The 57,671-nt window shown below is 44.2% G+C and carries 51 protein-coding genes and 2 pseudogenes (1 of these 53 running past the window's edge); 34 read left to right on the forward strand and 19 right to left on the reverse strand.

Annotation, left to right across the window (positions count from 1 at the left end; genetic code table 11):
• Positions 1 to 443: IS3 family transposase (locus tag ABKW31_RS13910; protein WP_348617153.1), on the forward strand; the 443-nt coding region annotated here is incomplete at its 5' end.
• A 40-nt stretch (positions 444 to 483) separates the two neighbouring features.
• Here ABKW31_RS13910 and mscL read toward each other — a convergent pair.
• Both mscL and ABKW31_RS13920 read right to left on the reverse strand, forming a co-directional pair.
• Positions 484 to 882, reverse strand: coding sequence for a large-conductance mechanosensitive channel protein MscL (gene mscL, locus ABKW31_RS13915; RefSeq protein WP_348617154.1), 399 nt, complete (start codon positions 880 to 882; stop codon positions 484 to 486).
• A 116-nt stretch (positions 883 to 998) separates the two neighbouring features.
• A complete protein-coding gene (locus ABKW31_RS13920; protein ID WP_348617249.1) occupies positions 999 to 1,727 on the reverse strand; it encodes a M48 family metallopeptidase in 729 nt (242 codons plus the stop codon).
• Between the two features lie 205 nt (positions 1,728 to 1,932).
• On the opposite strand from ABKW31_RS13920, the gene ABKW31_RS13925 reads away from it, so the two are divergent.
• Positions 1,933 to 2,406 carry a hypothetical protein gene (locus ABKW31_RS13925; protein WP_348617155.1) on the forward strand — a complete coding sequence of 158 codons (474 nt, stop codon included), beginning with the start codon at positions 1,933 to 1,935 and terminating at the stop codon, positions 2,404 to 2,406.
• 53 nt (positions 2,407 to 2,459) lie between these two features.
• On the opposite strand, the gene metK is transcribed toward ABKW31_RS13925, so the two are convergent.
• Positions 2,460 to 3,605: a methionine adenosyltransferase gene (metK, locus tag ABKW31_RS13930; protein WP_348617250.1), complete on the reverse strand. Its 1,146-nt coding sequence runs from the start codon at positions 3,603 to 3,605 to the stop codon at positions 2,460 to 2,462.
• Between the two features lie 274 nt (positions 3,606 to 3,879).
• Between metK and tkt the strand changes: the two genes are divergently transcribed.
• The 5 genes from tkt to ABKW31_RS13955 all read left to right on the forward strand — a co-directional run bounded on the left by tkt (position 3,880) and on the right by ABKW31_RS13955 (position 9,840).
• Positions 3,880 to 5,877, forward strand: coding sequence for a transketolase (tkt, locus tag ABKW31_RS13935; RefSeq protein ID WP_348617156.1), 1,998 nt, complete (start codon positions 3,880 to 3,882; stop codon positions 5,875 to 5,877).
• Positions 5,878 to 6,034: 157 nt separating this feature from the next.
• Entirely contained in the window at positions 6,035 to 7,045 is a 1,011-nt protein-coding gene (epd, locus tag ABKW31_RS13940) for an erythrose-4-phosphate dehydrogenase (protein WP_348617157.1), read from the forward strand.
• A 46-nt stretch (positions 7,046 to 7,091) separates the two neighbouring features.
• Positions 7,092 to 8,258: a phosphoglycerate kinase gene (locus ABKW31_RS13945; RefSeq protein WP_348617158.1), complete on the forward strand. Its 1,167-nt coding sequence runs from the start codon at positions 7,092 to 7,094 to the stop codon at positions 8,256 to 8,258.
• A gap of 129 nt (positions 8,259 to 8,387) precedes the next feature.
• Complete coding sequence (locus tag ABKW31_RS13950; protein ID WP_348617159.1) at positions 8,388 to 9,287, forward strand: fructose bisphosphate aldolase; 900 nt, start codon at positions 8,388 to 8,390, stop codon at positions 9,285 to 9,287.
• Positions 9,288 to 9,501: 214 nt separating this feature from the next.
• Positions 9,502 to 9,840, forward strand: coding sequence for a hypothetical protein (locus ABKW31_RS13955; protein ID WP_348617251.1), 339 nt, complete (start codon positions 9,502 to 9,504; stop codon positions 9,838 to 9,840).
• Between the two features lie 37 nt (positions 9,841 to 9,877).
• On the opposite strand, the gene ppx is transcribed toward ABKW31_RS13955, so the two are convergent.
• The 3 genes from ppx to ABKW31_RS13970 form a co-directional block, all read right to left on the reverse strand.
• Positions 9,878 to 11,404 (reverse strand): exopolyphosphatase, encoded by a 1,527-nt coding sequence (ppx, locus tag ABKW31_RS13960; protein WP_348617160.1) that lies wholly within the window; start codon positions 11,402 to 11,404, stop codon positions 9,878 to 9,880.
• On the reverse strand, positions 11,388 to 13,502 hold the full coding sequence (gene ppk1 / locus ABKW31_RS13965) for a polyphosphate kinase 1 (protein ID WP_348617161.1): 2,115 nt from the start codon (positions 13,500 to 13,502) through the stop codon (positions 11,388 to 11,390). Before ppk1 ends, ppx begins: the two co-directional genes overlap by 17 nt.
• A 61-nt stretch (positions 13,503 to 13,563) precedes the next feature.
• On the reverse strand, positions 13,564 to 14,067 hold the full coding sequence (locus ABKW31_RS13970; RefSeq protein ID WP_348617162.1) for an ACT domain-containing protein: 504 nt from the start codon (positions 14,065 to 14,067) through the stop codon (positions 13,564 to 13,566).
• A gap of 306 nt (positions 14,068 to 14,373) precedes the next feature.
• Between ABKW31_RS13970 and ABKW31_RS13975 the strand changes: the two genes are divergently transcribed.
• Both ABKW31_RS13975 and ABKW31_RS13980 read left to right on the forward strand, forming a co-directional pair.
• Positions 14,374 to 15,051 carry a TIGR00153 family protein gene (locus tag ABKW31_RS13975; protein ID WP_348617163.1) on the forward strand — a complete coding sequence of 226 codons (678 nt, stop codon included), beginning with the start codon at positions 14,374 to 14,376 and terminating at the stop codon, positions 15,049 to 15,051.
• A gap of 12 nt (positions 15,052 to 15,063) precedes the next feature.
• On the forward strand, positions 15,064 to 16,332 hold the full coding sequence (locus ABKW31_RS13980; RefSeq protein ID WP_348617164.1) for an inorganic phosphate transporter: 1,269 nt from the start codon (positions 15,064 to 15,066) through the stop codon (positions 16,330 to 16,332).
• A gap of 61 nt (positions 16,333 to 16,393) precedes the next feature.
• Here ABKW31_RS13980 and ABKW31_RS13985 read toward each other — a convergent pair.
• Positions 16,394 to 17,013 (reverse strand): annotated as a pseudogene (locus ABKW31_RS13985) (integrase core domain-containing protein); the annotation flags it as partial.
• Between the two features lie 410 nt (positions 17,014 to 17,423).
• On the opposite strand from ABKW31_RS13985, the gene ABKW31_RS13990 reads away from it, so the two are divergent.
• The 3 genes from ABKW31_RS13990 to ABKW31_RS14000 all read left to right on the forward strand — a co-directional run bounded on the left by ABKW31_RS13990 (position 17,424) and on the right by ABKW31_RS14000 (position 20,276).
• Positions 17,424 to 18,800 carry an NAD-dependent succinate-semialdehyde dehydrogenase gene (locus ABKW31_RS13990; protein WP_348617165.1) on the forward strand — a complete coding sequence of 459 codons (1,377 nt, stop codon included), beginning with the start codon at positions 17,424 to 17,426 and terminating at the stop codon, positions 18,798 to 18,800.
• Positions 18,801 to 18,853: 53 nt separating this feature from the next.
• Positions 18,854 to 19,456, forward strand: a complete 603-nt coding sequence (locus tag ABKW31_RS13995) for an SDR family oxidoreductase (RefSeq protein WP_348617166.1) — start codon at positions 18,854 to 18,856, stop codon at positions 19,454 to 19,456.
• 82 nt (positions 19,457 to 19,538) lie between these two features.
• Complete coding sequence (locus ABKW31_RS14000) at positions 19,539 to 20,276, forward strand: SDR family oxidoreductase (protein ID WP_348617167.1); 738 nt, start codon at positions 19,539 to 19,541, stop codon at positions 20,274 to 20,276.
• Positions 20,277 to 20,574: 298 nt separating this feature from the next.
• Here ABKW31_RS14000 and ABKW31_RS14005 read toward each other — a convergent pair whose 3' ends face one another.
• A complete protein-coding gene (locus ABKW31_RS14005) occupies positions 20,575 to 20,742 on the reverse strand; it encodes a hypothetical protein (protein ID WP_348617168.1) in 168 nt (55 codons plus the stop codon).
• 837 nt (positions 20,743 to 21,579) lie between these two features.
• Positions 21,580 to 21,822 carry a hypothetical protein gene (locus ABKW31_RS14010; RefSeq protein WP_348617169.1) on the reverse strand — a complete coding sequence of 81 codons (243 nt, stop codon included), beginning with the start codon at positions 21,820 to 21,822 and terminating at the stop codon, positions 21,580 to 21,582.
• 126 nt (positions 21,823 to 21,948) lie between these two features.
• Between ABKW31_RS14010 and ABKW31_RS14015 the strand changes: the two genes are divergently transcribed.
• The 4 genes from ABKW31_RS14015 to ABKW31_RS14030 all read left to right on the forward strand — a co-directional run bounded on the left by ABKW31_RS14015 (position 21,949) and on the right by ABKW31_RS14030 (position 26,403).
• On the forward strand, positions 21,949 to 22,503 hold the full coding sequence (locus tag ABKW31_RS14015) for a ferritin-like domain-containing protein (RefSeq protein ID WP_348617170.1): 555 nt from the start codon (positions 21,949 to 21,951) through the stop codon (positions 22,501 to 22,503).
• Between the two features lie 466 nt (positions 22,504 to 22,969).
• Positions 22,970 to 24,391 (forward strand): DUF2254 domain-containing protein, encoded by a 1,422-nt coding sequence (locus tag ABKW31_RS14020; protein WP_348617171.1) that lies wholly within the window; start codon positions 22,970 to 22,972, stop codon positions 24,389 to 24,391.
• 655 nt (positions 24,392 to 25,046) lie between these two features.
• Positions 25,047 to 25,196 carry a hypothetical protein gene (locus ABKW31_RS14025; RefSeq protein ID WP_348617172.1) on the forward strand — a complete coding sequence of 50 codons (150 nt, stop codon included), beginning with the start codon at positions 25,047 to 25,049 and terminating at the stop codon, positions 25,194 to 25,196.
• Positions 25,197 to 25,626: 430 nt separating this feature from the next.
• Entirely contained in the window at positions 25,627 to 26,403 is a 777-nt protein-coding gene (locus ABKW31_RS14030; protein ID WP_348617173.1) for a hypothetical protein, read from the forward strand.
• A 575-nt stretch (positions 26,404 to 26,978) separates the two neighbouring features.
• Here ABKW31_RS14030 and ABKW31_RS14035 read toward each other — a convergent pair.
• Complete coding sequence (locus ABKW31_RS14035; RefSeq protein ID WP_348617174.1) at positions 26,979 to 29,348, reverse strand: DUF748 domain-containing protein; 2,370 nt, start codon at positions 29,346 to 29,348, stop codon at positions 26,979 to 26,981.
• Between the two features lie 343 nt (positions 29,349 to 29,691).
• A complete protein-coding gene (locus tag ABKW31_RS14040; protein WP_348617175.1) occupies positions 29,692 to 29,841 on the reverse strand; it encodes an entericidin A/B family lipoprotein in 150 nt (49 codons plus the stop codon).
• Positions 29,842 to 30,594: 753 nt separating this feature from the next.
• Here ABKW31_RS14040 and ABKW31_RS14045 point away from each other — a divergent pair.
• Positions 30,595 to 30,759, forward strand: a complete 165-nt coding sequence (locus tag ABKW31_RS14045) for a hypothetical protein (protein WP_348617176.1) — start codon at positions 30,595 to 30,597, stop codon at positions 30,757 to 30,759.
• Between the two features lie 240 nt (positions 30,760 to 30,999).
• On the opposite strand, the gene ABKW31_RS14050 is transcribed toward ABKW31_RS14045, so the two are convergent.
• Both ABKW31_RS14050 and ABKW31_RS14055 read right to left on the reverse strand, forming a co-directional pair.
• Positions 31,000 to 31,407 (reverse strand): hypothetical protein, encoded by a 408-nt coding sequence (locus ABKW31_RS14050; protein WP_348617177.1) that lies wholly within the window; start codon positions 31,405 to 31,407, stop codon positions 31,000 to 31,002.
• Positions 31,408 to 31,527: 120 nt separating this feature from the next.
• Positions 31,528 to 31,695 carry a hypothetical protein gene (locus ABKW31_RS14055; RefSeq protein WP_348617178.1) on the reverse strand — a complete coding sequence of 56 codons (168 nt, stop codon included), beginning with the start codon at positions 31,693 to 31,695 and terminating at the stop codon, positions 31,528 to 31,530.
• 673 nt (positions 31,696 to 32,368) lie between these two features.
• Here ABKW31_RS14055 and ABKW31_RS14060 point away from each other — a divergent pair.
• On the forward strand, positions 32,369 to 32,740 hold the full coding sequence (locus ABKW31_RS14060; protein ID WP_348617179.1) for a hypothetical protein: 372 nt from the start codon (positions 32,369 to 32,371) through the stop codon (positions 32,738 to 32,740).
• A 411-nt stretch (positions 32,741 to 33,151) separates the two neighbouring features.
• Positions 33,152 to 33,430: pseudogene (locus tag ABKW31_RS14065) on the forward strand (YrhK family protein).
• Between the two features lie 378 nt (positions 33,431 to 33,808).
• On the opposite strand, the gene ABKW31_RS14070 reads toward ABKW31_RS14065, so the two are convergent.
• Positions 33,809 to 35,767: an oleate hydratase gene (locus ABKW31_RS14070; protein WP_348617180.1), complete on the reverse strand. Its 1,959-nt coding sequence runs from the start codon at positions 35,765 to 35,767 to the stop codon at positions 33,809 to 33,811.
• Between the two features lie 512 nt (positions 35,768 to 36,279).
• Here ABKW31_RS14070 and ABKW31_RS14075 point away from each other — a divergent pair.
• The 4 genes from ABKW31_RS14075 (at position 36,280) to ABKW31_RS14090 (ending at position 41,651) form a co-directional block, all read left to right on the forward strand.
• Complete coding sequence (locus ABKW31_RS14075) at positions 36,280 to 37,920, forward strand: oleate hydratase (protein WP_348617181.1); 1,641 nt, start codon at positions 36,280 to 36,282, stop codon at positions 37,918 to 37,920.
• A 94-nt stretch (positions 37,921 to 38,014) separates the two neighbouring features.
• Positions 38,015 to 38,581 carry a hypothetical protein gene (locus ABKW31_RS14080; RefSeq protein WP_348617182.1) on the forward strand — a complete coding sequence of 189 codons (567 nt, stop codon included), beginning with the start codon at positions 38,015 to 38,017 and terminating at the stop codon, positions 38,579 to 38,581.
• Between the two features lie 489 nt (positions 38,582 to 39,070).
• Positions 39,071 to 40,048 (forward strand): mechanosensitive ion channel family protein, encoded by a 978-nt coding sequence (locus tag ABKW31_RS14085; protein ID WP_348617183.1) that lies wholly within the window; start codon positions 39,071 to 39,073, stop codon positions 40,046 to 40,048.
• Between the two features lie 319 nt (positions 40,049 to 40,367).
• Positions 40,368 to 41,651: an APC family permease gene (locus tag ABKW31_RS14090; RefSeq protein WP_348617184.1), complete on the forward strand. Its 1,284-nt coding sequence runs from the start codon at positions 40,368 to 40,370 to the stop codon at positions 41,649 to 41,651.
• 860 nt (positions 41,652 to 42,511) lie between these two features.
• Here the strand turns inward: ABKW31_RS14090 and ABKW31_RS14095 are convergent.
• On the reverse strand, positions 42,512 to 43,030 hold the full coding sequence (locus tag ABKW31_RS14095; RefSeq protein ID WP_348617185.1) for a hypothetical protein: 519 nt from the start codon (positions 43,028 to 43,030) through the stop codon (positions 42,512 to 42,514).
• Between the two features lie 417 nt (positions 43,031 to 43,447).
• Between ABKW31_RS14095 and ABKW31_RS14100 the strand changes: the two genes are divergently transcribed.
• The 11 genes from ABKW31_RS14100 to ABKW31_RS14150 all read left to right on the forward strand — a co-directional run bounded on the left by ABKW31_RS14100 (position 43,448) and on the right by ABKW31_RS14150 (position 54,280).
• Positions 43,448 to 43,942 carry a CHRD domain-containing protein gene (locus ABKW31_RS14100; protein WP_348617186.1) on the forward strand — a complete coding sequence of 165 codons (495 nt, stop codon included), beginning with the start codon at positions 43,448 to 43,450 and terminating at the stop codon, positions 43,940 to 43,942.
• A gap of 159 nt (positions 43,943 to 44,101) precedes the next feature.
• Positions 44,102 to 44,542 carry an OsmC family protein gene (locus tag ABKW31_RS14105; RefSeq protein WP_348617187.1) on the forward strand — a complete coding sequence of 147 codons (441 nt, stop codon included), beginning with the start codon at positions 44,102 to 44,104 and terminating at the stop codon, positions 44,540 to 44,542.
• A gap of 652 nt (positions 44,543 to 45,194) precedes the next feature.
• Positions 45,195 to 46,601: a sodium/glutamate symporter gene (locus tag ABKW31_RS14110; protein ID WP_348617188.1), complete on the forward strand. Its 1,407-nt coding sequence runs from the start codon at positions 45,195 to 45,197 to the stop codon at positions 46,599 to 46,601.
• Positions 46,602 to 46,648: 47 nt separating this feature from the next.
• Entirely contained in the window at positions 46,649 to 47,452 is an 804-nt protein-coding gene (locus ABKW31_RS14115) for a YihY/virulence factor BrkB family protein (protein ID WP_348617189.1), read from the forward strand.
• Positions 47,453 to 48,126: 674 nt separating this feature from the next.
• Positions 48,127 to 48,279 carry a DUF3309 family protein gene (locus ABKW31_RS14120; RefSeq protein WP_348617252.1) on the forward strand — a complete coding sequence of 51 codons (153 nt, stop codon included), beginning with the start codon at positions 48,127 to 48,129 and terminating at the stop codon, positions 48,277 to 48,279.
• 323 nt (positions 48,280 to 48,602) lie between these two features.
• On the forward strand, positions 48,603 to 49,004 hold the full coding sequence (locus ABKW31_RS14125) for a BON domain-containing protein (RefSeq protein WP_348617190.1): 402 nt from the start codon (positions 48,603 to 48,605) through the stop codon (positions 49,002 to 49,004).
• Positions 49,005 to 49,101: 97 nt separating this feature from the next.
• Positions 49,102 to 49,347: a BON domain-containing protein gene (locus tag ABKW31_RS14130; protein ID WP_348617191.1), complete on the forward strand. Its 246-nt coding sequence runs from the start codon at positions 49,102 to 49,104 to the stop codon at positions 49,345 to 49,347.
• A 389-nt stretch (positions 49,348 to 49,736) separates the two neighbouring features.
• Positions 49,737 to 52,250 (forward strand): EAL domain-containing protein, encoded by a 2,514-nt coding sequence (locus ABKW31_RS14135; RefSeq protein WP_348617192.1) that lies wholly within the window; start codon positions 49,737 to 49,739, stop codon positions 52,248 to 52,250.
• Between the two features lie 218 nt (positions 52,251 to 52,468).
• Positions 52,469 to 52,672, forward strand: coding sequence for a hypothetical protein (locus ABKW31_RS14140; RefSeq protein WP_348617193.1), 204 nt, complete (start codon positions 52,469 to 52,471; stop codon positions 52,670 to 52,672).
• Between the two features lie 575 nt (positions 52,673 to 53,247).
• Complete coding sequence (locus tag ABKW31_RS14145) at positions 53,248 to 53,529, forward strand: hypothetical protein (RefSeq protein ID WP_348617194.1); 282 nt, start codon at positions 53,248 to 53,250, stop codon at positions 53,527 to 53,529.
• Positions 53,522 to 54,280, forward strand: a complete 759-nt coding sequence (locus ABKW31_RS14150; protein WP_348617195.1) for a Crp/Fnr family transcriptional regulator — start codon at positions 53,522 to 53,524, stop codon at positions 54,278 to 54,280. Before ABKW31_RS14145 ends, ABKW31_RS14150 begins: the two co-directional genes overlap by 8 nt.
• Before the next feature lie 5 nt (positions 54,281 to 54,285).
• Here ABKW31_RS14150 and ABKW31_RS14155 read toward each other — a convergent pair whose 3' ends face one another.
• From ABKW31_RS14155 to betA, 4 genes are all read right to left on the reverse strand, one after another.
• The gene (locus ABKW31_RS14155; RefSeq protein ID WP_348617196.1) at positions 54,286 to 54,453 is read right to left on the reverse strand and encodes a hypothetical protein; all 168 of its coding nucleotides are present in this window, start codon (positions 54,451 to 54,453) and stop codon (positions 54,286 to 54,288) included.
• A 518-nt stretch (positions 54,454 to 54,971) separates the two neighbouring features.
• Positions 54,972 to 55,682 carry a TorF family putative porin gene (locus ABKW31_RS14160; RefSeq protein ID WP_348617253.1) on the reverse strand — a complete coding sequence of 237 codons (711 nt, stop codon included), beginning with the start codon at positions 55,680 to 55,682 and terminating at the stop codon, positions 54,972 to 54,974.
• A 21-nt stretch (positions 55,683 to 55,703) separates the two neighbouring features.
• Complete coding sequence (locus ABKW31_RS14165) at positions 55,704 to 56,921, reverse strand: BCCT family transporter (protein WP_348617197.1); 1,218 nt, start codon at positions 56,919 to 56,921, stop codon at positions 55,704 to 55,706.
• Positions 56,922 to 57,055: 134 nt separating this feature from the next.
• Positions 57,056 to 57,671, reverse strand: partial view of a choline dehydrogenase gene (gene betA, locus ABKW31_RS14170; protein ID WP_348617198.1) — the final stretch only. Its footprint extends 1,055 nt past the window's final position; the window shows 616 of its 1,671 coding nt (coding positions 1,056–1,671); the start codon falls outside the window, past its right edge; it ends in the stop codon at positions 57,056 to 57,058.

Here is a 57,671-nt window from a genome sequence, read left to right on the forward strand (position 1 = left end):
TCCACTATTTATCATTGGTCACAGATGCCTTCTCACGCAAGATAGTCGGTTATCATGTCAGTAATGAAATGAAAGCGTCGGATGTCGTTAAAGCGCTCGAGATGGCGATACAAAATAGACGTTACGACCATGATGCTATTCATCACTCAGACCGAGGACTGCAATACTGCTCAACGTTGTATCAATCAGTACTTGAGACAAATAACATCCGCCCATCAATGACCGATGGTTATGACTGTTATCAAAATGCGCTTGCTGAACGAATAAACGGAATACTTAAACAAGAGTTCTTAATCTATCAATGCAATACACTGGATGAGCTAAGGGTATTAGTCAGTGAATCGATAAACATATACAACGAATTAAGGCCGCACTTGAGTTTAGAGATGAACACACCTAACAAAGTGCATATAATGAAAAGCCAGCAAAAAATGCTGGCTTAAAACCGTCAACTTATTTTAGGACGGGACATTAAGCTAGTGACTATTTTTTTAATAGATCGCGAATTTCTTCTAACAATACTTCTTGCTTAGGCGGTGCAGCAGGAGCGGCGGGTGCAGCTTCTTCTTTTTTCTTCATCGAGTTGATGGCTTTTACTCCGACAAATACAGCAAATGCAATAATGATAAAATCAATCACCGTCTGCACAAATTTACCCCAAGCGATTGCTACAGCAGGCATATCTGCGGTCGCTTCTTTAAGTACGAAAGCTAAATCGGAAAAATTAACTCCACCCAAAGCAAGGCCAAGTGGCGGCATAATTACATCACCCACAAAAGAGGCGACGATTTTACCAAAAGCGACACCAATAATGATACCGACAGCCATATCAACCACATTGCCTTTCATTGCAAAACTTTTGAACTCTGATATAAAACTCATATAAACATCCTTCTTGTTAGTGTTGTAAATGTTTATAAGGTAAACATTTAGCAGTGAGTTTATATGATGCTTATTTGTCGTTCAATTTATTTACATCTTGTTGCAAAACTTATTGTCTATTTTTTGCATTGCGGCCTATTTTTTGATTCGTTGAACATTTTCATTGCTACAGGTAAATGTTTTTCAATATTATCAATGCGAGTGGTGGGTAGGGGGTGAGTCGATAACAATTCGGGTTGACGTTGTTCACCGCCAGCTTTTGCCATGTTTTGCCACAATGCCACCGCTTGGCCGGGGGCAAAGCCTGATTGAGCCATCAGCTCCAAACCAATTAAATCTGCTTCACTTTCATGGGTACGACTAAAGGGTAACTGCACACCCACCTGCACACCCGCGCCTATAGCTGCCATAATTAAGTTGTTATTGGCTATTTCATTGGCTTGCAATAAGACATTTGTTGCTTCCATTCCTATGCCTATTAAAGTGCTACTCGACATTCGTTCGTTGCCATGTTCCGCTATTACATGACCAACTTCATGTCCAATAACCGCAGCCAATTGCTCTTGATTTTGTGCTACGTCCAATAAGCCGGTATAAACACCAATTTTGCCACCAGGTAAGGCAAAAGCGTTAACTTGTGGATCGTCAAACACTACGACTTCCCATTGACCACTAAAAACTGAGCTTGGCACATGTTTAGTGATGGCATCAGCTACACAATTTACAAATTGATTAGTGACTGTTTTACTCGATACTTTCTGTTGGGCTTTCATACCATCAAAGGTTTGTTGCCCCATGCCGGCGAGTTGTTGACTGGAATAAAGCTTGAGTTGGTTGCGACCCATGGGGGATTGAGCGCAGGCGCTTACTAACAATAAACCAGCTGCGTAGGTTACAAAGCGTGAAAAATTAAGCAAAATATTAACTCCGAATGAAAAACTTAATGTATGGATATTACATTGATTCGGTTTAGCCGTTAAGCTTATGTTCAGGCAAGTTTGATTATTTTCCTTACTGGAAATTATGATGTGATAATAATAAGGACGAACTATGGTAAACAAATTGGCTTACTTAGGGCTTTTATTGACTGGTTTTAGTTTAGTCGGCTGTGCTAATTCCAATGATGTTGACCGAAGAGCTGAAAATCAGTTTGTCACTGAATTTTATGCCTATGTTCAGCAAGTCAAAAAAGTAAGATTTAAGTCGTATATTGGTGAAGGTATGGCTGTTGGCGCCATAGGCGGCATTATTGAAGGCGCAGATGGCGATAAAGAGGATATGCTCGCTGGCGGGATCGCCGGAGCCTTGGTTGGGGGGCTTTTTACCGCAGTATTTGAAGGCAGTTCAAAGGGTTATGAATATCAATTACAAGCGGTTGATGGCGATGTAGTTACCGTGATTGTAAGCAAAAAATCTGGCGAATTAGGCGAATGTGTGAGTGTTAGAGTGGCTGGTGATGTCAGAATTACGCAACGACCTTTCGAAAACTGCATTGAAGCTGCAAAAGAATATCCATTGCTTTAAAAAAAACGCCTCAAAAATGAGGCGTTCAAATATCTAACATAGATTAGTGTTTATCAAACACCTGCTCTAAGCGCTTCAGCCTTATCAGTTTGTTCCCAAGGAAACTCATCGCGGCCAAAGTGTCCGTAGGCGGCAGTGGCCAAATATATTGGACGTTCTAAATCAAGCATTTTTATTAGGCCATAGGGGCGTAAATCAAAATTCGCTCTGACTAATTCAATTAGTTTGGCTTCAGAAATCTTGCCGGTACCAAAGGTTTCAATATTGATTGAAGTTGGCTCAGCCACACCAATAGCATAAGAAATTTGAATTTCACATCTATCTGCTAAGCCAGCAGCAACAATATTTTTAGCTACATAACGTCCAGCGTAAGCGGCAGAGCGATCGACTTTTGAAGGATCTTTTCCTGAGAAAGCACCACCACCGTGTCTTGCCATACCACCATAAGTGTCAACAATAATTTTACGACCAGTTAGACCGCAATCGCCCATGGGACCACCGATAACAAAACGGCCTGTGGGATTAATAAAAAATTTGGTTTTTGCGTTTAGCCATTTTTCCGGTAAGACTGGTTTAATGATCACTTCCATCACCGCTTCACGCAACTCTTCGGTACTGATTGAGTTACAGTGCTGGGTTGATAAAACGACAGCGTCAATGCCAATCGGTTGGTTGTTTTCATAAATAAAGGTAACTTGGCTTTTAGCGTCAGGGCGTAACCAACTCAAGGTGCCGTTCTTTCTTACCTCTGCTTGGCGTTTGACCAGTCTGTGTGCATAGGTAATAGGGGCGGGCATCAGTACATCGGTTTCGTTACTGGCATAACCAAACATCAAACCTTGATCACCGGCACCTTGTTCTTCAGGCGAACTGCGGTCAACGCCTTGGTTAATGTCAGGAGACTGTTTACCTATGGCATTAAGCACGGCACAAGAATCAGCATCAAAACCCATATCGGAATGGGTATAACCAATTTCTTTGACAGTTTTGCGAGTTATCTCTTCTATATCGACCCATGCCGATGTGGTCACTTCACCACCGACCAGCACCATACCTGTTTTGACAAAAGTCTCACAAGCAACTCGTGCTCTTGGGTCTTGGCTAAGTATAGCATCGAGTACCGCGTCAGAAATTTGATCGGCGATTTTGTCTGGATGTCCTTCAGAGACTGACTCTGAGGTGAATAATTGTGTTGTCATAATTTGCCTTACTTGGTTCGATTTTGTTTTATCGACTTGATAGGTCGTCATTTTACCTAATGTTAAGTAAAATACCAGTCTTTCCATCTAGACGTCCAAACGTCTCAGTTGATTTAACTTTATTTAGAGAGATAAAGTCACGGTAAAACAACCTTTTGTTATATGAAAAGCATTGAAGTTGTTGATAGGCTAATACAAAATGCCTGTCCAATCGGATCTGTTCCTTTTAATTTACTTTAGTAATGTGATTTTAATTTTATAGTCAGGAGACAACATGCCCCAACGTCAAGAACTTGCCAACGCTATTAGAGCGCTTAGCATGGATGCTGTGCAAAAAGCTAATTCTGGTCACCCAGGCGCCCCAATGGGCATGGCCGATATTGCACAAGTGCTATGGTGTGATTTTTTAAGTCATAATCCAACAAATCCTAAGTGGGCTAATCGTGACCGCTTTGTGATGTCTAATGGTCATGGCTCCATGTTGGTATATTCATTGTTGCATTTATCTGGCTACGCCTTGCCCATTGAAGAGCTACAAAATTTTCGTCAGTTGCATTCAAAAACGCCTGGTCACCCTGAATATGGTTATGCACCCGGTGTTGAAACAACAACGGGTCCTCTAGGCCAGGGTATCAGCAATGCCGTGGGTATGGCTATTGCTGAAAAAGCCTTAGCAGCCCAGTTTAACCGTGCTGATCATGACATCATTGACCACTTTACCTATTGTTTCCTCGGTGATGGATGTTTGATGGAAGGTATCTCCCATGAAGCGTGCTCATTAGCCGGTACCTGGGGCTTGGGCAAGTTGGTGGCGTTTTGGGATGATAATGGTATCTCAATTGATGGCCATGTTGAGGGCTGGTTTACTGACAATACCCCCGCACGTTTTGAAGCCTACGGATGGCATGTTATTGCCGATGTTGACGGCCATGATCCACAGGCGATAGCTGCAGCAATTGAAGCGGCAAAAGCGGTGACGGACAAACCTTCTTTGATTTGTTGTAAAACCATTATTGGATTTGGTTCACCGAATAAATCAGGCAGTCACGACAGTCATGGTTCTCCTCTAGGAGAAGCAGAAGTCGCTGCGGCTCGTGAGTTTTTAAATTGGCCACATGCGCCATTTAAAATTCCTGCAGATATCTATTCTGCGTGGGATGCTAAAGCTCAAGGTGCTGATGCAGAAGCCCAGTGGAATGACAAATTTTCAGCCTATGCACACGCTTATCCTGAATTAGCCCTTGAACTTAAACGTCGCCTAGACGGAGAATTACCCGCCGATTTCAGTGAAAAGGCGGATGCATTTATTGCTGAATCACAAGCCAAAGCAGAAAATATTGCCAGTCGTAAGGCCTCACAAAACTCAATTCAAACTTTTGCAACCATGCTACCAGAAGTATTGGGCGGCTCAGCGGATTTAGCGGGCTCTAACCTAACCTTGTGGAAAGGCGCAAAAGGCATTACTGCTGAAGATGCGAGTGGCAATTACTTGTATTACGGTGTGCGTGAATTCGGCATGAGCGGTATTATGAATGGTATCGGCTTGCATGGTGGTTTCCGTCCTTTTGGTGCTACCTTCTTAATGTTTATGGAATATGCCCGCAATGCTGTGCGGATGGCCGCTCTTATGGGCATCCCTAACATTTTTGTGTATACCCATGATTCAATAGGACAGGGCGAAGATGGCCCAACCCATCAGCCTATCGAACAAGTTGCTAACCTGCGCTTAACACCTAATTTGAATACTTGGCGTCCTTGTGATGGTGCTGAAACTGCGGTGGCGTGGAAGTCAGCTTTAGCGCGCACATCGGGTCCAACAGCCTTAGTCTTTAGTCGTCAAAATTTGGTCGCTCAAAGTCGCACGAGTGAACAACTGGCGAATGTAGCCAAAGGTGGTTATGTATTGGCAGATTGCCAAGGTCAGCCGCAAATTATTCTGATCGCGACGGGTTCTGAAGTTAATTTAGCCACGGAAGCTGCTATTACCTTGACTGAATCTGGTGTTGCTGTGCGTGTTGTCTCAATGCCAAGCACAAATCTATTTGATCAACAGGATGCGGATTATCGTGAGTCTGTGCTACCCAAAGCGGTCACTAAACGAGTGGCAGTTGAAGCCCTACACGTTGATTTTTGGCATAAATATGTTGGTTTTGATGGTGCCATAGTAGGCATGTCTACTTTTGGTGAATCAGCCCCAGGTGCTGCGTTATTAAAACATTTTGGCATTACCAGTGAAGCCGTAGTAAAGGCCGCTCAAAGCCTGCTTAATTAGTCATTAAATGGCTTTAAGTTAAGCTAATAGTTCTATATCCTAAGGCGCTTTTTAGCGCCTTACTTTTTTACTGTTTGGCAGAAGCCTTTAAACGTTTATAGTCAGAGACTTAGATGTTACTTGGCTTGTATAAACCAATGAAAGAACCACGGGTATTATGTTAAGAGTTGCAATAAATGGTTTTGGTCGCATCGGGCGTAATGTGCTCAGGGCGCTTTATGAAACAGGTCTCAATCAACATATTTGTGTGGTGGCCATTAATGAAATAGCTTCGCCAGAAGGTATTGCCCACCTCCTCAAATACGATACTTCCCATGGTCGATTTGGCTTTGTGGTTAATCTTCAAGGACATACATTGTCGGTCGCTGATGACCCGATCCAATTATTTCAACATGCCTCTATTGATTTACTTCCTTGGCAACAATTAGACATTGACTTGGTGCTCGAATGTACAGGTGTAAACAGTGATCGAGCTGCCGGACTTGCCCATATTGCACAAGGGGCTAAAAAGGTACTATTTTCGCAACCCTGCAGTGCTGATATGGATGCAACTGTTATATTTGGTATCAACGAAGACCAACTTAAGCCAGAGCATCGTATCGTTTCTAACGGGTCATGCACGACTAATTGCATCGTTCCTGTTATTCAAGTGCTCGACGAAGCCTTTGGTGTGCTAAGTGGTACGATCACTACTATCCATTCTTCCATGCATGATCAACAAGTGATTGATGCTTATCATCCTGATTTACGTCGAACCCGTGCAGCCAGTCAGTCGATTATTCCGGTTGATACCAAGCTAGCCATTGGCATAGAGCGAATCTTACCTAAATTTGCGGGGCGCTTTGAAGCAATCGCTGTGCGTGTGCCAACCATTAACGTTACAGCCATGGACTTAAGTGTCACGCTGGACAGTGAAGTGTGTATTGCTCAAGTCAATGCGGCACTAAAAGGCGCAAGAAAAGGGCGTTTGGCTGGCATACTAGACTACACCGAAGAGCCTTTGGTATCGGTTGATTTTAATCACAATCCGCATTCGTGTATTGTCGACGGCAGTCAAACACGTGTGAGTCACCGTCAACTAGTTAAAACACTGGTGTGGTGTGACAACGAATGGGGATTTGCTAATAGAATGCTGGATACGGCCTTGGCCATGTTTGATAGTGAATAAAGCTTTCATTTATTTTCAACTAATTTAATTTTATAAAAGGATCTGTATGTCTATATTAAAAATGAGCGAACTTGAGCTAGCGGGTAAAAGAGTCTTGATCAGAGAAGATCTAAACGTGCCCATTAAAGACGGTAAAGTGACTTCTGATGCGCGATTAAGAGCAGCCATACCGACCATTAAATTGGCAGTGGATGCTGGTGCAAAAGTTATGGTCATGTCTCATTTAGGTAGACCAACGGAAGGATTGTTCGAAGAAGAATATTCACTTTTACCCGTGGTAGATTATTTACAAAATGCCCTGAGTTGTCCTGTACGTTTAGAAAAAGAATATTTGCAGGGACTCGAGATTAACGCCGGTGAAGTGGTTATCTTAGAAAATGTTCGTTTTAATAAAGGCGAAAAAAATGATGACGAAGTGCTAGCAAAACAATATGCTGCCTTATGTGATATTTATGTTATGGATGCCTTTGGTACGGCCCATCGTGCTCAAGCTTCAACTCATGGTGTCGGCGTTCATGCGCCAGTGGCTTGCGCAGGCCCATTGTTGGCGGGTGAATTAGATGCGTTAGGCAAAGCCTTAAGTAATCCGGCACGGCCTATGGTGGCGGTAGTGGGTGGCTCAAAAGTATCATCTAAGTTAACGGTGTTAGATGCTTTATCAAAAATTGCCGACCAATTGATTGTGGGTGGTGGCATATCTAATACCTTTATTGCGGCCCGTGGCTATAATGTGGGTAAATCTTTGTATGAAAAAGACTTGATCCCAGAAGCGCAAAAATTAATGGCCAATCTGGATATCCCAGAAGCGGTAGATGTTCGAGTTGGTAAAGAATTTTCTGATACCGCACCGGCGGAGGTAAAGTTGGTCAATGAAGTTTTAGACGACGAACAAATCATGGATTACGGTCCGCAAACCGCAGCAAAGGTTGCTGAAGTATTAAAAGGGGCTAAAACCATACTATGGAACGGCCCTTGTGGTGTGTTTGAGTTTGATAATTTTGCTAAGGGGACTGAAGTAGTCGCCCGTGCTATCGCCCAAAGTGATGCGTTTTCTATTGCAGGTGGTGGTGACACGTTAGCAGCGATTGATAAATGGGGTTTGGAAGATAAAATTTCCTATATTTCTACCGGAGGCGGTGCCTTTTTAGAATTTGTTGAAGGTAAAACCTTACCTGCGGTAGCAATGTTGGAAGCCAGAGCCGCCAAAGGATAAAATTAGCTGATTTTTTCTCAGCAAATAAATAACAATAATAAGAAGTGCCTTAGCACTCGAAAACAACTACCTATGTAACCTACAAGCCGTATTACTAGCGGCTTTAAATAAAAGAAAGGAGTGCAGTACATGGCATCACCAGCACAATTGGACATGCTTGATAAAATCCGTTCTGACAGCGGCTTTATTGCCGCCTTAGATCAAAGCGGTGGGAGTACACCAAAAGCCTTACGTTTATATGGTGTAATGGAATCTGAATATAACGGTGATGAAGAAATGTTCCGTAAAGTACATGACATGCGCACACGCATTGTTACATCAAAGGTATTTGATGGTAGTCGTGTATTAGGGGCTATTTTGTTTGAAAACACCCTAGACCGTGACATCGCTGGCAAACCTGCGGCTGAGTACTTATGGCAAGTTAAACAAGTTGTGCCATTTTTGAAAGTTGATAAAGGCTTGCAAGACGAAGTAAACGGCACTCAGCTTTTGAAGCCGATTACGAATTTGAAAGAGCTATTGGCAAAAGCAAACAAACAGAACGTTTTTGGTACCAAAATGCGTTCTGTGATTAAGTTAGCTAATGCTGAAGGTATAGAAGCCGTTGTTGCTCAGCAGTTTGACGTAGCAAAACAAATTCTAGCAGCGGGCCTGATTCCTATTATTGAGCCAGAAATTGATATCCATAGCCCTGAAAAAGCAGCGGCAGAAGCTTTGTTAAAAGCCGCTTTGCTGAAGCATTTAGACACCTTGTCTGATGATCAACAGGTGATGTTCAAGGTTACCTTACCTGAAACAGCTAATTTTTATCATGATCTTCTTGGCCATCCAAGATTACTAAAATTAGTCGCTTTATCTGGAGGCTACAGCCGTGATGAGGCAAATCAACGTTTGTCACAAAACAAGGGCATGATCGCTAGTTTCTCGCGCGCACTGACCGAAGGGGTAAGTGCTCAACAGTCTGATGCTGAATTTGACCGTGTTTTAGATGCGACGATTGAAAGTATCTGTCAGGCTTCTCGAAGCTAATACATAGTCGAAACCCTGTTAATGACTGAAAGCCGAATATCATTCGGCTTTTTTTTATCTTATGGTTTAAGCTAGGTAAAATTTTGTAACGGTATATTCTCATTACCTGTTTGTTATTTCGGGTTTTTTCAGTATTTTAGGCTTTTAAGATTGTATAAATGCGCTATGATTGAGCAGTCAATTCGTTAATTCAAAGACCAAGCAAACACACATGATGAATGTTGATTTACCCTTACCACTGTATAAAAAATTAACGGTTACCTTTCGGGTCGAACCGGGTTGCTTAGGGCCAGATGGAATCGAACATATTGAAAAGTTCTGTAAGTTTGCTAAACATGAAGTGGCGAATCTAGACTCTGATTTTGTGCGCTGGGTTATTACCCCAAGGTTTGATAAGTCTTTATTAGAAACCGAATACAAGACTAACAATAAGCGTCTAGACTACGAAAAAGCACAAAAGTATTTACAGGTGTTTGGTAAAGAGTTGGACGAATTTGAAGAGCATTTGCAAGAAAAATTAGCAGAACTAATCGACCAGTTTCTCGGTCGTTAGTCCCTCCAATAATGCATTTAACCTGAACCTTGGATATTTAGTATTGCAGCTTAATATCAATGTCTTTTAGGTAGTCAACTTCTCTCTCTAAATCGGCACTAAATACCGGCTTTTGACTAAGCCAATCCTCTGGAAAAGTCAGTATAATTTTTTTGTCTTCAACCGCTATTTTGATATCGGGCAATATATCATCTTGGCGTTTGATATTGAGTAACACCCCCAAGCGCAATAAGGCAATTAACTTAAATACTTGTGACTGTTGTAATAAGGTAAATTCGGCAATTTCAGTGCTGCGAATTTTTTTGCGGTGAAAGCGTACTAGCGTCGCCAGCACATTTTGTTGTTCTTGCCCAAAGCCAGGTAAATCGATGTTTTGTAATATATAACTTGAGTGGCGCTGAATGCCACGGGTATTAATATGCAAGCCAACTTCATGTAACAGCGCAGACCAACCCAGTAAACTCTTTAGTTCTGGGTAACTAATATCCCACGCTTTGCGCACTTGGTGAAATAGTACCATAGTGGTATTTAGCACACGTTTAGCTTGTTCAATATCTACATCATAACGCGTGGCTAAACTTTCAGCGCTGCGTTGACGAATATCTTTCTGAGCCAATTGGTCGCCCATTTCATACAATACGCCTTCACGCAGTGCTGCTGAAGAAAATTCCATTTCTGTGATATTAAGGCTTTTAAAAACGGCGATTAATATCGATAAACCCGCAGCAAATACTGGGCGACGATCATCACTCAGGCCCTCTAATTTTAAATCATTGCTGTTACCAGCTGCACAACATAAATCCATGAGTATTTTTAAGTCAGTCAGAGATACACAATTTTCGCGATTGGTGCTATCTAATTGTGAGGCCAGTTCAATGATGCTCTTTATAGTACCAGAGGTGCCGATACAGGCTTTCCAGCCGAGTTGATTAAACTTTTTATCAATCATCTCTAGTTCTTGCTGGGCACTGGTGATGGCTTTACTAAAGTACTTGGCTTTAATTTCGCCTTGTTTAAAAAATTTATTGGTATAACTCACACAGCCCATTTGTAAGCTGCGTAAAACTTTAGTTTCAAAACCATCGCCAATGATAAATTCTGTTGAACCACCACCTATATCAACTACTAAGCGCTGACCGGTTTGATGATTAGTGTGTGCTACTCCTTGATAAATAAGGCGGGCTTCCTCAGCTCCTGAGATGACTTCGATAGGAAATGGAAACACTTTTTTTGCTGCTTGCAGAAAATCTTTGGCATTAGAAGCTTTGCGTAAGGTATGGGTTGCCACCACTCTAACGGACTCTGGGGCAAAATCTTGTAGACTCTCTGCAATAGTCGCCAAAGTATCGAGTCCCCGCTGTTGGGCCTCTTGTGACAGCGAACCATCTAAACCTAGGCCATCAGCCAAGCGCACCTTTTGTTTGACGCGATGTAAAATTTGCACAGAGCCTGCCACGATACGCGCAACAACTAGGTGAAAACTATTTGAGCCAATATCGAGGGCTGCAACTTTTAAAGATTCTCTTACTTCAACCGTATCAAACGCATTATTCAGATTTAGCATTATTTTTTGTTTCCACACCTTTTAGGTAGTCATAAATTTCAACTTGTGAGCGCAATTGTTTGCGGTTACCACGTTTGACATATTTGTTCGTTTGTTGAGCATCAATTATTCGAGCTTTAACCGTATCTTGCCATTGAATATTGAGTATGCTGATAATCCGATTTTTAATATCTGGGTCGAAGATGGGGCAGCCTACTTCAACACGGTTATCCATATTACGGGTCATCCAATCTGCTGATGAAATGATGACTTTTTTGTCTCCGCCATTTTCAAATACTAACACTCGTGGGTGTTCTAAAAAGCGGTCAATAATACTGATTACGGTAATATTTTCACTGAGCCCTTTTACCCCAGGTATCAAAGAGCAAATACCTCGAATAATAGCTCTGACTTTAACTCCCGCTTGACTGGCTTTATACAGATCGTCGATTAACAATTCATCATCGAGGTTATTCAACTTGATAAAAATTTCGGCTTTCAGCCCTTCTTTGCAATTTTGAATCTCTTGGCGCACCAATAATTGTATTTTGGTTCGCGCATTAATCGGCGATACTTGCAAATGTTGAAATTTTACCCGGCGGTAGGGCTGCTGAATAAAGGTAAACAGATTTTCTGCTTCTTCTGTTAACTCTGGATTGCGGGTAAATAAACTAAAGTCAGTATAAATTTTAGCGGTTTTTTCGTTAAAATTGCCGGTGCCTAAATGAGCATAATTTACGAGTTTTCCACCTTCTTCGCGAGTTACAACACAAACCTTGCTATGAATTTTCAAGGCAGGCATGCCAAATACGACTTTGACACCCGCGTCGGTCATGTTTTTAGACCATTCGATATTGGCTTGCTCATCAAAACGAGCGCGTAACTCTACCACCACTGTGACTTTTTTACCGTTATCCACGGCGTCGATTAAAGAGCTCATGACTCGAGACTTACTGGCGACGCGATAGATGTTTAAGCGGATATGTTTGACCTGGGGGTCAAATGCCGCTTGGCGTACAAATTCGGTAAAGTGTAAAAATCGATGGTAGGGATAGTATAACAAGATATCTTTGGCGGTAATTGCATCAAAAACTGTATCGTAATTTGAAAAGTCAGAAGCGGTAAGAGATGGCAATAAGGGGTTTTCAAGATATTCACGCCCAATATTAGGAAAACCAATAAAGTCTTTAAAATTACGATAAGCGCCGCTGGCAATCAGACTGTCATAAGAGGAAATTTTTAAACGCTTTTGTAAATCTTTGAGCATGTCGTCGGGCATGCGGCTGTCATAGACAACTCTCACTGGCTCAGCAATTAGGCGCTGCTTCATACTGTCAGACATTTTATCAACATAACTTTCATCAATTTCATCGTTGATCGAATATTCTGAATCTCGCGTCATCTTAAACGAGTAGGCCGTCAATTTATCAAAACTGACAAAACCTGAAAAAATACTATCAAGGTTTTGGCGAATAATATTGTCGAGTAAAATAATGTATTTTTTCTTTCTGCTTTTTTCTGGAGGTATCACCACAAAACGCGACATACTTTGCGAAGGCACTTCGATGGTGGCATAGGTGGTGGGCTGACCCTCGTTATAAATGCCAATATACAAATACGTTGCTGAATCATTTAAGCGCGAAACCAGTTTTACTTTATTGTCGAGTAAGATAGGGGCGATATGACGCAGAATTTTGTTTTTAAAATAATTCTTCAACCATTGGGTATGGTAAGGGTTTAAGTCTTTTTCATCGAGTAAGTAGATACGATAGCGAGCTAATCGCGCCACGATTTCTTCGTATACACGGTCGAAGTCTTTCGTCATCACCAGTACTCGTTGTTGGATTTTCTCCATCAACAATTTGGTGTCTTCAGCCTTTTGCGAATCCCCTTCATTTAAGTGTATGTATATTTTGCGTTTTACGTCAGCCACTCTGACGCGATAAAACTCGTCCATATTACTGGAGTAAATACCTAAAAAACGGATGCGTTCGATAATCGGGTTCTTTTTATCAGCCGCTTCTTGTAATACACGTTGATTAAATGCTAACCAGCTTAATTCTCTTGGATAATAGGTTGTCGTTTGTAATGGCATGGTTCTATTCAAATTATCAGTCATAAGACAAAAGGTCGATCCTCAATTGACAGTGTGACATTTTAATGACAAAGCGGGCAAAAATTTAGATTAAGTCCACATCTATCATTAGGTCATTGGCAATATTTTCGAGAGCCTCACGTAAATTAACCAAGTCAACATCAGGTGCTAGTTCAACAATGGCTTTCGCATTAAACAAGGGGTTTCCCGAGTTTGGTGCACTGGTGCAGCTAGAATCAAATTTTATAATATTGAGATTAAATTGATTCAATACTCGAGTGAGTTCTTGCACTATACCTGTTTTATCATTGCCGGTAATGGTGATTTCAACGGTTTGCTGATTTTTTAAGTGAGTTGTTTGGGCTGAAACCAAGTGGATACGTAAATCAGGATGTTGACTAAAAAGTTCGATTAGTTCGGCATGATTCTCTTCTGGCAGAACAATATGCACAAATCCAGCAAAATGGCCTGCCATGTGGGAAAAGTTGCTAGCTAACCAATTGCCCTTTCTCTGATAAACGGCTTTGGACAAACTACTGATTAAACCGGGTTTGTCTGGGCCTACTAGGGTAAAAATTAAAGGTTTCATGTTACTCTTCCTTAATTTGTTCAGTGTACTAATTAGACATAAAAACATAAGCTAATCAACTAAATTAGCGTGGATCGTTAGCAATTGCTCGTGGTTTGGTGTTCAATAAAACCTAAGATAAGTCCACATAACTTAGGTGACATAGATCGAGTGGACATTTAAACTTATCAATATAGTGACCACCGGTCGATTTTTTCTGGTGACTGTAACAAAAAAGACTTATTTCTGTAATAGAATGCGCGCCCTAGGCGTGTTGTACTTAGAGTAATTTAAGTACACCAACTTAACCAAAGAGAATATTAAATTATGCCGATGAATTCTTTTTTAGGGGTGTTTGCCAAATCACCACTTAAACCATTAGAAGATCATATCAACCTTGTGCATCAATGTAGCCAGGGCTTGCTGCCCTTTTTTGAAGCCGTGTATGCGGAAGATTGGAAAACGGCGCAAGAGCAACAACAAGCCATTTCAAAACTAGAAAAGCAGGCTGATGTCATTAAGCGTGAATTGAGAATTAATTTGCCAAGCGGCATTTTTATGCCGATTCAACGTCAAGATGTATTGGATTTATTAACCCAACAAGACAAAATCGCTAATAAGGCTAAAGATATTTCTGGGCGTATTTTAGGCCGTCAGCTGACTATCCCTGAACAGCTGCAGGTTCAATTTTTAGAATACTTGCAACGCTGTTTGGATGCGACTGAACAAGCCAAACAAGTCATCAATGAGTTGGATGATTTACTTGAGACTGGGTTTAAAGGGCGTGAAGTTAAATTAGTCGAAGATATGATTGAGCGTTTAGATAGTATTGAAGACGATACCGACCGATTGCAGATCGGTTTACGTAGAAGTTTGCTGTCTATTGAGAAAAATCTTAATCCTGTGGATGTCATGTTCTTATACAGTATTATTGAATGGGTCGGCGAGTTGGCCGATATTTCTGAACGAGTAGGTTCTAGACTCGAACTCATGCTAGCCAACTAAGAGACGTACCTCATGGATATTATACAAACATACGGCTTTATGTTGATTGTCACTGCCGCCGCCGTTGGTTTTATTATGGCTTGGGGCATTGGCGCAAATGATGTCGCTAATGCAATGGGAACCTCGGTGGGTTCTAAAGCATTGACCATTAAACAAGCCATTATCATTGCAATGATTTTCGAATTTGCTGGTGCCTATTTGGCAGGCGGGGAGGTTACTTCAACTATTCGCAATGGCATTATCGATTCATCATATTTTACCAATACTCCAGAACTACTGGTTTACGGTATGATTTCGTCTTTGTTGGCTGCTGGTATTTGGTTGGCGTTTGCCTCTTATCTAGGTTGGCCAGTATCAACTACCCATTCTATCGTTGGCGCAATCATTGGTTTTGCTGCAATCGGTGTCACGTCTGACTCTGTGCACTGGGATGAGGTAACCAAAATAGTCGGTAGTTGGATTGTTACACCAGCTATTTCTGGTTTTATTGCTTATCTTATCTTCCAAAGTGCTCAAAAACTTATTTTTGATACAGACAAACCCTTTGAAAATGCCAAACGTTATGTACCTTTTTATATGGCTGCCGCCGGATTTGTTATGTCTCTGGTAACCATTAAGAAAGGTTTAAGTCATGTTGGTATGAATATCAATAATAGTACCGGTTATTTGATTGCTGTCGCCATCGCGATTGTCGTTGCAATTGCTGGGCGCTTTGTCATCAATAAAATTAAATTTGATCCGCAAGCAGGTCGTGCGACTCACTTTGCTAATGTTGAAAAAGTCTTTGCAGTTCTGATGATTGTAACCGCTTGTTGTATGGCTTTTGCTCATGGCTCAAACGACGTTGCTAATGCCATAGGTCCTTTGGCTGCAGTGGTGAGTATTGTGAACAACGGTGGAGAAATAAGTGAAAAGGCGCAACTCGTATGGTGGATACTTCCATTAGGTGCAGTAGGTATTGTTGCAGGTTTGGCTCTATTCGGTCATCGAGTCATTGCTACTATCGGTAAAGGGATAACACATCTAACCCCTAGTCGCGGTTTTGCCGCAGAAATGGCGGCAGCGACCACAGTGGTTATCGCCTCTGGTACCGGTCTGCCCATTTCAACCACACAAACCCTCGTTGGAGCAGTATTAGGGGTCGGTATGGCGCGGGGTATTGCAGCACTTAATCTGGGAGTGATCCGCAATATTGTTATTTCGTGGGTAGTGACTTTACCCGCAGGTGCAGGCTTGTCTATCATCTTCTTCTATATGATAAAAGGTATCTTTGCTGCCTAATTTCATTGTAATAGGTCGTTGTTGTGGCAATTACATTCCAACTCTGGAATGTAATTGCTTGTCAGTAAAGGTAATCCTCTAGCGCCGATTTCTGTTTTGGCGTAATTCTATCAAGCGCCAAATTAGTTCGTTCACGTTTATATGTTCAAAGCCAATTGGTAGCTTGTTACTGGACTTCTTCAATACTTTCAAACATGTCATACTTTAGCCAATCATACCGAACAGTGTGATTAAAACGTTCAATGTAGGTATTCTATTGAGAATTGAATGAATCGCAGTTTAATGCCATTTTCCTTGGCCCAATCCGCCAAAGTAAGGCTGATATATTGCGTCCCATTGTCACTGCGGATTTTTTTCGGTTTCCCTCGCCACTCAATGATTTGGTCAAAGGGGCGCCTGACGCACTCTGCGGGTAACGATAAGTCCACGTCTCAAACTCACGGTAAATGTGATAAACACGCTTGTGGTTCTACTTGTGACCTTTCACATTACGCAGGAAAAAGAAGCATTGCCAAAAGCCCCAGTTTCGCTGATTGTGCGTGAGTCTAATCAGTCAGTCTGCGCCATCTCTTTGCGCTGCGATGGCTTCCTGAATAATTTCGGACTTGAACCACTCCTCCGCGTACATTTTTTGCGACGACGGTTTTCCTCTTTTAGCTCTTTCATTCTGCCTATGAGCGAGGGGGCCAGCGCGGCTGCCGCATGTGATTTTGCTCAAGATTGATACAACAGGTACCAAGTTTCCTTCATACACATGCACAGTATTCAGACGAAACAGTCAAATGCCAAGGCCTAAATATCTGTGGATGATGGATATAAAGGCGATGAGTTTTTTAGGATTACGAAAATCAAAATCGACGAAGTCAACGTGCCTACCCAACAAAATTAGACCATGTTGTATAGATCAGGTATGTGGTTTATTCCTCTCAATACTTTTTTCTTTGGGCCATTTAACCAACACCAGCAGGGGCTCGGTGTTGTTGGCAACACACTAGTGTTCGTGAGCGAACAGACAGATCCCTCTAACTGACTGATAATCCACTAGAGCTAGCGTCAACGGCGTTTCCCTATCAGACTCGGAAGGAGCAACCATGTCGACAATCACCACCATTAATCCCGCGACCGAAAAACAAATCCATTCTTACGACATCATGACCGAAAAACAGGCGACGGATCGGCTTGAGTCCTGCCATGCGGCGTTTCTGCAATGGCGCGAACTGCCCCATCAGAAACGGTCCCCCTATCTCAAGAATATCGGTCAAAAACTACGTGACAATGCCGATGAATTGGCCGCCTTGATGACCAACGAAACCGGCAAGCTCCTGAAAGATGGACACGTTGAGGTCGAACTCTGTGCAGCGATCTTTGATTACACCGCTGAAAATGGACCCGACGCGCTGGCCGATGAGGAACGCAAGCAAGCACTCAACGGTAAACGCGGCGTCATCAGTTATCAGCCCATCGGCGTTATCTATTCGATCCAGCCCTGGAACTTTCCCCTTTACCAGCCGGTTCGTGTGCTGGCATCCAATCTGATGGCAGGTAATGGTTGTGTTCTGAAGCATGCCAGCATCTGCACGGGTTCCGGTCTTCGTTTGCGTGAATTGTGCATTGAGGCCGGCTTGCCCGAGGACCTGTTCCAGGTTCTGGTGATTGACCACGACACCAGCGACAAGGTGATAGCCCACACGAAGGTCCGTGGTGTCACAATGACGGGCAGCGATGGCGCTGGGCGACACATCGGTGCTGTGGCCGCCAAGGAATTAAAGAAGACGGTACTCGAACTGGGGTCAAATGACGCTTACTTGGTGCTTGAGGATGCCGATATTGAAACTGCCGTAAAATTTTCGGTAATGGGTCGACTATACAACAACGGCGAGACCTGCGTTTCTGCCAAGCGGTTCATCGTGACTAACAAGGTCTACGATGCCTTTGTCGAGGCTTTCGTCGGCCAAATGCAAAACATCAAGATGGGTGACCCCACGGATGAGGATACCCAGCTTGGCCCGCTTTCCAGCCAAGAGCAGTTCGATACCGTCAAGGAGCAGGTGGACACCAGCGTCGCCAAGGGGGCAAAAATCCTCTGCGGTGGCCAAGTACCAAAACGCATTGGCGCCTATTATCCCTCCACGGTGCTGGCAAATCTTACGCCCGGAATGCCCGCTTATGACGATGAAATCTTCGGGCCGGTCGCGTCGATCATCCGCGCCATTGATGATGAGGACGCCATGCGGCTGGCTAATGAAAGTCGCTATGGACTGGGCGGTGGGATCTTTTCAAAGGACGAAGAACGAGCCCTCAAGCTGGCTCGCGATCACTTCGACACCGGCATGGTCCGCATCAATACATTCGGGGCTGCTGATCCGAGTATGCCATTTGGCGGGGTCAAGAATTCCGGTTACGGACGTGAACACGGTGGCTTTGGCATGAAGGAATTTATCAACGTAAAGTCGATTTTTCTACCCTGAACTGGCTTTAAACCCAGAATTTTATCCATTTTATTTAACATAAGGATTTCTCTATGAACATGAACATTCTTGTCGCCGGTGCTACCGGCAAAACGGGCCAGCTTCTGGCCCAGTACCTAATAGATCAGGGCCATAAGCCAACAGCGCTGGTTCGCGAAAGTTCGGATACCAGTTCGCTGCCCCAGGGCGTAGACCTGCGCCATGGTGATCTGACTGACCTGGAAACCGGCCTATGCGACGGCATGGACGCGGTGATCTTTGCCGCAGGATCCGGCGGAACCACGGGCCCTGAAATGACCAAAAAAGTGGATCGGGACGGCGCTAAGCACCTGATTGATCTGGCGAAAGTATCAGGCGTGAAACGTTTCGTGATGCTCAGCTCAATCGGCGCTGACCAGTCCAACCCTACCGGCGATATGGCTCCTTACCTGAATGCCAAACACGAAGCGGACGAATACCTCAAGGCGTCCGGAGTGACCTACTCGATCCTGCGGCCCGTGGCATTGACCAACAAGGGTCGTGGTACGAATGTGATCCTGGGCGAGGACGTCGATAAATCGGCCAAGGCGTCCCGCGCTGATGTGGCCCATGTTCTGGCGGAAGCCGCCACTACAGGCCGTTACGACGGTATGTCGCAAAATATGCAGTCCGCCTGACCGTCGTGTCGCTGGCGTAACACCAGCCTCGGAACCTTTAACGTGTAATATTCAATAATTCATTTCAACAGGAGAGAAAACTATGTCAGAAATCAATGGCAAAGTCGTCATCATTACCGGTGCCAGCAGTGGTCTCGGTAAAGCCACAGCGCTACGTTTGGCAAAGAGTGGCGCCAAGCTGGTGCTTGCTGCCCGCCGCGAAGAACGCCTTGTGGAGCTGCGTGACACGATCAAGGAGCAGGGTGGTGAGGCTATTTATCAGGTTACCGATGTCACTGACCGCGCTCAGGTCGAGTCGCTGGCCAAGGCAGCGAAGGAAGCGTATGGCCGCATCGACGTACTGGTTAACAACGCTGGCCTGATGCCGCTGTCGCCCCTCGATGAGCTCAAGGTCGACGAGTGGGAGAAGATGGTTGATGTCAATATCAAAGGCGTGCTCTACGGCATTGCCGCGGTGCTGCCGTCTATGCGCGAGCAGCATGTCGGCCACATCATTAATCTCTCGTCGGTAGCCGGGTATAAGGTCTTTCCCGCGTCCGCCGTTTATTCCGCAACCAAGTTTGCCGTGAGGGCGCTATCAGAAGGCATTCGTCAGGAAGGCAATGGGGAAATCCGCTCCACCAATATTTCGCCTGGTGCCGTGGCGACCGAGCTAACCAGTAAAATCAGCGACCCCGACACAGCCAAGGGGGTTGACGAAATGTACGAGATGGCCATTGATCCCGATGCGATTGCACGGGCAATTGCTTATGCCATCGAGCAGCCGGCAGATGTTGATGTCAACGAGATTATCATCCGCCCCACCAAGCAGCCCCTCTAACCAGGCAGCCACTCTAACCAGGCAGCCACTCTATTCGACAGGAGCAATAGAGTGGCATGGTAAAAGTTGTTTAGTCTCGTGTTTGTTCTAGCAGAGCTCACCATTGAGGATCTCTGTAATGCAAAATAGCATGAAAAGAAGCCGTTATTTGTTCAATATCGAACGTAAGCTAAATTCGCCATATTTGCGCCTTGGCGCAGTGGGTGATGACAATACGTTGGCGAAGTAAACAAATACCTGTGGAAATGGCTAAATAGGCAGAGATGAATTTATAGTGACCTCAAAATAGTTAGCAGGATTATTTGCCTTCTTCTGAGGGGAGGATAAACGGTTTTTTATCCTTACTGCCTGCATTTTTTCTTTTATTCTCGATAAATTCTTCTTCCAAAGCGGCTTTATCTTTTACATTGTGATCTGTGCCGTGTTTACGGTCATAATCTTGCGAGTGGTTTGATTCTTTCTGCATAATAATTATTCCTTCAAAATGCTGCCTACGATCAACAGATCGCAACTAAGACCTATTTAGTCCTGCGAATAAGCCACACGATAATAAAAATGACAATAATGGTGCCGAGAATACCGCCGCCCATAAACATAAGTTACGCCTTTAAAAAGTGGTTAGGTGCTCATCCAAACATGACTGGGGTGAACCGTCTGGACGCTAACGCACATAATCCACAAAGTAATTTGCCACCATATCCAGCAGCTGTGGCGAGCCAGTAATCAGTTATGCTCGCTTAAAAATGGGTATTGATAGACCAATTTAAACTGGCAATGATCCAATTAGATTTTATGCATGGATCAATTCTGGGACTGACAAAAGATATTTTTCGAGGGGATTATCCTAGTAATTTAAATCCTTGGGTGTTTTCAATGAATAGCGCGCGGCTATTTGTGGTTTTATTATGGATTATTGTTTCAGCCTTGTTTCGATCACGGAGAGGCGTTTATTTTATTAACTTACTGGCAATTATATTCCCAGCGCTCTAAGTTAATCCTCATCTCATTTCGCACGGTCGTTAATCGCGCACCAAAAAGTGCGATGGGCCCATTCAAGTCTTGATCGTCCCGAGGTGCAGGCACGCCTTGGGAGTTGCGTTTAACTCTTCTTTCTAGCACTTGAGCAGACCCTCGTGCACTGTGATTTCAGTTTGCTGTCCTGACACACCAAAGTCGATGCGTAATAGCTGTGGATCGTTATGCCTTTCTCAACCGTAATATGTCGACGTTGTAGTACTTTACCGGCGGGGCAGGTCGATTGTGGGAATCGAACAAGGCCAAGTGCTTCTCAGGCCTTGGCAACCTAGTCTACCGCCAAACTTTGTTTCCGAGTAGAGGTCTTGATTCCTGAGGCGCCTGTTTCGGGCAGGAAGAAGCTCAGGACGATGACGCCGCCGACAAGCGGCATGAAAGCGGTCTGGAATTCGCTCAGTGTCAGCGCTATCCCGTCTGCAGGGATCATCGGGTAAAGTGGCCAAGAAAAGGGCGTTTTTTTTTCTAATACTCGCGGATTACGTTTAGCCACTTCCGCAAAAAAAATCTGCATAGGTTATTCGCGCGGCGCTGACCGTTCCGATGCCGCACGTCAGCTTGCAGCTGATCCTTAAGTGCGACAGCGCACCGACATGGCTGCCGATTGGAAGCAAACTAAAAATTTAGAGAAGGAACCACTATGTCGAAGAAAACTGTAATGACCGATATCAAAACATTGCGCAGCCAAGCACGTAAACATATTGAGCAAGGGGCGGTTACCCTTGGGTATTCCGCAGACCGCACACAAGTGCTGAAATTGCTTAACGAAGCACTCGCTACCGAAATTGTTTGTGTTCTGCGCTACCGGCGCCATCACTTCATGGCCCGAGGTATTCATGCAAAAGGTATCGCCAATGAGTTCCTTGTGCATTCTAATGAAGAACAAGGACATGCTGACCAGATTGCCGAACGCATTGTACAGCTGGGTGGCGAACCGGATTTCGCGCCCGAGAGTCTTGCTAGTCGCAGTCATGCGGAATATGTGGCGGGCAACTCATTGCTTGAGATGATCAAAGAAGATTTGGTGGCGGAACGTATAGCCATCGATAGCTATCGCGAAATGATCCAATACCTCGGAGATCAAGATCCAACGACCAGTGACATGCTGAAAGTTATCCTGGCGGTTGAAGAGCAACACGCCGATGAACTTGCCGATTTACTGGAAGAGAAGCCAGCGGATTTATTCAACAGTTGAAGCGCAAAGAAGACCGAACATGCAGATATTGTGCAACTGCAGCAGTCAGGCCACTAGTGACACTGGATGAGTGGAAACAACCATACTGGTGCTAAGGTAATGAACCACTCACGTTCACACTGCTATCCCGGCTAGGTCCTCCAGACTAGATTTAGCCTGATTTATCTTAATATTAGATGGGATCAGTTTTACGCATTATCGCTGGTAGGATACCTGCGTCCGATGATTGGTTTAGGTGCTAACTTGGGTGGGCTCGTGACAGAACCGAATCGCCAGACCAGCAATGACATCAGGGCAATAACCAATTTAATTGGTAGCTTAAACTACGTAAACAGTTAGCTGTACCCGCCATGTTCTTGAAGCCATGTCTGCTCAAAGCAACATTGGATTGGAGGTATAAATGCTGGTGAGTATTTATTGTTATATACCTAGGTTAGATGAACCTCCTCGAATGCAAGACTACACGATGGAACTTGAACCCGGCGAAGGCATGCCTGAAATTCAAATTGGAAGTGGAAGCATGAATAAATTAAGACAATTTTGGAACAATCTGCGGTCGAGCTTCTGGTTCCTGCCTTCATTGATGGTCACCAGTAGCATAGCCTTTGCGGTCGTATTGATAGAACTAGATTCTGCCGGGTTTAGCCAACGGCTAAGTCAGTGGCCGCGGCTATTTGGGGTAGGGGCAGAAGGCGCGCGCCTGATGTTGTCTACATTAGCCGGTTCTATGATAACGGTTATGGGGATCACCTTCTCCATGACACTACTGGCACTGGTATTGGCATCGGGCCAATACACCTCCCGCATTCTGCGTAACTTCATGCGCAACAGTGTCACGCAAGCGACACTGGGGGTTTTCGCTAGTATTTTTGTTTATTGTCTGATCGTGTTGCGTACCGTTCGCGGTAGTGGTGTAGATGAATTCGTGCCAAACCTGGCAGTGTTTTTCGCCTTTGTGATGTCGCTTTGTGGGGTGGGTATTCTTATCTATTTCATTCATCATATTGCCTTGTCGATCCAAGCGTCCAGCATTATCGCCTCGGTCGAGCAGGAGACTAACGCTGCTATTGATCGGTTGCTGCCGAAAAAAACAGCTCAGCAGGCAGATAACTATGAAGAGCAAAAGCAGATACTCGATTCACAGGATGAGAGGACTTGGTATCCAGTGCCGGCAGCCCGCAGTGGTTACATTCTAAGCGTAAATAACCATATACTAATGAGTTTGGCAGGGGACAACAGAACAATCGTGCGTATGGAACAGGGCATCGGCGCGTTCATTGTGCAAGATACGGCTCTGGTGTCGCTTGCCCTGACTTATCCTCCAGGGCAAAAGACAATTGATGCTCTGAATGCTGCTTACAGTATTGGTACCCATCGCACAGTGGATCAGGATCCTGCTTTCGGTATTCGGCAGATTGTGGATATGGCCATGAAAGCACTTTCTCCAGGGGTCAATGACACCTCGACGGCGGTGATAAGCGTGGACTATCTGACCTCGATTATGGCTAGGCTGGCCGGTCGGCTATTTCCGCCATTGTACCGTTATGAGGCAGAAACGCTGCGTGTGGTGGCGATTGTTCCTAGCTTTGAAAGTCTATTGGCCGAGGCCTTCGACCAGATTCGAGGTTGCGCCGAAGAGAATATTGGCATATTGGTACGCATGCTCGGCGGTCTCGAAGCCATCGGTAGTCTGACGATTCGCCCAAGCTACTTGAGCGCACTAGACCAACAGCTGCAGTTGATTGCTGAATTGACCGATCGTTGCTTTGAATCCAGCCATGATCGCGTGCTGCTAGAAATGCGGCTGTCGGAAGTACGAAACACGCTAGAAGCTCAGACTCTATTAGGCAAAGTGACTGAACAGGGGCAGTGTAGTAATGCGTCGTGATTTCGAGCTAGTGGTATTGTTTTAGCACTCAGTTAAATCTACCTTTTGAACCCGTTATTGAAAAAGTGATAAAGCTCTACAGGATGAAGGTTTTGACGTACTTACAGATATCGATATCAAAGCAACCTTCAAAGCTAAACTCGATGTTGATTATAACCTTATAGCATCCTTGGCGCCTGTAATCCTCCCTTTGCGCATCTTGCCATTGAGGCTGAACCCGATATCGGCTTGTTGTTGCCTTGCAACGTTGTTGTGCGAGAAGAAACTGATGACTAAATAACCATTGTCTTTATGGATCCTACCGCGGTTTTGTAGCTAGTTGATAATCCTCAAGTCCATGCCTAGGCAAAAGAAGTAAAAGCGCTAATGTTTAAAGTGTCTAAGAAATTGAATTAATTATAGGTGAGATCAGTTCAATACCACTTAAGCTAATTATTTAATCTGGCACATAGCCTGTGTAGGTCAGCGAACAGATGCCCGCTCTTCAATCGTGGAACATAATTTGTTGAAAGACCGTTATTCAATGGGGATGCTCTTAATGTATATGCTAGCAATGACACAAAACCGGCTCGATGTCACTTGCCCGGAAGCACCATCCACCGGGGGGCGGTAAAGCTGCTCCCAGCGGCTCAATCTAGAACAACAGGAGAAATATATGTCAAACATCGTCAGAGGAATAATCGCCGGTTTCGCCGCCACGGTAGTGCTTTCGCTACTTATGATGGCAAAGTCCATGATGGGCGCTGGAGTAGCAGTCGGCTGGGTCTTTGCGATACAGCCTGCTAACTCAAGTTCAGCGCTCTAACCGGAACGGCACTCTATTGGATAGGAGCAATAGAGTGGCATGGTAAAAGTTCTTAATTACAGCGCCTTAGGGTCTACTGTTGAAGCACTTACATTGGAAGCCAACACTGGAGAATGATTTTTTTAGCGCAGGCTCGAACGGATTTATGGGCCCAGAGGAAAAAATAGTAGGTCGGAATTATCCGTTGCCTCAGTGTTTATGTGCTCATTTCTCAACAAATCCTTTTTGCTACGAGGTATCTGCGTAGGAATTTTAGATTCGAGATAAAAGATAAGTGACTAGTACCTAGCATCTAGTACCTAGCATCTAGTACCTAGCATCTAGAATCTAGGCAATAAACCGTCAGAGTGAAGAAAATGACAATTTACTCCGCCACCTTTATCATAGATGGCGAATTTTCCTGAGGTGAAGCAAACGATGAGTATCAACTATGACTGACAAAATATTAAAAATTTCAGATAAGTTTTGGAATATTCGAGGTGAGTTTAAAATTTTCGGTTTATTAAATATTGGTACACACGCTTCTTTAGTAAAGCGCAGTAACGGCAAGTTTGTATTGCTCGACGCTTATACGATGCAAGACGATATTAAACAGCAAATTGATTCCCTAACCAACAATGGCGTCAACATTGAAGCGATTATTAACTTGCATCCATTCCACACTGTGCATATTGAAAAAATACATAGGGATTATCCAAACGCCTTACTCTATGGAACACAGCGCCATATCGATAAATTCCCCAACCTTACATGGCAAACAGAGTTAACCAATTCTAACGAGTTTGCCGTATTGTTTTCAGATGATTTTGAATTTTCAGTGCCTCGCGGGGTCGATTTTATTTCCAAAAACGAGCATCTGCATTTTTCATCGGTACTTGCTTATCATAAAGAGTCAAAAACCATTCACGTTGACGACACGTTAATGTACCTAAAATTACCCGGTTTACTCAGTGTTTTAAAAAGTCCAGAAGTGTCTTTTCATATGACACTGTCCAAAACATTGGAACGACGCAAAGGCGCTGCAGATGATTTTCGGCTTTGGGCTGCGGAGCTAGCAGAGCAATGGAGCGGTGCTGAAGTGTTATGTGCGGCTCATTCGTCAACATTGTTTATTAAAAACCAATCACCATCAATTGCGGCGATGATCATGACCGCTTTGGAGAGGGTAGAATTAACGTTAAAACATCATGAAAAGAAGTTTGGTTAACACAATTCCGGTCGTTATATTCCAATTCGAAATGAATTAGAAATACAGAAACCGGCGTGGTCAGAGCCGATGACCTATGACTTTTGGATCTGCATCAGTCGATTAGAACAGGACCAGCGAAACGGCGGCAATGGTGGCGAAGCCGCTCGCCAAAACCAGTTTTCTCTAGCAACCGTCATAATACCTAATGGCACAGGCCAGCCAAATCGCCGACTGACTCTCATGAGCGAATTGCAGACACAAGATTAATTAGCTGTGAAGATCGGGTTTACTGAGAAAGCAGACGATAGGTAAGGCTGAGCATATAACCTGTTTATGCCAACAACGGTCGTAGTTTGAATCAGTATTCTATACCCGAACAAAAGTGTCAGGATTTTTACAAGTATTTCGGCTTTACGGCAAAAGGTGGCCTTACCTTCGTTACCATCCGCTTCGACTCAGAGCGTGAGCACGGCACAGAAACCGCCAAGCGCTTGACTACTTAATTTTGAGTATTAACTTTCGCATCGGTTTGACCTTAATTGTTAATATTCAAAACAACACGGCAGAAAACCGTGGTTATAAAACAGTATTTTCTAGTTCACGGCTAGACCGACCTCCATCACGACCTGCTCTTCTTTATCGGAGTCAACTTCCCTAGGCTTCGCTAGCAGGACCCGCTCAGGCTCGATCGCAGTGCTTTCTTCTGGACCATCGGATGCTTTCGCCAGCAGGTAGTTCCGCACAGTGGTGGCCCGCGCCTTGCCAAGTGCCGTGAGATCGGCATCGGTGACGGGTTGTGCCGCGATCACCTTCTCGGCGAGATGGGCTCGGTAGGCGACAGCGTCGAACGCCGAGCGGCCCTCCGGCTCGCGTATAAATTGCTCACGGACCTTGTCCAAGTGTGTTTCCGGGTAGGCGCTCGAGAAAATCTCCTCCATCGCATCTTGCGTCGGTTCCGAGGTTAGGTCCGGGGACGAAACCTCACGTCCTTGATCGCGCAACCACTCGATGAGCTGCTCGACGGCACGTTGGCGCTTGAGTGCCGGGCCGTCTACATCCAGATCGAAGGGACCAGCGAGCTCCAGCGCAAGTGCCGGACGCTTCACGAGAGCCTTTCGCAGCAGCTCGACGCGCTGGCGCTGCGGCGGTGTTAGGTCGCTGCGGCCAGCCGGGTAAGCGATCCGTTGTAGGTCCTCTTCACCAGCCCCGAGCAGCTCTGCCAAAAAGCGGAACGGCGCGCTAACGATGTTGCCGATCGCGTCACCGATGGCGCTGCGAACTGCGCCAACCAGCTCGAAGTGCGGATCGCCGAGATCTCCCGTAACTGGGATATTCATCTGGATCACACCGTCGCTGTCCTTAAGCAGCGCGACGGCAAAGCTGAGCGGCAGGTCCATCGCGTCTGGGCTTTTGATCTTCTCGCCCAGTTGAAGATCGTGGAGCACTATTGCATTACTGCCCTCAAGCTTGCCGTGCGCTAGGCGATACCCGAGATCGAGGTCCATGCGGCCTTTCGCGATCTGGCGACCAGCGAACGCGACTGTATACGGCGAGTAGTCCGGCACCACCAGGTTGCGGAAGGTCAGCGTGATGTTCGTGTCTCTCGTCGGCTGCCAGGCGTGGATCGTGCCCTCGATGCGCGCTAGGGCATGCTCACCCACCTGACCTTCGAGCTCTACTTCGGCCGGTGTCAGTGTGTCTGAAGCCAGCGTGGAGATCTCTCCATTCAGTTTGTCGATACGCGTCGAGAACGGCAGCGGCAGCGAATGATCGGCGAACTGGAGACGACTGTCGGTCAGGACGATACCGGCGATGCTTACGCGTAATGGGGGGGCGTGTTCGCTGGCGTCTTCTTCGGGAGTGGGCTCCTCCCCCTCGGCGCGCGTCACCAACAGGCGATTGAAATTCGTGGTCTTATCCTCATGGATGATGACCCGGCCTGAGCCGCCCTCGATGGACACGCTAGAGGCCTCGATGCTGCGCTGCGCCAAGCTCAAGTCGAGCTGCTCGATCTTCATGGCGAGCCAGCCAGCCACCGGTTCGGTGTCGCCGGGGTACAGGGGCGCAAGGTTGAGTCCGTCCACGCCGGTACTGCCATGAAAGGATAGTGGTTCATCGTCGCTGACCGACAGTCGTCCGTCGAGACTCAGGCTCCCGCCCTTGATGGCCAGCCGCGCGAGTTGTTGCAGGTAAGGCTCGGCCGGGCTCAGGGCCAGCGCTTCCACGCGCAGCCCGCCGTTGATTTCGAATGCCGGCGACAGCCGCATTTCGCCATCGAACGAAAAGGCACCGCCCGCCTTGAGCTGCCCAGTGAGATGGACCGGGAATCCTGTGTTCTCGTGCAGGGCGGCATCATCCAGCGACAGGGCAAATTCTTGCACCGCGATGGTGGCGGTCGTGCCTGAGGAGGCGGAAGCAGTAGTCAGGTGATCCACCAAACTGATCGCTCCGTCTATAACATCTAGATGAAGGATGACTATCGTCGGCATCCCACTTTTGCCGTTCGCTTCCGGTTCGCCCGCTGCCTCATCCTTCAGCCGGGTGAAGCGTGTCTCACCCGAGGCGAAGCGTTCCTCTTGAATAACCAGGCCTTCTAGGCGTATCTGCTGGAAGGTCCATGCCTGGTCGATGAGACTGACCAGCGTGAAGTTGACGAACAGACGGTCAAAGGCGACAAGTTCGTGGCCGTCTGGATCCGAGAGGGCGAAATCGGAGACCTCCAAGGTGAAAGTGTAGGGATTGAAATCGATATCGCCGATGCGAAGCTCGCGGCCAATATTTTCTCGCACTTTGTCTACCGCAATCCAACCGGCGAGCCACGGCACAAGGAAAAAACCCGCGAGCGTGCACAACGCAGCGACCACAAGCAGCCAGAGGCCGATCTGGCGCACGTTGAGCCAACGGTGACGCAGGCATTCCCAAAAGCGCGACAGCAATTGACTACTTATGGCGAGGGGCAACACTAGGTTCGTACCAGGCTAACATATAGGGTTTTTCAATCTAATACCTCGATCGCTTGTGGGAACACATCACTGGGAAATAGCTACGGTTGTTAAGCCAGGCACCAGCCAGCCCTGCATACCTCCCCCTGTAATAAAAATACTGGGTATAAAGCAAAAACTACCACTTAAATCATTGGCAGTTTTTTTACTGTAGTTGTTATGTTTCAGGATGCAGCCACCTAATAAGCTGCTTTGGCAAAGTCTTTTTCATTGGCTTAAGCACCACATTGTTGGCATTAAATAACTATAAGCGCGCGCTTGCTTTAAAATCATCGTTTCAAAGCAAGAACATTGCTTGCCAGTTTTACTCACCATCGACAGCATCTTGGACCGATTCGCCTACAGTCTCAATGTCTTCGCCTGCGCCCTCAATCGTTGCGCAACCGGCAGCAAGCAAAAGTCCAGCGGCACATAGTGTGGTAACAAGTAACTTGTTTATATTGACTAATTTCATTTGTGATTCCTCTTGTGTATCGGCTTAGTGGCAATTGCCGGTTAAGCAATTTTAACCAGTAATGATGCTTACATGGTTTTCATGTGGTCATTCTGTTTAGTTGTTAATGTAGTAAGCCTAAGCGCTATGTTAAAACTTAAGCAATTTTCCCTTCAGCACTGGCAGTCAGCGATATAGCAACCAACACCAAAAACACGAAAAATATAATTAGATGTGCAGTTAATCATGACTTATGTGAAGTGTCTGGTCGCTAACGTACATAAGCAACAAAGTAATTCGCCACTATATCGAACAGATGTGTTGAGCCAGTAATCAGGTATGAATGCTTAAAAAAAGTTAATACGGGCATTTGGCGCTCATCTACCGTTTGCAATGTTGATTTTAATTAGTGAGGAACTTCGCCGCGTCTTTGTGCGCCGAGGGAATTCATTTTTACTGAAGTGGTTAACATGGTGACAAGATAAATTGATTATATGTAGGGTGCCGCACGGAATGCAGCTGTTACGTCTGTCATACTCTAATCTTTAATGCGGATTGACGGCTACCGTAATATACCCTTCATCCCGCGCGGCGTCCGCTTGAAACTGCACGTTTGTTGGCTGCACTCATTCGCCCCAATCGGTAACCGACGTTGCGCCAACCGCGTTGCACTTAGTACGGCTAAGCTCATGGGGTCTCACTCATTTGCCGCCGCCGCGCAATTCCAATGATTTTGGGTATAGTAAATTCGCTTCAACCAAAGGAAAAGCAAAAATGCCAGAAACTAAGGTATCAAAACGAGAGGGATATGTCGCTAAGGTGAAAGATCAATTTAACGACATTAATGAACAAGTTGATAAACTAGAACAAAAATCGAAAAGCACTAGGGCCGATTTAGCAAACAAATATAAACAGGAAATGACTAGCATTTGGCGCTAAGCATAACGCTTGCAATGCTAATTTTAATTTGATGAGGAACTTCACCGCGTCCTTGTGCGCCGAGGGAATTCATTTGTACTGAAGTTGCTCAAGATAAATAGATTAAATGTTGGGTGCCGAACAGAGCGCAGCGGATACCTCTGCCATACTCCAGACTCGATAACGTTTCCCTAGGCTTAATTTTATAGGTCGATAGAAAACATTTAGGTCGTTACCGATAAACTGGCCCTATTTCTTGCATCAGGGCCCTATTTTTAGGTCACTTTTTTTCAAACAGGTATTGTCGAAATCGTCAAACTTATCGCATGTGGTTTGCACAAATAACTTCTGGGGCGCGAAGAAAGAACACTTTGTCAGATAATAGCAGGTGCTACTGAACTTATCCCAGTGCTGACACTCTTCAACGCATTCGAGATTTTTGTATGTATAAGTCGTGTTTTCAAGTAGGCACTTTTTATTAAAATCGTCCCAGTACTGGCAGTCATTGAGGGCCAAGGGGATATCATCAGTTAACGGTTGTCCGCAGGTGACTGTAAGGTCTCCCTGACCGTATGTTTCTCCTATTTCGAGACTTATCTCTTTTGCCCCGACATTACCTGCCAAAAACATCGCTCCTGCAATTAAAACCATAAATATATGTCTGTTCATGATAGGACTCCTTATTGTCTTAATTTGTCTATAACCTAACTTATACCGATTGGAATTTTGAGCGATAAGTGATTGGTGGGCTCGGATTAATTTATAGTGACCACATAATATTTAGCAGGGTTATTTGCCTTCAGCTGAGGGGAGGATAAATGGCTTTTTATCCTTAATGGCTGCATTTTTTCTTTTATTATCGATAAATTCTTCTTCCAAAGCGGCTTTATCTTTTACATTGTGATCTACGTCGTGCTTACGGTCATAATCTTGCGAGTGGTTTGATTCTTTCTGCATAATAATTATTCCTTCAAAATGCTGCCTACGGTCAACAGGATTGCGACTGCGACCTATTTAGTCCTGCGAATAAGCCACACGATAATAAAAATGACAATAATGGTGCCGAGAATACCGCCGCCGATATACATAAGTTACGCCTTTAAAAAGTGCTTAAGTAGGCATTCAAACATTACCGGTGTGAACCGTCTGGACGCTACCGCACATAAGCCGCCAAGTAATTCTCCACCATATCGAGCAGTTGTGGCGACCCAGTAATGAGGAGGGAACGTTTAAAAATGGTAACTATCCGATTAGGTTTTATGAATGGAAGAATACCCCGTAAGGCTTTCATTTTCATGGCCCACGACAGCAGGCGATAGTCCAAGACTATTACTCATCCAATGCTAGAAATCGCAAACAGGGTAGAACCCAAGAATTAATCCCCGCGACAGGCGTCAATCGCCTCGAAGTTGCTCTTCGCTTAGCAGAGCAGTCCCACGTAGCACTTGAGCAAATGGCTGTTCGATAGCCCCGGGGCGTCGTCATGGATTCGGGTAACGTTTAATACGTCTAGCGCTTCTAGTGCGTTACCGAACAGACAGTAGTTGGTCACCACGTTAGAGTTAGAACCGTACACTGTTATGATTTCAGTGAGCTACAACGCAACTATCATCAATGACTGGAGACAATTATGCGTAATAAACTATATGTCGCAATCGCGGCAACCTTTATGTCCACTTCGCTCTTCGCAATGGACTTCACTACCGCAGACGAAAATGGCGATGGCAAGATCTCGAAAGACGAGTTTTATGGCACCCTTTCAGACGCTGGCACCTATTCAGACTTCGATTTGGATCGCAATTTCTACTTGGTGAAATCCGAGTTTCGCGAGACGGACCATAGCTACGGTTTGTTCAATGGTTGGGACTTCAACAAAGACGACCGACTGGATGAAGGCGAGTACTCCTTCGGTTTGTGGTCTAATTACGACAAGAACGAAGATGGGCATTGGGACAACAATGAATGGGACGACGCCGGGGAAGCCGGTTTCTGGGACATGTAAGATAAAGTAGATTCTCCTCCCGACCGGTTGTTGCCATTTTGGTAGCAGCCGGTTTTTTTATGGAAAAATTGCATAGCGACAGAGCACCACTGGTTTACCCGTGAATGAATGCCATTTGAAATTCTCATTACGAAGTTTTTAGGTTTACTTCGGCCCGTTGATGGCTATAACCAAATAGAACTGAGGCTTTAGGGGGAGTCTATTCCTGGTCTTTGTGTCAGTTTTTCAGATTTGATATCAAGGGGCTGTGTGGGTGCAAAACAGATATAAGCCCACTAAATGAGGATTTCACAACATGTAGGCATGTAAGTCTTTTGAAGGACTTACTTGGATATGTGTCGAGGTAGACCATGAATAAGCTGTTGTGCACGTGTTGAGCAGTTTTCACTGATATAGATCAAAGGTTTTTCTATGAGCGACAAGAATAGTATCGATAACCCACTTACCCTTACCGTCGGCGATGAACAGTTAGTTATTCGACGTCGCTATGAAGTTATTAGTATTATTAATGATTTTTTCATAGCGAGCTGGTTCCTGTCGGGGAGTGTGTTTTTTCTTTATCCGTCGATGGAAAAAGTAGCTATCTAGCTGTTTATCATTGGCAGCGCTCAATTTTTGATCCGACCTACAATACGTCTCTTGGCTCATCTTCATATGCGACGAGTGCCAGATAGTCGTTGGGAACTTTAACAATACAAGACGCTATTCCACTTTTACATTTCTGTTGTACCTGCATGACATGAGAACTGTCTTATTGCGCAAAGCATAAAAATTAATATGCGGTTCTTCGGGTCCGCATCATTTCACTGTTAATGTCTGCTTTCCTTCTTGATGAAGTTAAATAATAAGCTGGTGTTAACGTCCATTCCAGCCTTAGAGCGGTTTAAAGGTTATATTTGCAATGTGTAGAAAAGGTCATGAATTTTTGTGGTTTTTTGGGTGAGTATGAGCCCTTTAGGCTCAAAGCTGCCTGTCAAAGCAATCCTTCTGAACTTCTGGAAATGGCAAATAGTTCTCGGTCAGATTTATGCTGACTATTCCACATTATTCAAACTTTAGCCCCTGATACTAGTTCCCGCCGAAAAAGCTGCGTAGTTTACTTAACTGATGTTCAAATACTCCGGGTTTGTGAAGATCTGCGGGTTTTTCATCGGGACCAAGGGGTAATATGTGTTCGAAATAAGTACCACTTAGAATATGGCGCAGAACGCCTTCGCCCAGAAATGCTTCGTCGTTATTTAATGTTCTTGTCGCTCGGAGCAAACGACGAATATCGTACTGACCAGGAAATATATCGGGCACCTGCTTTTTGATCCCAAGCAGACTGTATACCCCGATACGGGCCGTTCTGACCGAACTTTCTAAGGTAAATACTACGTCATTATGGGTTTCCACAAATTGCCCCAGACACGCAAGGTTGGCGCTACCATCCGGCACAGCCGACGGTCGATCGCCTTTGGCTCGTGGCATGAATTGTGCTGTGATGTAGGGCATCAGTGCAGTGCGCACTTTGGTCGCGGCGATTATTTCTGCGACCTGGTCAATCAAACCAAGGTGAAAACACATTTCAGTCAATATTTCATTACCGGTGCATTTGGGCATAGCTTTTTTGATGTAATCGCCAGGCTTGTCCATTTTTAGCGCATATACCCAAATGACAATCACGTCACTGGGCTGGTCTGGAAAGTGTGGCTGGCGATTGACGGTGAAGCTCATCAACCAAGCTGAATCAGTAAAAGAAATAACACCTCCCGTTACCGTTTTACCTGAGTAAGGATCATTGACCGACAAAGCTTTAAGCTTTTCGATCAGGGGGGAGGGCTCGCAAGTCAGCGTTGCCGATTCCCATATTGAGGCCGGCACATTGGAGCAGAATTTCTCTGGCAGCCCAAAGACAGGAGACTTTTTGGCAAGGTTTTTCCACAACTGCCACCCCGAGGCAACACCCGGATAATGGTTGCCCACCTTCAATTGCGGCACCGTGTTATCATCACCATAGGCGGTGTCCTCCACTATTGAGCCGGTAGTGACAAAAATAAGGTCGCGAGCACCAAGCTGGATTGTCTCTTCACCATTAGTTGTGCGATATTTGATTGCAGTTGCGCTTAAGGTTTCGCCATTGGTATCTATATCCACGTCTGACACGGTCGTGCCGTACTGGATTTTTATGCCCTTGTTCTTCAGCCAATCCATCAGCGGAACAACAAAGCTGTCGTATTGATTGTATTTAGGAAAGACCAGTGACGTCATGTCGTTTAGCCCGTCCATAAGGTGCAAAAAGCGATGCATGTAGAGCTTCATTTCCAGTACTGAGTGCCAGTTCTGGAAAGCGAACATGGTGCGCCAGAACATATAAAAATTGGTCTCTAGGAAATCTTCACTGAACCAAGCTTCCACTGTGATATCGTCTAAATCTTGCTTGCGCGCCATTAAAAGCTTCAACAATTCTATCTGCTGTAGCTTGCTCAGCTCCATGGTCGAGGAGTCTTTGATCTGGCCCTGTTTTTCGAGAAGTCGTGCTTTTGACCAGTTCTTGTCAGCGTCATTGACGATGCGGTATTCATCAAGCACCGTGAATGGGGCGGGCAGTTCCAAGGCCGGTATTTCTGAGAAGACATCCCAGAAGTTTTGATAGGTCATATCCATCTCACGGCCACCGCGAACGAGATAGCCTTCCTCGGCATTACCCGCCCCATCAAGTGCGCCCCCATCGATCATCATGGCTTCTAACAGGGTAATGTTCTCAGCCGGCATATGGCCGTCACGGATCAGAAAGAAAGCCGCGCATAGACCGGCAATGCCGCTACCGACAATATATGCATGGCGGTCACCTATGCCTGCGGTTGGTAGTGGACGATTATTAGTATAAGCACCGTGTAAGTCAGCGGGAGGTAGCATCGTGTCGAGACCATTATGCAGATGCTGGGACGAGGCGTCAGGCGAGACATCCACCGCTTGTTTAACCAAGGTTTCAATATGAGTCTTTAGGCAAGAGACATCGATTTTAGGCGAATCAGGGCCGGTCATGTAGGTATCCTTGGTGGCTATTTTTGTCCTGACATGTATAGCGCAGATTTGTAAATAAGTTTGTGCGGGAACGAACATTAGATAGGATATATATTCATCGGCTCGACCGAAAGTGGATTCGAAGGTCTCAGCCGGTCGTTTCGCATCACACGCATAAACCCTTGGCAACATCGATGAAATGGCCTACTACATTTATATATGACAGCGAACCACTTATGTGTGACAGCGAACAGTCCCAGCGTAATACCCAGTATACTCTTACCAGACATAAGCAAAACAGCTAATCAACACTAGCCTGCGAGCCCAATTGGGCTTAGACGATTTTCAACCACATCAACCGATAGCATGTCAAAAAGAAATGAAATTATCGAAAAAATGCTGAAGCTTGTTGATCGCCCAGCATGGCGCTGCTTGACGGGGTAATGTTCTGGGGTAGGTCCTCGAAACAAGCGAGTGTTACAAACGCCGCAAACGTATTGTCAACCATTAACATATAGAGAGGCCATCAAGTGATGAATTGGTTTAATTCCAGCACGGCAAGTCTTGCTCGTGCCGACTCACAGCTTTATCTAACCGGAACCGGTATTGGTTCTATCACGGCTGCTGTCACTCTAATCCAGAAATGTGCATGGACAGGCTCAAATATTCACATTATCGAAGAACAAGACGAAAAATACGCGGGCGGTTGCTGCGATGCCCAGTACGATGAAGAAAAAGACCAATATTCTATGCGCGGCAGTCGCATGTTCGAGGAAGAAGTATACCGATGTACAAAAGCGCTTTGGGGCCTAATTCCCTCCATTGAAAACCCAGGCAAGACCGCGCTGGATGACCATAATAAAAATTGGAACGAATGCCGGGTTGATACCAAAGTCCGGCTCATCTTCGATGGCGTCAAAAAGGATGATGGTCTGCATCTGGGTTTGAGCAAGGCTGACATGTACAACATGGCGAAGCTGATGCTGATGCCGGAATGGATGTTAGGAGAGAAGAAGATCTCAGATATGTTCACCCCAAAGATGTTTCGCAGCAACTTTTGGTATATGTGGCGAACCACCTTTGCCTTTCATCAGTGGCATAGCGCTATTGAGCTTAAACGTTACATGCACCTGTTCTTCCATACTATGCCCCATTTCCACGACATGACGCCAATACAGCGCACCAAGTACACCAACTTTCATTCCTTCGTCTTACCCGCACTGAAGCTGCTGGAAGACAAGGGTGTCAATATCCATTATCAATCTAAGATTACGGATGCTGAATTTAGTAAAGTCAACGGCAAGCAATGTCTCACTGGCTTGCACATTGAAAATAGAATTGGCGAGAATCAGACGGTCGATGTGCGCGAGCGTGACTTCGCTTTTTTGACCTTAGGCAGTATGGTTGCGGAACATTCATATGGAGCGAACGATACACCCGCTCAATTTCCGCCTAGCCAGCAAGCTAGCGAACGCAGTTGCTCTTGGACCTTATGGGAAAAGATAGCCAGCAAACACAGTGGTTTCGGGCATCCGGAGGTTTTCACTCGCGATCCTGAAGAGTCTAGGATGCTGGCATTTACCAGCACCTTCAACGATCCTTTGTTCAGGTCCAAATGGGAAAAGTTGGTAGATAGAAAGATGGGAGAAACCGGCCAGCTTACCTTGCCTGATTCACCTTGGTTTTTGGAGGTTACTGCATTCAGACAACCCTTATTTCCAAACCAGAGCGATGATAAAACAATCATTTGGGGTTACGGCCTGCACGATGATGAGGTTGGTCGTTTTGTGCCAAAGAAAATGCGTGACTGCAGTGGCAGAGAAATCTTGGAAGAGTTGTTGGGCCATCTGGGTTTCAATGAGGACGAAAAGCGCATTGTTCTTGACACTTCGAACACAATTCCATGCATGCTTCCCTATGGCATCAGTCAGTTCAATCCCAGAAGACCGGGAGATCGACCCCGCGTTGTACCGGAAGGAGCCAGTAACTTTGCATTTATTGGTCAATATGTTGAGATACCCAACCATTGTGTATTCACGACTGAATATTCGATTCGTGGAGCGATGATCGCTATTCAAAAGCTGATCGACCCAACGCTTGATATTCCCAAAATATACTGGGGTGAGAAAAAGCCTACCGTGGTGGCTGCGACCATTCGAAGGGTTTTCGCATGATCCCCTTAAAGCGTTTCCCTGAACAAGCGATTGCTCATTTTGAGGCTCGCTTAAGTTGTTTGATCGACTTACTACAACTGAACTGAGGAATATAATGATGCACAAACTAACGATAGTGATAGCACTTTGGTGCTCAAAACTCCAACGCGCTTCTAAGCTTGGCCTCCTCGTAATAATAATGCTATTTGCGCCAATCGCTATTGCAGGCGAAGGGCCATGGCCGTCGTTTATGGCGACGACGCTCAACGGTGAAAAAGTCGACAGTGATAAACTGATAGGTCAACCCACATTGCTCATACTTACCCCGTCGAGCGATGCCGCAGAATCGACTCGAGAGTGGGTTAATACTTTGCGATCAAAGATAGATCAAAGTAAATATCGGGTCCGCGACGTACTGGCCGTCGATTTACCATTTTTTATGTCGGAAGAAGATGTCATTGGTCGAGCCAAAGAGAAAGTGCCGAAGCGCTATCATGATCAGACTTGGATCCTGAACTCCCAGATTATGGAAGATGCTCTTGGTGTACCGGCCGATAGCGAAGAAGCCGTTATTGTCGTTTTGGATAAGAACGGTAATCTGGTATCGCAGGTTCACGGCAAGGTGACGGCGGCGCGGATGAGTGAGATCAGCAAAGCCTTACAGAGCCTAGCTAGCGACTAACTGTCTTCGTCGCTGATAATTATCGTATGTAAAATGGCCTTGCCAATATTAAATTGGCCGGGTTTTAAACTACCGGTCTCGAGTTTTGAACGATCGTCTTGCATGTGGGCTTAGTCAAAGTATCCCTATATATAGTGAACAATTAGCTTGTCAATAAAGACGTTCAATTGAAATTTACAAGTAAGAATCTTAGCAACTATAACTAATGGCTGGGTATTAATTTTTATTGTAAATAACCACTGGAATTTTGTGCCTTGTAAAACCTGCCTATTAGTAATGAAGGTGAATAGGCCAGTTCGTAAACCGCTCATGCTTTTACTCCCTCAAAGATAGTAGAGAGATGTTAGGATGGAAAATAAGAGGCAACATGGATTTTCATGTTATGAAAAATGATTTTTTATTTTACCTATCCTCGACACTAGAGAAGCTCAAGACCCTGGCTGAATCTGCATTCAAGAAAGATGATTAAAAACAGTGGGAATAATATTAATGGACCTATCTATATTAGATAAATTCTGGCAGTTAATTGACGAAAAATTACAAGGCTGGCTGGAAGCTGGCATTAAACACTTGCCCAATTTTATAGTCGCCATTCTCTTGGCTATGTTATTTGGCTTACTGGCTAAATATGTTGGTAGAGCCATTCGAAAAGTGCTTCATAAAACCCTAGAATCTGAACAAATTGCCGACCTACTTGCATCAATTATCAAGGTGCTTGTGCTGGTCTCAGGGCTATTTATCGCCCTAGAGTTTTTGGGCTTAACCGGCACTGTAACGTCACTCTTAGCTGGCGCTGGTATTATTGGCCTAGCGCTTGGTTTTGCTTTTCAAGACATGGCAGAGAATCTTATTGCTGGTATTGCGATGGGTATTCGTAAGCCATTTCAAATTGGCGATGTGGTTGAAGCGGAGAATGTATTTGGCACAGTAATAACAATTAATTTGCGTAACACATTAGTAGAAACCTTTTTTGGCCAGATAGAAGTTGTTCCAAATAAAATCTTGTTTCGAAACGTACTAACAAATTATACGACCACAGGGATCAGGCGAATTGAAGTACCCGTTGGTATTTCTTACGCAGACGACCCAGAAAAGGCAGCTGAAGCTATTGAAGAAGCGATAAACGCCTGTGATTTTGTTATCAAAAAAGAAGAAACTGCCGTGTTTGCTAAGGAGTTTGCAGACAGCAGTATAAACCTAGTGGTCTGGTTCTGGATCGATTACCCAGGCGAAACTAGCTTTATGAAAGCTCGACATACTGCGCTTGTAGAAATTAAAAAAGCGCTAGAAAAAGCGGATATCTTAATTCCATTTCCTATCAGAACATTGGATTTTGGCGCCAAAGGCGGTGAAAAGCTCAATACCATGTTGTCGGAAAAAGAGTCAGAAGAAAAATCAGCAGATTCAGAAAAGTCATCATCGTCTGATAATGATAATGAAAATGAAGAAGCTCCAGGGTCAGAGTAAACTTTCATTAAGTAAACTCCTGCTTTGTCGCACTAGTCTAATTTATTAGACTTCCAAAAAAATTTCGAAGGCTGGCTGATCGCTCATGGAATTGTGGAAAAAGAGCTGGTCATCGGCTCTGTCCTGCAGATTGGCGAACGACTGCTCGGATAAGTGAGTGCGTTAGCGTACCGACAGCCCGATAGAAAACCGGTCATGATCTGTCGATGGTCTTTTTATGCAATCACTAAAGTGAGATGCAACCTGCACCATCCAGCACCGGATCAGATATTGGCGTGCGAAAATATGGATGCACTATCTTGAAAAACATCGGAGTTCTATGACGACAAACGATACCGGACTATCCTTCAACGGCGCCTGGTCGATGGCAGTCGGAGGCATGATTGGTGGTGGCATATTTTCTACACTGGGAGTCGTCGTCGGCATATCGGGGCCCCTAGCATGGTTGAGTTTTCTGGCGGCTGGACTCATTGCCTTGGCGTCGGGATATAGCTATGCCAAACTGGCCATTCATTATGATGAAGGAGGGGGCGCATTTACTTACCTTCGCAAAATCCAGGCAAACCAGTTTGCCGCTAGTCTTTCATGGGTTTTGATCATAGGTTATGTGCTGACCAATGCGGTTTATGCATTCACCTTCGGCCAATATTTGGGACATTTGGTCGACTTGGGCTCCTGGTTTCCGAGGGCGACGGCGGTAGGCATTATGGCCTTATTCATCGGTTTGAACTTGAGAGGTGTTGGTGAAGCCGGTCGTATTGAAATCATACTGGTTTGGATCAAGCTGATTGTGTTGGTGGGATTGGCCAGTTGGGGTTTAGCGAAATGGGATGTTCCAATGATGTCCCAAGGTGTAACAGATACCGGGATTAGTGCTGCATTATTTGGGGCAGCTTCAGTTTTTATGGCCTATGAAGGCTTTCAGCTTCTGTCCTATGATTATAACGATATACAGGCCGCCAAAAAGAACTTGTTGAGGGTGATGCTGTCTGCTATCGCCATCGTATCGCTGGTATATATGATGGTAGCCATAGGCACGACAATGTTAATTGGCGCTGATCAGGTAGTGCTGCATAAAGAGGTCGCGCTTGCCATAGCAGGGCAGAAAGCACTGGGAACAACCGGTCTTGTCATCGTCACAATAGCCGCGGCTTTTTCTACCGGATCGGCAATTAATGCAACACTTTTTGCTACAGCTCGCTTGGCTTATAAGGTTGCGGCAGAGGGCGAATTACCCGCTAATTTGCACCAAAAAAATCAGTCTGGAGTACCTAATCGGTCGGTTATTTGGCTCGGTGTTGCCGCGGCTATTCTGGCGGCGATAGGCACCTTGACTACCCTGGTAGAAGCCGCCAGTTTGGCATTTTTGTTTACCTTTACCATAGTGTGTGGGTTGGCCTTTCATCAGAAGACCGGGCTTCGCATAATTACGGGCTTTGGTGCCTTAGCGGGTGGGGCAGCTGCCATTGCACTGATTGTTGAGATGTACCGCAGTAACTTCGTTGCGCTGGTTTTTTTGGGTGTGCTGGTACTGATTGCCATATTTGGCCGTCCACGGCTGTTAAAACTTGTGAAAACGGAAAATCCAAGGGATGACGCTTAAACAATCGGGCGCTCATGGAATAATACAGGGTATATTTAAGTTATGCATGTCTCAATTCTGTACCACTACCTGACTACAATTTCTCCTTTAGGATTGGCTGCGGTGGGCAGATTCAAATACCGCTTCCCAGTTTTTACTTCATTCACTTGCGTTGCGCCAAGCGTTGTTGATCATTCAATCGGACTGACGGTCAGATTTTCCCATAGTTAGAACTTCCTCCGCGGTATTTTCTTTAGCCAGTGCTGGTTAGTGGAAATGGGAGGCCGTGTAGGCCGTTTAATAGCGAAAAAACAGTCGTTGTTTTGCTGGATAAGAACGCTAATTTGGTATAGCAGGTTTACGGCAGGGTTTGAAATTACTGTTCTCCAGTTTTGAAAGATTGTCTTGTACTTATGGTTAGCAAAGGCATCCGTGTATGTAGTAGACGATTAGATTGTCAATTGGCTGTGTTGAATATTCAATTTGAGCCAGAGCTTAGGCTTAGGAAATGCTAGCGATTTGACCAACAACAAAAATAGATTTTGTATGCCAGTGCCCGTCTCGTTTTTGTAAAACTATCTCTTATTTATTAAAACGTGCAACGCAGACTGAGCTTTCAGTGTTTCACCCTTGTAACGCTGCAATGGCCCAACTTTAAGTATGAGGGACGCGTTGCGTCTAGTTGCAAACGTCGTGGATATTGCCTAAGTTGTGGTGCCAGCCGAATGACCTAAAGTGTAACGCTGTTGGCAGATTAATCTTCCGCCAATCTCGCAGACGAGGTATTTTATAATACCTAGAAATCTATATTTTGATGCAGCTCGTTTTTTTCGTTTTGGGGCGTACGTTCTGAAAATAAGTAAAATATTATCCCCTTTTATTCATTTTGATGTGCCTTCAATATCTTTATAATCACCAATTGAACTCTTGATCAGGTCTTGTGCAGTAGTCTTTTCAGCTGCAGTTCGGCTCTCTACCACTAACACAATTTGCCCATTTTTAATCGCATCTTCAATTAATGCTGAAAATGGCTTTTCATTTTCTGATGCACCAATACTGGCACCCACCACACCACCAACACTGGCTCCCCAACCGAGTAGTACCAGTGGTGCAATTAAGGGACTGGCTACAAATAAAGTAACATTGGCGGTGATCAGTGCGACCTCTATTAATGCTCCAATACCAGTTCCTACTCCTGCACCAATAGTGCCATCGACTACTATGTCTTTTAAAACTTCATTGTCACCTTCACTCGGCTCATGGGCAAGTGCAGGTGAGTGATGTGTGTATATTTGCACCCGCTCACGCGGTAATCCTTGTGCAATTAGTTTTGTTAAAACAGCATCTGCTTGTTGGTGATGCTCAAAAAAGCCGGATACATAATGCATATTTTTATTCATGAGACTTCCCCCATAGATTACCCCGTTTCAAACGGTTGAAGTGCAAGTCTATGATCAATGTTCATAAGCCGTCTGTGTGCAGCCGTACACAAGGTCGTTGCAATTTAAGATTATTAAAGGGCGCGCGGTGTTACTCACCAACCATAACCAAGCGCAGCCATATATCGTGACCGCAGCTTTATGCATTCATACGGTGAAATATAAACGAGTTCGTTAGGTTGCATGTCGCACATCGCACATAATCCAGAATATTGGAATAGAGGCATTAAGTGAGTCGTTTCTTCTTAGGTACGATAACGCACCGACAAGTGATGGCTCTGAGCGCATGCTCCATGCTGAAGGTATGTTTATGACAACCTAGCACAGGTCAATCTGCAACATATCCGATACTTCAATCTTAATTCATAGGGAATAATCATGAATCACATTCGAACATTGATCAACGGCGGGTTACTGGCAAGTTTGCTGGTATTAAGTGCATGCGATACAAACTCAACTTCAATAGCGTCAAATTCAACAGAAACCGCGTCAAAATTAAGCACACCAGCTTCTTATACTCTCGAGGCCCAACTTTCAGGGGACAATGAAGTACCTGAAATTGTTGGCGAGGGTAGCGGCACCTTCACGGCTAGTATTGATCAGCAGACTAGAGCGCTGAAATGGACGATAAATTACTCAGGATTAAGCGGGCCGGTGACGGCAGCTCATTTCCACGGACCGGCACAGGCAGATGAAAATACCGAGGCAGTGGTTCCAATTACCGGAAATCTGACACTTAGCCCGATTGAACGCACAACAACCCTTACCGAAGCACAAATGGAAGAATTGAAGGCTGGAAAATGGTATGTGAATCTGCACACTGAGGCCAACCCTAAAGGCGAAATTCGTGGTCAGGTGTCTGTTCAGAAATGAGTTATATCCAAATAATGGGTAAGATAAAGTAAAAGTAAATGACGGTTCTTCATTAATAGATGACGTGTCTATGGCTGTCTTGGAGAACTTTAGTGGCTCTCACAATGATAATCACAAAGAATACATACAAACTCATGTATTCGCTTTTAAGGAAATATTATGACTATTAAAAATACTGCTACTGCTAAATATGAAGGATTAGGCAAGAAGGGAAAGGGCAGTGTGTCAACTGGTTCAGGCGCCTTTAGCGAGCAACCCTATGGTTTTCAGACTCGTTTTGAAGATAAAAAAGGGACTAACCCAGAAGAGCAAATAGCCGCTGCCCATGCAAGCTGTTTTACTATGGCGCTGTCTTTGGGTTTAGCTAAGCAAGGCTTAAGCAATGGAACATTACAAACAAAAGCAACGGTTGAACTTGAAAAAGACGGTGAGGGCTTTACTATCAGCAAGTCGCTTTTGATGCTTGATGCCACCATAGCCGGGATATCAAGAGAAAAATTTGAAAGTGCTGCCCAAGAAGCGAAGAAAAATTGTCCCATTTCTAAATTATTAAACTGCGAAATTGGCTTAGAAATAAACTCTTTCACATCGATGTCATAGTCGTCATAAAACGCGCAAAAAATGCGTATGAAACTAATCAACCCCAACTAGGGATAACCAGAGTAGGGGGTGATTAGATTGGACTAAGGCAAAACTGTTCGGTGTAATACATTCACTATGCCAACCATGGCGTTTATTTTTTAATCAGACTAGAAGCCACATTATTTGTATTATTTTGGCTGACTAAAGCCCCGATGGTTGAAAAATTGTAGTTTAGTTATGTGTGATGGCGCACAGAGCACAACACATTGCATGGTTATGCTGAGGTCATCACTTCACCAGCGATTTCGCAACTTTGGTATCAAACCGTGATGACCATGATAAACCGAGTCGAGATCGGCTTTTCGATTCTAAGATCAATAGTGGTTAAAACTAATGTGACTCGTTGCACCATGTGAGGCAATTAAAAACCCTCCTAGCTATGATTTGCACCATACCTTTGATCGTTCATGGGAAATAGCCAGGCATAAACACTATGGTAATGAGGGGACGGGAGTAACGACCCCGCCAGCAATAACACCAGTAAGCCACGCAATGTAACTATTACCCCTTCATGTAACGCAATTCTGAGCGGAAAACGGCGCGGATTGGTTATTTCAAACGTCATGTGTCATCTAAATGGCTACTATTTTCAACTTTCTAGGCTATAAAAATGTTAATTGCCCTTACCGCCTTATCGATAGCAGCAGTCCTTTTGACCATTGGATTTCTTGTCATTCATTTTTTGCCTGTTCTGAAGCATTTTCATCTGCCTGTTTCAATCGTTGCTGGATTACTGGGTTTGCTGTTTGCTCATTTTTCAATTGGATATTTCGATTTAGGCGCAGATGCCAGGGGAATTTTCCCAGAAAAGTATTTTCTTGAGATGAAGCAAGTGCCTGGGATTTTTATAAATATCGTATTTGCTACGCTGATGTTAGGCATGCCAAAGTTCAGCTTATGGAAATCGATGCATCTTGCCGCTCCCAATATTGTTATGGGGCATGCGTATGCCTGGGGCCAGCATTTTGTTGGTGCGCTTTTAGCAATATTCGTATTTTCCTATTTTTACGAAAATTCTCAGTATATGGCTCCTCTCATTGCGATTGGCTTTCAAGGCGGGCACGGCACAGCGGCGGGACTCACTGCAACCTTTGATAATCTGAATTTTACCGAAGCAGTCGATTTGGGTTTAGGGGTAGCAACGGGAGGCGTTCTCATTGGACTTATATCCGGTATTGTTATTTTTAAAATAGTTTCACGAAAAGATCAAACACTAACTCCGATTAGTAAAAATAACGGTAACGATGCTGATAGCCATGACGATCACGATGAAAAGGATAAAAAGAAAACTGACCTAGAATTTAAAAAATATATGGTATCCAAATTTTCAGTGCAAATGGGTTTCATTGTGGTCGTTATTTTTACAGGATGGGTAATGCTTAAAAGTTTGGTCTATCTGGAATCTTACTTTTTCGCTGATTCTAAAGTCAGTCTTATGGCTTACATCCCCTTGTTTCCGATGGTTTTGATCTCTTCGATATTTATAAATGCAATCTTTCGCAGAACAAGGCTCTTCAGGTTTTTAGACCGAAAATCCATTGAACAAATTGGCACGATGTCCCTTGATTTTTTAATCGTATGCGCCGTGGCTACTTTGGATTTGAACGTTTTAATGGACTACAAGCTGGCTGTCGGTTCTCTCTTGTTGGCCGGTTTAGTGTGGAATATCGGAATATTGATGCTCTTTGCCCGCTTTATTTATCCTAGCCCTTGGTACGTCTATGCTATGCCCGATTACGGTGGCGCAACTGCAACCACCGCAAGTGGTTTATTGTTAGCGGATGTAGCAGATCCCAATAGGCTTACATCTTCAAAAAAAGCTTATATGTTTAAACAGCCTTTTTACGAGCCCTTCATGGGAGGAGGGTTTGTAACAGCCCTGTCTATTCCACTCATTAAATTCTGGGGTATTTGGTCTTATTTAAGCATAACGGCGATGGCTCTTATGCTTGTTTTTTTATGCGGGTTTTTATTGTGGAGAAAACAGATTCGAACAGCAGCAAAAGTTTCTAGTTGATGCAAACATTATTTCGTAATGTGCAACAGTCAAACGGGTGGCGCACCATGAAGCTGGCTTTAGACCGTTGGTCAGACGAGGATGGGGACCAACGCGCCGCTTCCTTTGCCTATTTTCTGCTGCTGTCGATCCTGCCTTTGACCATTCTTCTACTGACGGTTGCGTCACTGTTTTTCGAACGCGAAGTGGTGACGCAAGCCCTCGTTAACTTAGTCAATCACTATACGCCGCTGACCAGCGAACAGGAGAGCACCGTGATGACAGCCATTCGCGAATGGCTACAAGCGCGAGGCCAGATCAGTCTGGCGACGATTCCGCTGTTGCTTTGGAGTGGTTTAAAGTTCCTGCGCACCCTCATTCGTACGACCAATCGTATTTGGCATTCGCGGTCTTACAGTTGGTGGCGCTTGCCTTTGAAAAGTCTCAGTTTGCTCGGCATCACCGCAAGTGCGCTGCTAATTGGCATTCTGCTGCCCGGGTTGGCGGGGTTGGTGCGCCAGTGGCTCACCACCCATCTTACATTACCCCAGTGGGCCTTTGATCTGTTGTTCGAGCTTTTTCCTGGTTTCGTGCTTTTCTACGGTTTGATTATGATTTACAAGATGACACCGAGTAGGCCCACAAAATTTTCAGAAGTCTGGCTCGGAGCGCTAGGCGCGACGGTTATAATCTGGCTTGGCAAACTGCTGGTTCTGGTCTACGCCGCAAACTTCTCGAACTTTAATGCGCTCTACGGTGCCTTGGGCGGCATTATGGTGTTCCTACTTTGGATTTATTTATCAAGCTGCGTTGGCGTATTCGGAGTCTGCTTTTGCGCTGCACAGGTGGAGATTCGGGAAAACCCGAAGTAAGGCCGACACATTCAACTCAGAAATAATTTATTAATAAGCTTAACTTGTTGTTAAACAATACGATTTCAGTTTTAAGTGGGTAAATTGTTAACTCCTAAAAAATCAAGGCTTATCAAGTGCAGGCGTCCGACGGGGATGTCGGGCACATACTTTACTTTTTGGTTGATGAACAAATCTTTGCAATAACTTATGTAATTGTGCAAACCAACAATTGGTCATCAAGTGTTGATTGCTCCTCAGTGGTTAAGTCAAGTGCAATAGGCTGATTCAGTCGTCAAACAGGCACGCGAAGAGATAAAAAGCACACCAATTTATAATTCTAGGGACACCTTCGAACGTTCAGAGGAAACAGCTCTGCATCAGCACTATAGCGCCCGAGGCTATTGGCAAAATGAACCTAGTAGGCGCCCACAAATTAGTCTATCTACTAACTCAAAATAGCTTGAAATACTTTTTGTTGTGTTTGATGGCGCACAGATAAGCAATTATTAGCCTGTTAGTTTAGTTGAACCTAAGTACGACCTTTAGTGAAGTAGGTTAACTACTGAGGTGTTTTGCTGGCGTTAGCATTATTGAAAAATGACTACTAGCGTCCGTATTGTTGTTTATGTAATCGATGAGCGGTTTGCTCAATCAACTTTATAAATTGGAAAAAGGGAGAACTTACAATGAGTTTGAGTTTGATATTGGTAATCGTACTAATTTGTATATTACTCGGGGTCATTCCCACTTGGTCACATAGTCGAAGTTGGGGTTATGGGCCAAGTGGCGGCGTTGGTCTTATCTTAATTATCCTCGTTATATTATTACTAATGGGGATAATTTAGGCAGCCTCAACTCTGGCTCAATGACGAAATTTTTGTGGATAGCAAGGCGGGAGTTCGTAAGTAATAGCTGCTGGTTATTACTAGAAATCCCAACGCAGCTAGGTGCGTAAATGGCGTTATTGAGAGGCTTAGCTTATCCAGAGCTAATGTTAGTTAGCCAAAATAGCAAAATATCCGCAAGTTACAAGGAGGTGAAAATGGCGTTAGTTAGGTGTGTCAGCGCGCTGGCACATAAGCTGATACATAAATGGTACCAATGAATACTGCATAAAAATGACAGTTAGCAATCTGGCGAACTGCCTACCTGCCTCGTGGAGGCCAATATGAAAAAATCAATTAACAAGTTACTCATTGCGTCTGGTTTAGCGTTGACTTTATGTCAAGTGAGTGGGCCTATAAGCGCAAAAACAACAGAAAATTCTCAAGATTTACGTCAACAAGTTCAGATATCAACTAGCTATGAACTCAGCCCTATACTGCGAAAAGATAAAATTAAAGTCAGTGTGGTAGACGGCAATGTGACTTTAGCCGGCAAGGTCGGCGATGGCGCAAACAAAGAACTCGCCGAGCAAATCGCCATGAGTGTTAAAGGTGTTGAAGATGTAGATAACAAAATTACCATCGATAAAGACTATGACAATGCGCAAAACAAATCGGATTATAGCTTTGGTGAATTAATAGACGATGCAACCATCACCGCAAGAGTAAAATCCAAACTACTGTAGAGTCAATACACCGAAGGTATGGAAACCGATGTAGAAACCAAAGCAGGCAAAGTGACCTTGTAGGGCGACACTGAAAGCAAAACCTGGACGTATGGCAATGAATACCAGCGGTATGGATAAGGCCAAACAAGAAATATCTGACAGTTGGATCACCACCAAAGTCAAATCGACGTTTATCTATTCTCGTAATGTGGATAGTAGCGATATTTCGGTCACGACTAAAAATGATGAAGTTACCTTGAGCGGCAAGGCACATAATGGCGCAGAGCGTGAACTGGCCATGGAGTTGGCCAAAAATGTGCGTGGGGTAAACACGGTTAATGCCGAGGCACTTATCATTTGATAACTGCATAATCTTTGTTGGGCAATCTTCAATTAATTGATCAACCACAGATTGAATAAAACAACGAATCATCTGCACACTACTGGAATTGCGCGCAGATTATGGCAAGGACGCCAAGCTACTTACTATCTAGTTCTAGATTGCAAATATGATCACTAAAATGAGTTTATTTCTAATTAACAGCCCACCACCAAAACAGCAAATAATCAGACTTAATTGCATTGCTTGTTTGCTTTGTGCGTTAACGTACAGATTTCAACATATAGCTAGTCAATAATTAGATGGTACATCTAAAAGGAAAGCGTTAAGTGGTCGTTTTACTGGCGTTGTAGAAACCTACACTTAACTGCATTGCACAAGGGCACTGTGCCTAGGAGGATAGCTTTACCATGAGTAATAAGCCTATAAAAGTTCTGTTAGTAGAAAAGTGTCCTGTATTTGCCAAACGTATTCGCACATCACTGGCCTCCAAGCAAGCCTTGGTATTTAAAGTTGTTTGGGTGCGGGAGATGGATGAGGCCACTGAATTATTGAACAGCAAACATATTGATATCGTGTTGTTGGACTTATCAGTATCCAATGGAAAAAGCGCAGATTTTGTTGAGCAAATACTGCAACAAATACCTCACGCCATCATTATATTACTATGTACCAACCTGGATAAGGTTTTTGCCCTGCAAGCCATGAGTAAAGGGGCTTCTGATTGTTTAGATAAAAGCCGTCTAGGGCAAAGCTGGCTTAAACGGGTGTTGGCTTACAATCTAATGTTGGCCAGAGCCGAAAAAATGGAGTCTATCAGCGAGGCACGATTGCATGCCATCGGCAATGCCTCATCACTTGGGGTGGTGGTATCAGACTTACTTGGTAATATCACCTACACCAATCCTGCCTACCAAGCTATTACTGGATTTAGTGCTGAACAATCGTTGGGGCAGCATTGGGCAACGTCAATTCATGCCAATGATCGCTTGCGGCTGGAACACGAGTGGCGAGACGAATTGCAAATCCAAAAAACGTTTTACTCTGATGTGAGGTTAACTCGACATGACAAAAGCACCTGTCGTGTGCGCATGACAGGTACTTTTATTAAAGACGAGCAAGGTTTATATGGACATGTACGAACCTTAGAAGATCTTACCGAACGATATAATTTGTCGTCGTCTACAATGCCATTATTAAACCCTAGTCGAACTTGGTTACCCGCCACCACAGCGCAGCTAACCATAGATGTGATGGGCGATGCAGTATTGAGTACCGATATAAACGGCAAAGTGGTGTACTTAAATCAAGCAGCCGAGCGTCTTACTGGATGGCATAATCACGAGGCTGCTGGGTGTTTGCTTGCCACTATTTTTAATTTAAAAGATCGCACTACCGGCTGCACCGCAGCGGATTCTATTCAATTTGCCTTAGCAGAAAATAAACGCATTGAATTGGTCAGAGACTGTGTGCTCATTCGTAAAGATGGTGTTGAAACCATGATAGAAGAATCTGCAGCACCCATTAATGACAAAGCAGGCCAGATTATTGGCGCGGTTTTAGTCTTTCGCGATGTCACTGAATCTCGGGTAATGACAATAAAGATGACTCATTTAGCCCAGCATGATGCGCTTACTGGCTTACCCAATCGTTTGCTGCTGCAAGAACGACTGAATCAGGCCATAAGATTGGCTAAACGCAACGATAAACTATTGGCATTATTATATTTGGATATTGATTTATTTAAAAAAATCAATGATCTGCATGGACACGAAGTGGGAGACAAGCTGTTATGTTCAATTGCTAAACGCATGGCTGATACAGTGAGAGATAGTGATACGGTTTGTCGCCAAGGTGGCGACGAGTTTGTGGTGTTATTATCCGAAATTGAGCACCCCAATGATGCCGCGCTCTTATCCAGTAAGTTGCTGGCTTCCATGGCGATTCCTCATCTGATTGATGGTAAAGAAATAGCGGTAGGAATAAGCATAGGTATCGGTATTTTCCCCAATGATGGCGAAGTGAGTCAAAAATTGATGGATAATGCTGACAGAGCCATGTTTCATGCAAAAGCCAGTGGCCGTAATTGTTATCAGTTTTTTAAAGAGTCGATGCATCGCGTTGCAAAACATCGTACCCAGATTGAAACTCGTATAAAGCGTGCTTTGTTGCAGCATGAATTTGTGCTGCATTATCAACCCCAATTTGACCTCGCTAGTGGCAAAATAACGGGGGCAGAGGCCTTAATACGCTGGCAAGATCCTGAGTTTGGTTTGCTCTATCCAGCTGAATTTATTGACGTTGCTGAACAATCGTCATTAATATTTTTAATTGGCGATTGGGTACGCTGGCAAGTCTGTCAACAGCAAAAATTATGGTTAGCAAGGGGATTAGATATTGTAACAGTGACGGTAAATATCTCTGCTAGTGAGATTGCTCAACAATACTTTTTTGAAAATATTGAAGTCGGGTTAAACGATTGTGGTCTTGCTCCTTGGTGTTTGGGTTTGGAAGTCGCCGAAAAAGATATCACTGTAAGTGCATATCCGGTTATACAACAACTTAAAGGCTTGGGCATAAAACTAGTATTGGATAATTTTGGCAGTGGAGCAGGGCATTTAAGTTACTCACAATACCTAGCGTTTGACACTATAAAAATAGCCGCCGAGATCATCCATGCAGCTGTAATGGAAACCGACAGTAAAAAAATTGCCAAGGCACTAATCGGTGTAGGTAAAAATTTAGGACAAGATATTATTGCTAAAGGTATAGAGAGCCAACAACAATTGGCTTTTTTACAGCGCAGTCAATGTACCGCGGTGCAAGGGCATTATTTCAAACATCCATTAGCATCAGAACAATTTGCACAATTGCTCGGCTATGAGGAAACGCCCTTATTGGTAAGTAACCTCAACTCAGGTTAAGCAGAGCCTCCTAGTAGTTTAATTTTTTCAACCTGCTTTTTCTTGATTGTTAAAATTAATCTTTCAACTTTTGCGTGTACTTATTTGTTTCCTTTAACAATAGGTAACTGAATAAATTATCTGAACACTATGTTTTATAGCGAACATATCTATATCAGCAGTTTAGTTAGGCTAGAAATACGACGATCCCAGACATAAATCTGAAGTAAGGGCATGTTATGAAAAGAATAGATAATCGTCGAATATTATATGATTGTCGGGGTTTGGCGAGTGGGAACAATAACAATAATATCAGTCCACATTGGCCTAAAGTACGGGTGACAGCCTCAATGATGAGGAATAACAAGGATAGTGATTTGTCTTGTGCTGAAGACAACGTTTCAAGCGCACTGGGTGATATTACGCTAATAGAAATTACTTAGCTTATACAAGGTTACGATTGAGCGTATTAATGATTAAAACAAACTGCCAGCCGCTATTGCTGATTGTGGGCGGTGGTAGATAAAATGAATAGGTTGCGTGCTAGTTTAGCAAATTCAGATTAGTGTCTTTTATCTGAAAAAACTCGGAGGAGACTTTTTCATATTACGGGCTGCGAAAATGATTGAGCTAACTATGAAGCGGCCAGAAAACACTGCAAAACGTATATTTGCCGCTATTTTTTCGCTATAACTTAGGGTCGGGTAAGTGGCATTACCCGTCGGCCGTATCCAGCAATAATATTTCGCCAATGAACAAACTAGCGTTGTATCTGTTAATCGCGCCACTGAGAACGCTGATAATTAGGGCTTGTTACCGAATCAACATAATGAGCCAATTTCGTGCATTGCAATAGTCTAATAAAAGTGAGTTTAATGCTCTACATCGTCACCAATAAATGGCACAGTTGAAAATGAAGCCTGATATGTGCGATGCCGAACACAGTAGTGCCATATTAAATGTTAGGGTAGAGCTCTTAGTTACTAGGGAAACGCTACGGCGAAGGTAGGTTAGGGATATGAACAAAATTGAACATCACCGAATACTTTTTAATAGTTTAGTTTTTACTAATACAAGGCAGGATATTGCAGGAAGTCCTTATTGGCCTAAAGTATTGGTGACACCATCTTTTAACAAGATTAACCACACCATGACATTAGTAAGCGAAATCGATAAATCGCAAGCAATATCGGAGGATTTAGCGGCAAAAGTGAAACTGCCAAGCCCACACACAATGAGTAAACTATTTACTGCAAATATGCGTGTTTTGAGCAGTATGCGAGTCTCGAAGCATGATTAATCCTCTCGAAAATAAATTGTTAAATGTATTACCACTAGAAAGTAAGGGCAGAATATTTACCGATCTCAATTTAATTCACTTGCCTTTAGGTAAAGTGATTTACGAATCAGGGCAAGACCTTGAGTTTGTCTATTTTCCCGCCGACGGCATTATTTCCTTATTTTATATAACGGAAGATGGTCATTCATCCCAAATATCTGCAGTAGGTAGCGAGGGTGTAGTGGGTATTACGGCATTTATGGGCGGTGGAAGTACGCCTTACCGCGCTGAAGTGCAAAGCGCTGGCTTCTTTTATCGTTTATCTGTCACAGCAATGCTCAATGAATTTAATCTCGTTAAACGTGTTCGCATTATGTTATTAAGCTACACCCAGTCATTTATTGCACAGATGGCACAAACGGCCGCTTGTAATCGCCACCATTCTATCGACCAACAACTGTGTCGCTTGTTATTGTTGTCGATGGATCGAATGGAAAACAATGATTTGACTATGACGCAAGAGTCAATTGCCAATATGTTAGGTGTGAGAAGAGAAGGAGTAACCGAAGCGGCAGGAAAATTACAAAAGCAAAATGTGATAACTTACTCACGCGGTAAGATCACTGTGACCGACAGAAAAAAGCTGGAAAAGCTAAGTTGTGAATGTTACGACGTAGTGAAAAATGAAACCGATAGATTAGATGCCAGTTTACCCAAGCTAAATTTGCCCCGTAACAATGCGCCTTGTTATCCTAAAGAAATGCCTATTTAGCAGGGTTATTTGCCTTGATCTGAGGGGAGGGTAGTTGGTTTTTTATCCTCCCTGTCTGCATTTTTTCTTTTATTGTCGATAAATTCTTCTGTCAAAGCGGCTTTATCTTTTACATTGTGATCTGTGCCGTGCTTACGGTCATAATCTTGCGAGTGGTTTGATTCTTTCTGCATAATAATTATTCCTTCTAAATGCTGTCTACTATCAACAGAATTGCACAACTGCGACCTATTTAGTCCTGCGAATAAGCCACACGATAATAAAAATGACTATAATGGTGCCGATGATACCGCCGCCCATAAACATGATTTACGGCTTTAAAAAGTGGTTGGATGTTCATTCAAACATGACTGGTGTGAACCGTCTGGACGCTAGCGTACATAAGCCGCAAGTAATTCGTCACCATATCGATCAGCTGTGGCGAGCCAGTATGCAGGTATGATCGCTTAAACGGGCTGATGGTCAGATTTCCGCTAATCAGAACTTCCGCCGCGGCATTTTCTTCAGCTAGTGTTGGTCAGTGAAAATGAACACCCGTGTACACCGTCCGATAGTTAAGCAGAATTTATTCTTGTACTGGATATGAACGGTAATCAGGTCTCGCAGGTTCTCGGCAGGGGGGAATATGGCGCGGATGAGTGAGTTCACCGATGCCTTGCACAGCATTATAGGGTTGGTATTAGTTAATTTCTTAAAGTGAGAAGGTACGTCCGATAGACAGCACGATACGTTCATCTGCGGTATCGATGTCTAAACTAGTATTCTCTGCTGCAATTGCGATGTCAAAGCCTGCAAGGCTGGTTTGATAGGCTAAACGGTAATGTTTATATGATTTGTTGCTACCATCCCACGTAAACTTATCGCCATCGAGTGAATTTGAGATATCAAAACTGGCACGCACAGTATGATTGGGTGTCAGTTCAATAGTATGAGCAAGCATCGAAATCACATGATCTGCACCTGTACCAAAATAATTCCAGCTATACCAAAAATTAAGCTCTGTTTGGCCCAAAAGACTGGCATAGCTGAATTTAGTGTAGGCTCCAAAATAGTTGCCATCCCTTGAATTACTTTGCCCATGGTAGCTGTAATAAGCGAGACCATAATCAACGCTTAGGGTCTCGTTTAACTGTGCATATTTGCCAACGTAAACATCCCATTCAAGATTAGTGTTATCAGCAAAATCAACATTTGACGCCCACGTACCCGCATACATGCCGGAGTCATCAAATGAATAATCAAGGCTGCCTTGCAGTGCAGGGGCGTTCTGCGTTTGACTCACACCGTTAAATGTATAATCAGATACACTCCTAAGCGTCGTTGACCAAACAGCTAATGCAGACGTAGAAAATAGTGTCAATGGCAGTAGAACTGCAAATAATGTTTTTTGAGTTTTAATAATTTACTCCTTAGCGGAGGTCTTTTAGTTAGTTGATTTAATTTTTTTGTAGTCAAGTTTGTTGTCTTTAGGCGAACTATCTATATTGCGTACCGTTTTGGTTTTGCTAACAGCAATAAATGCGGCGCAACCAAAGAACAGCCCAATGACTAATGCACCAACCCACTGAATTTTTAAAAATTCGAGTCTAAATAACAGGGTTAGCAATGAAAGAGCGACAACATTTAAAGCAATATATTTAACTTTGCCAAAACGCTTAACGGTTATATTTAAGTTGTCGGTGTATAAACGAATAAGCGAGTCGAGTGAATTGATCACAAACACGATACCCACAAAGGCCATCGCAAAGTTTTTCAAACCAGCGGTAGGAATATCCGCTTCGTGGTATTGGAAAAGTACGCTAAACCACACCGCAATTGGAATTGAAGGGAAAATCAACATCGCAGCTAGGACCTGATAGGTTTTTAAGCCACCGACAAAACGCGAGGTAAATTGACCAATCATAATGCTCCACGCAAACCACCAAAATAAGTAGAATTCATGGTAGTCGTTGAGCGGCAACACAAATTCATTAATATTACCAAAGTAGCTACCTATCATCGCTAAATTATCGGTAAATTCAGACACTTGAGTGTCACTGCCCATAAACGCGCCAAGCCACATAAAGCCAATTAATAGAATAAATAACCACGTGGTCGTGATACTTAAAAAACGTACGTATTTAATGTCGGTGCTTGAATACACAGCAAAACATATCGTTGCCAATACAATTAAATAGAAGGTTGGAACAACTGACTCACCATCGCCAAGGGTAGGTAAATACCAGGGCAGATTGGAGAGCAATAAAAAGGCAGTAAAAGCACAAGTACCGATAATGACTACATTGTTGAGAAATTTCACCCAGGGAATGTCGAAAAACTTCACCTTAGGTTCTATTACACAGAAATAAAAGCACGTAACAAAGTAAAATCCCCAGATTAGAAAGCCCCAATAAGCAAATTCAATGGCCAGTGGATTAGCAAACTCATACTCCGGGCTTGCTTTGACGTCTGCATAACCAGCAAACTCAGTGAGGGGAAACATAATCAAGCCAACATCCAGACCTGAGGTAAATAAAATGGCAATAAAGGTAAATGTTTTTACCGGAGTAATACCTACAACCCTTACATTTCCCCACTTAAATAAAATAAGAATAATGGACAGGAGAGTAAAAATAATTCCCGCATTAAGCCATGTAGTCATACTTTTCTCCCCCAAAACAAGTAATAATATTTCATCATTTCTCCGTGTTTTAAGCCTCGCATTAACCCAACACAAACAACTTATGATGCACGCCATTGGAAATCACAAAGCACAAAGCATTGCAGGTGGCATGATTAGATTTTTGAACTACGCTGCACAGTTTGCCAATCATTTGCTATGGCAACGCTTGCTTGCGCTTTACTCAGTGGTGGTTTACCTAAAATGAGGTCCGCCGCCTTTTCTGCCAACATAATGGTGGGTGCATTTAAATTGCCGTTTGGTATGGTGGGGAAGATTGAAGAATCCACCACGCGCAGTCCTGTAATACCATGTACCTGGGTGTTTGAGTTAACCACCGCCGCATCGTCTTCTCCCATTTTGCAAGAACACGAAGTATGGTAGGCACTCTCAACCGCTTGGCGTACAAAGGCATCAATTTGTTCGTTTGTTTGTATCTCTTTGCCTGGCTGAATTTCATCATCGCGATATTCATCAAACGCACTTTGCTCGATAATTTCACGGGTTAAACGTACACAGGCTCTAAATCCTTCAATATCATCTTGGTGTTGTAAGTAATTAAATTGAATTTCTGGCGCCACCGCAGGATCGGCTGACTTAATGGTCACCGCACCGCGACTTTTTGGTTTGTTATGACCCACATGCACTTGAAAACCATGCCCAGCAAAGGCACTTTTGCCGTCATAACGCATCGCTGCGGGTAAAAAGTGATACTGAATATCAGGCCATTCA

The sequence above is a fragment of the Paraglaciecola sp. 25GB23A genome, from assembly GCF_040012495.1.
Classification (GTDB): Bacteria; Pseudomonadota; Gammaproteobacteria; order Enterobacterales; family Alteromonadaceae; genus Paraglaciecola.

Excerpts from the sequence above, each read along its gene's own strand:
- ABKW31_RS14095 (WP_348617185.1), bottom strand. The coding sequence starts at position 43,030 with ATGAATAAAAATATGCATTATGTATCCGGCTTTTTTGAGCATCACCAA.
- ABKW31_RS14085 (WP_348617183.1), top strand. The coding sequence starts at position 39,071 with ATGGACCTATCTATATTAGATAAATTCTGGCAGTTAATTGACGAAAAA.
- ABKW31_RS14000 (WP_348617167.1), top strand. The coding sequence starts at position 19,539 with ATGTCAGAAATCAATGGCAAAGTCGTCATCATTACCGGTGCCAGCAGT.
- ABKW31_RS13975 (WP_348617163.1), top strand. The coding sequence starts at position 14,374 with ATGCCGATGAATTCTTTTTTAGGGGTGTTTGCCAAATCACCACTTAAA.
- ABKW31_RS13970 (WP_348617162.1), bottom strand. The coding sequence starts at position 14,067 with ATGAAACCTTTAATTTTTACCCTAGTAGGCCCAGACAAACCCGGTTTA.
- ABKW31_RS14010 (WP_348617169.1), bottom strand. The coding sequence starts at position 21,822 with ATGCAGATTTTTTTTGCGGAAGTGGCTAAACGTAATCCGCGAGTATTA.
- ABKW31_RS13980 (WP_348617164.1), top strand. The coding sequence starts at position 15,064 with ATGGATATTATACAAACATACGGCTTTATGTTGATTGTCACTGCCGCC.
- ABKW31_RS14100 (WP_348617186.1), top strand. The coding sequence starts at position 43,448 with ATGAATCACATTCGAACATTGATCAACGGCGGGTTACTGGCAAGTTTG.
- ABKW31_RS14155 (WP_348617196.1), bottom strand. The coding sequence starts at position 54,453 with ATGCAGAAAGAATCAAACCACTCGCAAGATTATGACCGTAAGCACGGC.
- ABKW31_RS14070 (WP_348617180.1), bottom strand. The coding sequence starts at position 35,767 with ATGACCGGCCCTGATTCGCCTAAAATCGATGTCTCTTGCCTAAAGACT.
- ABKW31_RS13995 (WP_348617166.1), top strand. The coding sequence starts at position 18,854 with ATGAACATGAACATTCTTGTCGCCGGTGCTACCGGCAAAACGGGCCAG.
- ABKW31_RS14140 (WP_348617193.1), top strand. The coding sequence starts at position 52,469 with ATGAAAAGAATAGATAATCGTCGAATATTATATGATTGTCGGGGTTTG.
- ABKW31_RS14145 (WP_348617194.1), top strand. The coding sequence starts at position 53,248 with ATGAACAAAATTGAACATCACCGAATACTTTTTAATAGTTTAGTTTTT.
- ABKW31_RS13950 (WP_348617159.1), top strand. The coding sequence starts at position 8,388 with ATGGCATCACCAGCACAATTGGACATGCTTGATAAAATCCGTTCTGAC.
- ppx (WP_348617160.1), bottom strand. The coding sequence starts at position 11,404 with ATGCTAAATCTGAATAATGCGTTTGATACGGTTGAAGTAAGAGAATCT.
- metK (WP_348617250.1), bottom strand. The coding sequence starts at position 3,605 with ATGACAACACAATTATTCACCTCAGAGTCAGTCTCTGAAGGACATCCA.
- epd (WP_348617157.1), top strand. The coding sequence starts at position 6,035 with ATGTTAAGAGTTGCAATAAATGGTTTTGGTCGCATCGGGCGTAATGTG.
- ppk1 (WP_348617161.1), bottom strand. The coding sequence starts at position 13,502 with ATGACTGATAATTTGAATAGAACCATGCCATTACAAACGACAACCTAT.
- ABKW31_RS14030 (WP_348617173.1), top strand. The coding sequence starts at position 25,627 with ATGACTGACAAAATATTAAAAATTTCAGATAAGTTTTGGAATATTCGA.
- ABKW31_RS14080 (WP_348617182.1), top strand. The coding sequence starts at position 38,015 with ATGATGCACAAACTAACGATAGTGATAGCACTTTGGTGCTCAAAACTC.
- ABKW31_RS14055 (WP_348617178.1), bottom strand. The coding sequence starts at position 31,695 with ATGCAGAAAGAATCAAACCACTCGCAAGATTATGACCGTAAGCACGAC.
- ABKW31_RS13955 (WP_348617251.1), top strand. The coding sequence starts at position 9,502 with ATGAATGTTGATTTACCCTTACCACTGTATAAAAAATTAACGGTTACC.
- ABKW31_RS13945 (WP_348617158.1), top strand. The coding sequence starts at position 7,092 with ATGTCTATATTAAAAATGAGCGAACTTGAGCTAGCGGGTAAAAGAGTC.
- ABKW31_RS14020 (WP_348617171.1), top strand. The coding sequence starts at position 22,970 with ATGGAACTTGAACCCGGCGAAGGCATGCCTGAAATTCAAATTGGAAGT.
- ABKW31_RS13920 (WP_348617249.1), bottom strand. The coding sequence starts at position 1,727 with ATGGGTCGCAACCAACTCAAGCTTTATTCCAGTCAACAACTCGCCGGC.
- ABKW31_RS14045 (WP_348617176.1), top strand. The coding sequence starts at position 30,595 with ATGCCAGAAACTAAGGTATCAAAACGAGAGGGATATGTCGCTAAGGTG.
- ABKW31_RS14025 (WP_348617172.1), top strand. The coding sequence starts at position 25,047 with ATGTCAAACATCGTCAGAGGAATAATCGCCGGTTTCGCCGCCACGGTA.
- ABKW31_RS13990 (WP_348617165.1), top strand. The coding sequence starts at position 17,424 with ATGTCGACAATCACCACCATTAATCCCGCGACCGAAAAACAAATCCAT.
- ABKW31_RS14165 (WP_348617197.1), bottom strand. The coding sequence starts at position 56,921 with ATGACTACATGGCTTAATGCGGGAATTATTTTTACTCTCCTGTCCATT.
- tkt (WP_348617156.1), top strand. The coding sequence starts at position 3,880 with ATGCCCCAACGTCAAGAACTTGCCAACGCTATTAGAGCGCTTAGCATG.
- ABKW31_RS14110 (WP_348617188.1), top strand. The coding sequence starts at position 45,195 with ATGTTAATTGCCCTTACCGCCTTATCGATAGCAGCAGTCCTTTTGACC.
- ABKW31_RS14115 (WP_348617189.1), top strand. The coding sequence starts at position 46,649 with ATGAAGCTGGCTTTAGACCGTTGGTCAGACGAGGATGGGGACCAACGC.
- ABKW31_RS14060 (WP_348617179.1), top strand. The coding sequence starts at position 32,369 with ATGCGTAATAAACTATATGTCGCAATCGCGGCAACCTTTATGTCCACT.
- ABKW31_RS13925 (WP_348617155.1), top strand. The coding sequence starts at position 1,933 with ATGGTAAACAAATTGGCTTACTTAGGGCTTTTATTGACTGGTTTTAGT.
- ABKW31_RS14040 (WP_348617175.1), bottom strand. The coding sequence starts at position 29,841 with ATGAAATTAGTCAATATAAACAAGTTACTTGTTACCACACTATGTGCC.
- ABKW31_RS14150 (WP_348617195.1), top strand. The coding sequence starts at position 53,522 with ATGATTAATCCTCTCGAAAATAAATTGTTAAATGTATTACCACTAGAA.
- ABKW31_RS14130 (WP_348617191.1), top strand. The coding sequence starts at position 49,102 with ATGAATACCAGCGGTATGGATAAGGCCAAACAAGAAATATCTGACAGT.
- ABKW31_RS14015 (WP_348617170.1), top strand. The coding sequence starts at position 21,949 with ATGTCGAAGAAAACTGTAATGACCGATATCAAAACATTGCGCAGCCAA.
- ABKW31_RS14050 (WP_348617177.1), bottom strand. The coding sequence starts at position 31,407 with ATGAACAGACATATATTTATGGTTTTAATTGCAGGAGCGATGTTTTTG.
- ABKW31_RS14105 (WP_348617187.1), top strand. The coding sequence starts at position 44,102 with ATGACTATTAAAAATACTGCTACTGCTAAATATGAAGGATTAGGCAAG.
- ABKW31_RS14135 (WP_348617192.1), top strand. The coding sequence starts at position 49,737 with ATGAGTAATAAGCCTATAAAAGTTCTGTTAGTAGAAAAGTGTCCTGTA.
- ABKW31_RS14125 (WP_348617190.1), top strand. The coding sequence starts at position 48,603 with ATGAAAAAATCAATTAACAAGTTACTCATTGCGTCTGGTTTAGCGTTG.
- ABKW31_RS14090 (WP_348617184.1), top strand. The coding sequence starts at position 40,368 with ATGACGACAAACGATACCGGACTATCCTTCAACGGCGCCTGGTCGATG.
- mscL (WP_348617154.1), bottom strand. The coding sequence starts at position 882 with ATGAGTTTTATATCAGAGTTCAAAAGTTTTGCAATGAAAGGCAATGTG.
- ABKW31_RS14075 (WP_348617181.1), top strand. The coding sequence starts at position 36,280 with ATGAATTGGTTTAATTCCAGCACGGCAAGTCTTGCTCGTGCCGACTCA.
- ABKW31_RS14005 (WP_348617168.1), bottom strand. The coding sequence starts at position 20,742 with ATGCAGAAAGAATCAAACCACTCGCAAGATTATGACCGTAAACACGGC.